This is a genomic window from Burkholderia sp. PU8-34 (genome assembly GCF_053427725.1).
This window is the reverse complement of sequence record NZ_JBSAXC010000001.1, coordinates 848,710-906,262: the sequence shown is the minus strand read 5'-3', so window position 1 is coordinate 906,262 and position 57,553 is coordinate 848,710. Positions and strand designations below refer to the sequence as shown.

The window sequence follows — 57,553 nt, the reverse complement described above, 5'->3', positions numbered from 1 at the left end:
GCCGATGGCCTGGATGCCGAACGGCGCGAAGCCTGCCGGCAGCGACGGGTCTTGGAAGGCGCCGGGCAGCGTCACTTTTGTGAAGCTCCGGTCGAACACGTCGATCTTGTTGTTGTGAAAGTCGGTGGCGTAGAGGAAGTTCGCGCCGTTGTTGCTGGCGATAGCGAGCCCCTTGTAGACCGCACTGCCGCCACTGTCGAATACGGTCACCGCCGATGTCGGGTGGACCGTTGGCGACCACGCGGTGATCGTGCCGCCTTCTCCCGCGAAGATGAAGCCCGCAGGCCCGGATTTGGCGTTCTGGGTGACGACGAAATCGGTCGTGCCGTTGAATACGATACCGGTCGGGTTGGCGGCGCCGGTCGAGCCGGCCGGAATGGTGACCACGAGCGATTGCGGCACGCCGTTGCCGTCATAGAGCGTCGCGTGTTGCGTGCCGTTGTCCGCAACCCACGCGAAGCCCTTGGGATTGAAGGCGATGCCCCACGGGTTCAACAGGTTGGCATCGACGTGAGCGGCCGGAAGTTTGCCGTCGGAGACGAGCGCGGTGACCCGGAACTCGCTCATGTGCGATGAACCGCCGCCGCATGCCACGAGGGCGGCAAACACGAGAGCGCCTATTGCGGCGCCAAGCGCCGCATGGATCTGTTTCATTTCTCCGCTCCTGCTCAATGAGCACGCGGGCAACGTCAGTTAAACGAACGAGCCGTCGCGTTTATTCCGTGCGTTGCAGGCTCAGTCCGTGTTACTCGAAGCAAGAAAAAAATGGTGCCGTTCCTCTCGGTCGCCGCGGCCGGAAGGATGAAGCATGCGATGCGACAGGCGCGCGATCTGTGCGTGATCCGGTCAGTGACGTGCGCGTGCGATCACGCGCTGAACGGAAAGATGCTGCCCGCCACGTTTGCTATCGACGGCCCATCACGCGCAGTACCGGCCGACCGTGAACACTCTTCAGCGGGAAGTACGACAGGTGTGTTGCGGGGTCGACCGCCACGACGTGCGCGTTGGGGCCGAGGTGCCCTTCACCTGTTTTTTCAATCCTCGCACCGGTCACTCGGAACATGGAAACAGTACCTGCTTCACCAGCGACGTAGAGCGTGCCCGATGTCGAGTCCAGTGCCAGTACGTCCGGGTCGCTCCCGATATCGAACGATCGGGCGACCCGCTTCGAGCGCAGGTCAAAGACGATCAGCTTGTCATTGCCCTCGCACGCAATGAAGGCGAGGCGATTTCCCGGATCGATCAACAGACCGTGATTGCCTTCGGCACCTGGCAGATCGAAGCGGCTGACGATATGGTCCGTCGCGGGGTCGATCTCGACAAGCTGACGGAGCGTCTGGACATTCACGAAGATACGGCGGGAGATCGGGTCATACTGCGAATTGCCGGCCTCGCCGCCGAGCGGAATCGTCGCGACGCGCTGATTGGTTCGGACGTCGATGACGGTTTCCGTCGCTCCGTACTCGTCGGATACATAAAGCCGGCGCACATCGGGCGCATAAGCCATTCCGTCCGGATAGTGCCCGCCCGGCATGCGCGCGACGATGTTCAGCGTCGCCGCGTCGATCGCGACGATCTCGTCGGTACCGGTCGCGGATGCGTACACGCGCGACAACTCCGGAACGGCAAGGACGCCATGCACCGACGGCACGTCGGCGATGCGCGCGATCACGCGTGACGCACGCGTATCGAACACGATCACTTCTCCATCGCCGAGGTGGGCAATGAAGAGCAGGTTGCGGATCGTATCCAGACTCGCGTAGTCGAGTCGAGTCGGGCGGCCGGGTAGCGGAATGTCCGCGACGTGCTTCAACGGCAGGCTGCCGGGCGAGAGATCTTCCGACGTGGCGTCAGCCCGACGGACAACAACAATGACCACCGCAAGCACGATGGACAACGCGACAAGCAGGAGAAGGCCGAAGCGCCAATCTCGGGGGGATTTCATGACTTCACCTTGCGACAACGGCCACCAGCCAGCACTGTTGCGACAAGCCTGGTGCGGCGGATTGCTGATCATGTGTTCGTGAATGGCGACAGTGGCGATGAACTTGTCCGAACCTCGTTACGGCTTCGGTCCGCCGTCTGGCTTGATGTGGCGGAAGGCGGTGAGCAACGAAAGGTCGTAAGCGATCTTCAGCGCACCGCATGCGACCAACGGTGCGCCGAGCCAGCCGAGGCTGAACAGGCCGCCCGCGAGCGTCGGTGCGACCGCGGCCGCGAGGCTGCGCGGCACGGAAGTGAAGCTCGCCGCGGCCGGGCGCTCCGCTGGCGTGACGACGGCCATCACATAGGCGGTACGTGTCGGCACGTCCATTTGCGAGAGGGCACTGCGCAAGAGCAGCAGTGTCAGCGTCGCCGGCAGCGACGGGGCAACGGCCGCGCCGATCAGGCAGAGGCTCGACGGAATATGCGTGAACACCATCGTGTTCAGCAGGCCCATCTTGCGCGACAGCGGCGGCGCCGCGAGCTGGGAGCCAGCAGCAAGGAGGCCGGTGCAGAAGAAGAATGCCCCGGCTGCGCTGACTGAAAGACCGAACCGCTGCATCAGCCAAAGTGACAACAGCGAATTGACGACGAGGCCGCCCGCGAATGCGTCAATGCTGAACAGCAGCGCCAGGCGTGTAACGATGTGCCGGGAAGGTCCGAGCGCAGGGGTGGCAACCGCAATGTGCGATCCCGTACTCGGCAATCTTCCATACAAAGCGCAGACCGCGACGCCTGTCGTCGCATAAACGACAAACATGGCGCGCATCGCGCCGAGCATCGAGATATCGGTATGCAAAGCGAGCCAAAGCGGCAGTCCCGCCGCGAGCGAGCCCAATGCGGCCGACAAGGCGCCAACGAGGCTGTAGCGCGCGAACAGCGTGGTCCGCGCATCGCCTGTCGCCGCTTCCGCGAGACGGGCCTGCTCGAGCGGCAAGAAGAGGCTGACGTCGCCGGAACTCGGATTCAGCGTGCCGACGAAGGCGATGACGAGCAGCGGCCACAGTGTCGACAGGCTGGCGAAGCCGATGCCGGTCGCGGCCATCAGGGCGGCTGCGAAGATCAGCATCCGTCGGTGCGGAAGGCGGCCGGCAACGATGCCGACCGTGATCGTCGCGATCGCCGACCCCGCCAATGTCGCGGTGCTGATCAAACCCACGTGGACTTGCGCGAAGCCGAGCGAGAGCAAGTACGCGGGGAGCAGCACGGCGATGAAGCCGTCGCAGAAGCCGCGCAGACCACGGCTTACGAGAATGATCCACGCGGCGTGTTCCGCGCCGTCCGGCAGGAACCGGCGTGACAGACGGATTGCGTGAGAAATGGCCACACGACCGCTAGGCACGTGCATCGCGCTGACACCACGTATAGAGCGCGTCGTACATCACCATGCCGTGACGGAGTTGCTCGTGATCGTCGTCGAAGTTTTTGGAAAGGCCAATCGAGATTGCATACAGGCCGGTTGCTTCCGGCGCGAGATCGAGCTGCCCGGTATCCGCGCCGCGCACGATCTCGGCAAGTTTGAGCAAGGCTGGGTCATGTAGCTGGTACTTTTCGAGAAACGCATCGAAGCTGCAGCGCTTGCCGTGATGCCCAAGTTCGACATCGGGCACGTCGTAAGGAATTGCGCCTGTTTCCTCCGCCAATCGCAGCACTTCCGCGCCGGAAACGTAGAGGAATTCGGGGGCCTCGTCGATGAACCGGGCGATCAGCCACGGGCAAGCGATGCGATCGATCTTTGGCCGCTCACGCGTAATCCATTTCATGGTGCTTCTCCTGTCCGAATGTACGGAAGGTGCAACGCATTCGATCTTTGGCCGTTTGCGCGTGATCTATTTCATGGTGCGTCTGCCCGGAAGATGCAATGCGATGTGGCCGGATGTCGACGCGCGTCAATGATGGAGGAACGGATAAGCCGCCAGCCCGAATAGCGCCGCGGCGGTCACGATGACCGGCTCCTGCAGCTTCTTGAACCGCCACAGCAGCACGACCGTTGCAACGGCGAGGAGTGCGGTGGGCATGTCGACGATCGATCGTTTCGCGATGACGAGGACGGACCCCGTGATCGCGCCGACAGCCGCTGCGGTGATGCCGTTGACGAACGCCTTGACGTCGGGCCGATGGCCATACTTCTTCACGTAAGGCGCCGGAATGACGGTGAACAGATAACAAGGCAGGAACGTGCCGAGCGCGGCGATGCATGCGCCGGGCAGGCCCGCGACCAGGTACCCGATGAAGCCGACCGTAATCACCACCGGCCCCGGCGTGATCATCGCGACCGCGACAGCATCGACGAACTGCTTGTCGTTGAGCCAGTGATGCTCGGTGACGACGCCGCCATACAGGAACGGCACGATCGCGAGTCCGGACCCGAACACGAACGCGCCTGCTTTGGCGAAGAACACGCCGATCTGCACGAGCAGCGGAACGTCGATGCCGCTCAGCAGGCCGCTGGCTACCGGCAGGTTGGCGCCGGCAAGCGCGTTCAGCCCGCTCTTGTGCAGCCATTTGGGCGGTGCGCGCCAAAGCCAGCCGATCAGCCCGGCGACGATGAAGAGCCAGGCGATTTCGGTTTCCGTGATGAAGGTCACGGCGGCCAGCGTCAGGAAGATGGCCCAAAGAAGCTTGTCGCCGCCGACGGTCTTCGTCGTGAGCTTGTAGGCGCTCATCGCGATGATGCCGACCACTGCGGCCCCAACGCCATAGAAAACCGCCTGCATCCACGACAGCCCGCCGAAGTGTGCGTACGCGAAGCCCAGCGCGAGCACCATCAGGAACGACGGCAGCACGAACGCGAAACCGACGAGCGTCGCGCCGAGTACGTGGTAGTGGACGAAACCGAGGTAGATCGCGAGCTGCGCAGCCATCGGACCCGGCGCGAGCTGCGCGAGTGTGAGCCCTTCCTTGTAGTCTGCCTCCGTGATCCAGCCGCGCCGTTCGACGAGATCGCGGCGCATGTAGCCGGCGAGCGCGACCGGGCCGCCGAAGCCGAACGTGCCGAGGCGCAGCATGTATCCGACCAGTTGGCTGAGCGAGTAGGTCGGCCTGCTGGTCGCCACGGTCGCGGTCATGACTGTCTCCCGGTTTCGTCCTTGCCGTTCGATGCGAAGTGCGCATAGAGCGAGTCGAGCACGGCCCCCATCTGTTCCAGCAACTGATCGTCGTTTTCCGTGCGTTGGCGCGTGCCGGCCATCACGGCCTCGAAGCCGACGGCTTCAGGCGCGGCGGGACCGCCCACGTCGAGCGCATGCACGATCTCGCCGAGCCGCGACAATGCTGCGTCCTTGTCGAGCCCGAAACTCGCGAGCAATACCTCGAACGTCACGCGCTCGCCGACGTGGGTGAAGGCGGCGCCGTCGAAATCGAAACCCAGCGCGTCAGGCGGGCAATCGGTCGGCGACGCGAGCCAGATGAAGCGCGCTCGCGCGTCGATGAAGCGGCGAATCAGCCATGCGCTGGCGACGCGATCGACCCACATGCGCCGACGCGTCGCCCATGTACGCCCCTGATGTTCGGCGATCGGGAGCAGGCGGATCGGGCGCTCCGCGGCGTGCGGCTCGCCCGGCGACATGACCGTGTCGACGAGGGCAATGAAGTCCTGCAGTGCGACCTCGGCGCGGGTTGCGGCGTCGTCCGGGAAGTAGTCGGTCGCTCGGATGGCGTCGTAATCCTTGCGCAGGCGGCGCAGCAGGCGTGTCAGTTCCGCAGCGGACTGTCCGGCAAGCGTCTTGCGTGCCTCAGAGAGCGTGCGCGTGAAGTCGGCGTAGTCCTCGGCCCGATCGAAGAGCGCGCGGAACTCCATTTCCTGCGACGCGTCGAGGCTCGGCGCGCGCAGCAGGTGCGCAGTGCCGCCGCTTTCGGCGATGGCGCCAGCGAGCTCACGCAGCATGCTTTCTCGCTCGTCGGTGTATGGGAGCAGGTAGATGCCGTCGCGCAACACGGCGCAGCCCTTCGCCTTGAGCGCACGCCAGTACCGCATGCGGGCCGTCGCGTTTTCCGTTGGCAGGGTCAGAACGAGGAGCGACCACGTCGAGATAGCATTCATGTAGATAATGCTACTCGATGGTTATAAACGCTACAAGAATTGTTTGGGTGGCGTGCTGGACGACTTCGCATGCGTCGCCGGCACGCGTTGCGGAGGCTCACCGGGCGGGTTCGACAAAAAAGCGCCAGCCGGGCGGAGCGGCTGGCGGCATTGCTGATCATGCATGGTTTGGGTGGCGTGCCGGACGACCTCGCATGCGTCACCGGCACGCGTTGCGGAGGATCACCGGGCGGGTTCGACAAAAGTATCCGCGCCGATTGCCGGCATCCGCTTTTCACGAGGTGCTGTTCCGGCTTGCCGGTGCTTCACGGCGTCACGACAAGCGCTGTGTGCATGCCTGCTTCATAGTGTCCCGGCTTGTTGCAGATCAGTGCGTAATGCCCCGGCGCGAGCTTGAACGACGCGCGCCTGCTCTTGCCCGGCGCGATATCTTCGACTTCCCCGATCTTCCTCAGCTTGTGCTCGAGCACCTGGCCCTTGCTGACAGGCAGCGCGTTATCGGAGAGATCCGTTTTCAGCACGACGAGTTCGTGCTCCATGTTGTTTTCCGCGGCATTCTTGACGTCGAGCGTGACTCGGCCTGCCTTGACGCTGTGCGTTTCCAGCTGGATCGAATCCGACCGCAACGTTGCCTTCACGGTTTGCTGCGCCCACGCGGCATGCGATGTCATGCCGAGTGCGATCACACTGACGAGGATGGGGATTCTGCAAGCGATGCGCATGGCAGCCTCCTGTGCTTTACGACGTTGCGCCGCCGAGCGTCGCGCGATTGCAGTGTGCCGGTACGTCGAGCACGCAATCGGACCTGCCCGACAACGGCATCAGCTCTTTCTACGGCGCAAGGTACGTGCAGTAAACGTGCGCTGCGGGAGGCTTATTCCTGGGGTGGGGACCACGTCGACACGATGCACGCACGATTCGGGACGAATGGCGGTGACACCGCGAGTGGCAGCGGCACGTCGTACTGACGTGCCCGTCGATCACGCGTGCTCCGTTCAGGACAACGCGAGATAGCGTTCGACGAGGGCCGCCCAGTAGCTCGCGCCGATCGGTAACAGCGCGTCGTTGAAGTCGAACCACGGGTTGTGCACGATGCACGGCCCCATCCCGTCCGCGTCGCCGCGATGGTTGCCGTTGCCGTTGCCGATGAACAGGAACGCACCGGGGCGTTCCTGCAGCAGATACGCGAAATCATCCCCGGCCATCGTCGGCTCGATGTCCGCGAATACCGCGTCGCGGCCGAGCAGTGCGCGTCCGACATCGACGGCGAGCGCGGTTTCGGCGGAACTGCACACCGTCGGCGGATAGCCGTCATCGAAGCGAACCGCCGCGTGTGCACCGTACGCCGCGCAAATGCCGTCGACGCGTGACATGAGATGCCGCTTGGCGTTCTGCGTGGCGTCGACCGAGAACGTCCTGAGCGTGCCGCGCATCCGGACGCATTCCGGGATGATGGTCGGCGAGTCGCCGCCGCGGATCTGCGTGATCGACAGCACGATCGGCTCGCTCGGACTGCCGATCTGCGCCGGCAACGCGGTGGCCGCGGTGACGATCTGCGCGGCGATACCAATCGGATTGATCGCGAGATGCGGCCGGGCCGCGTGCGCGCCCTTGCCGGTCACCTCGATGTCGATGGTCGTCGTGCTCGCCGTGATCGCGCCGACGCGCGTGCCGATCGTACCTTCGGGCAACGTCGCGACGTTGTGCATGCCGAAGATCGCGTCGCACGGAAAGCGGGCGAGCAGGCCCTCGCCGAGCATCCTGAGCGCGCCCGCGCCGCCTTCCTCGGCGGGGCGGAAGATGAAGTGAACCGTGCCGTCGAACCGCCGGGTGCGCGCGAGGTATTGCGCGGCGCCGAGCAGCATTGCCGTATGGCCGTCGTGGCCGCAACCGTGCATTTTTCCATCGTGACGCGAGCGGTGCTCGAACACGTTCCGTTCATGCATCGGCAGCGCATCCATGTCGGCGGTGAGCCCGATCGAGCGGGAGCCCGTTCCCGCGCGCAGCGTGCCGACGACGCCGGTGCCCGCGATCGGCGCCGAGACTTCCACGCCGGCCGCCTGCAATAGACCCGCGACGATGCCGGCCGTGCGGACTTCCTCGTAGCCGAGTTCGGGATGCGCGTGGATGTCGCGGCGAATGACCGTGAGCGACGCGGCGTCTTCCTGCAGTGTTTTCAGAAGCGGATGCATATGACCTCGATTCAAAAGTTCTGGCGCATGCCGATCGTGACGGCGGTCTGGTTCCTGCCCGACGACGCGGGCAGGACGAAAAGCTGCGCGACTGCGCCCGAGTCGTTGACGTGCATGCTGACGACCTGCAGATAGACGTTCGTGCGCTTGGAGAAGTAGTAGTCGAGCGACGCGGACGGCACGATCCAGCGATGGGCGTCCAGCGTGTAATAGGTGACTGCCGCACCGGCAGATGCGGCGGGCGTGATCCAGTAGGTCGCGCCGAAGTCGAGTGCCCGGAGCGCGGCCGAGCGTCCGTTCCGGTGCAGATCGGACAGCGTGAAAAGCGCAGCCGCGTACCATTTGTCGGTCTGATAGGCCGCGCCGATACCGTATATGTCGATCCGGTCGAACACCGCGTTGACCGGCGTGCCGGTCAGGTTGACGCCCAGCGCCGTCGTGCCGATCCCGAGCCCGGCCTGGAAGTTTTCCACCGACGTGAACGCGCCGCCCATCCGGAATCCGCCGCGCTGGTACGTAATGCCGAAGCTCTTCGCGCTGTTGCGATTGAAATCGCCCGGCACACCGCCGAACGAGAACATCGCGCCCGCGCGAAAGCCGGCGAGGTCGGGCGACCGGTACTGGACGCTGTTGTTCAGTCGTTCGCCGCCGAGGCGGTCGAGATCGCCGAGATGGAACGAATAGAACCCGCCGTTCCCGCTCGCCGCGGACGTGTACGGCACGAGGTCGATCATGAAATCGTACTGGCGGCCGGCGCGGATTTCCCCGAGCCAGTCGCTGCCGAGGCCGACGTACGCTTGTCGGCCAAACAGCAGGCCGCCCTGGCCGAGGCTGCCCGTCGCGGCGTTGAAGCCGTTCTCCAGCACGAAATTCGCGCGCAGCCCGCCGCCGAGCTCTTCCGTTCCCCTGAAGCCGATCCGGTTTGGGCGGTCTCCGCCGGCGCCGACCATCGCGATCGCATGTCGCCCGCCTTCGTTGCTGACGTAGGCGACGCCGGTGTCGACGATGCCGTAAAGCGTCACGCTGCTCTGCGCATAACTTGTCATGCTGAAAATTAGAGATGCGAATAAAAGTGACGACTTGTCGAGTCGTTTCATGGATTCATGCTCCGGGATTGCAGACGGGACGGATCAGTGAGGGACGCGCGACCCGGCCGGAGCCGGGACGCGCGTGAATCAGGCTTCGAGCGACTCGAGCGTCCGGTTCCTGGTTTCGATGCCGAGCGCGGCGACGACGACGGCGGCGGCGAGCGGCACCAGCGCGAACAGGTAGAACGCGGTCTGTAGCCGGCCGTGTTCGAGCAGCGTCGCGAGCGTCACGGGCGCGACGATCGATGCGACCTTCAGCCATGCGCTGGCGATTCCGCATCCGGCCGCCCGCACGCTCGTCGGATACAGCTCGGGCGTGTACACATAGGCGGTGATGAACCCGCTCGCCATCAAGCCGAATGCGAGCGAGCAAAGCCCGGCGACGACGTAGACGGAACCAGCATGCAGGACGCCGGCCATCGCGAGACATACCGCACACAGCGACAGCGAGACGGCGATGACTGGCTTGCGTCCGACCCGGTCTACGACGAGTGCGGAGGCGAGCGAGCCGACGATGCCGAGCACCGACGCGGCGAGCGCGAGGTTCAGCGACTGCTGGAACGGCACGTGGTACACCTGCCGATAGATCGTCGGCAGCCAGGCGGACAGCCCGTATTGCAGGAATCCGCAGGTGATCCAGAGCAGCCAGACCGATATCGACCGGCGCCGGTACGGCCGGCTCAGCACGACCGAAAGCTTCGCGTTCGACGGCGCCGGTGGTGCGTCCGCCGAGTCGCCGCGGATCGGTTCGAGTGCGTGGCGCGCGCGGGCCTCGAAGCGCGATACTGCGTCGTGCGCGTCGTCGAACCGCCCTTTGCTGGCCAGCCAACGGGCCGATTCCGGTACGTATCGGCGCAGCAGCACGCCCAGCACCAACGGCGCGGCGCCGAGGAAATACATGACCTGCCAGCCGTAACGCGGGACGAGCCACGACCCCAGCGCACTCGCGGCGAGCAGGCCGACCGGGAAGATCAGCTCGTAAAGCAGCACGAAGCGTCCGCGGTTGCGCGCGCTCGTGATCTCGTTGATGTATGCGGCGGCGATCGGCACCTCGCCCCCGAGCCCGATGCCTTGCAGCACGCGCAACAGCACGAACGACTCATAGGACCGAGCGAACAGGAAAGCCAGCGTCGTGGCGCCGATCAGCGCCGAACTCCACGCGACCGCGTTCACGCGGCCGTAGCGTTCGGCGAGCAGCGGAAAGACGAATGCGCCGATCAGCGAGCCGACCGCGCCGGCCGAGATCAGCAGCCCGACCTGTCCGGCCTGCAGCGACCATTGCGCGATCAGTAGCGGCAGCGCACTCGCAATCGCGATCGAGTCGAAGCCGTCGAAGAACGTCGCGAGTCCCATCAGGACGCGCACGCGGGCATGCATGCCGTTCGGCGGCATCCGCTCGATGCGTGCGGCGATCGTTCGCGCGGACGGCGGCGCGCTCCCGTTCGCCGGTGCGCACGAGGGTTGATGACAGGTCGACACTGCTTCCATGACGCGGACTCCTTGATCAACGTGATGCGCCAGTCTAGGAAGGCAAAAATGATCGAGGAATTGACATTTTTCTAAGGCCCGGTAACTTTTTGTTAAGGCTGGCGCGCCGCTTGTATGTCAAGCTGGCAAGCCATTTTCGCAGGCACCTTTATTCGGGTTTGCCCTTGGTTGCGGAAAGTGGAAACCATTTGAAACCAATATCGATCGACGATGAAAGTGCATCAGCTTCGCGTGCTGGTCGCGTGTGCGGAAGCCGGCAGCTTGCGGGCGGCGGCCGAGCGCCTGTCGCTCACGCATCCGGCGGTCACGAAGACCGTCCGGGAACTCGAGGAGGAGGTTCGGGCGCCGCTGCTCGTGCGCAGCGCGAAGGGCGTCGAGCTGACGCGTTACGGACAGGCGTTGTACACGCGTGCGCGGCAGATTCTCGAGGATTTGCGGCGCGCTGCCGACGAAATCGGCCAGCTTCAGGGCGGTCTGGCGGGCAAGGTGAGCATAGGCGTGTCCGGCAGCATGGCGCTGACCGCGATTCCGGCGGCGCTGCAGCGGTTCCGGGACAGCATGCCGGGTGTCGAGATCGAGATCGCCGAGCTGCCGCAGGAATACCTCGTTGACCGTCTGCTCGACGGTTCGCTGGACTTTCTCGTCACCCATGCGCGAATCGACCCGCGGGCCGACTGCGAGCAGACCGTGCTGTGCAGCGGGCATCTTGTCGCCGCCGTGCGCAACGGCCATCCGGCGACGCGGTCCAGCGTGTCTTCGCTGGCCGATCTGACCGCGTTCGAATGGCTGTTTCCGAAGATGATCGTCGAGCGGCCCGAGTTCGACGCGCTGTTCGCGCGCGCCGGCATCGCTGCGCCGCGCCGGGTCGTGTCGTGCCAGTCGTCGCTGGCACTGGTGGCGCTCGTGACGGAGACGGATATCGTCGGGCTGTTTTCGGTGCCGATCGTCCGGCATCCGGTTCTGCGCGAGCGCGTGACGACGTTCGCGTTCGACGACGTGCTGCCGGAAGTCTCGCCGAGCATCGTCACGCGTCGGGACGTCCAGCTCACGCCGGCTGCGCGCCATTGCCGCGACATCATCCGGACGGTCGTCGAGTCGTTGCCATGGGCGCCGCCGGTCGGCTGATTCCGCATCGGTCCGCCGGCTTCGGGCACTCAGGTGCGGCGAGCGGGTTTGGCAGGCCGCGGTTCCGCCGCCAGTCGACCGTGTCCGCATCGACAATATCCGCGTCCGGCGCCGCAGCCACCGCGTCGCCGCCGCGTGCCCGCCGGAACTCGCCTGCCACTCAACTGCCCGTCAACGCATGTTCCCGGTATGTCCGAGCGAGTAGCGCCCCGGTTGCGGCCACACGGTCAACCCATGCGGCTCCATGCCGACGGGAATCGACTTGACCGATCCGCTCGTCGTGTCGATCGCATAGACGACGTCGTCGAAGCGACCGGACAGCCACAGCGTCTTGCCATCCGCGCTGACGTTGCCCATATCGGGGCTGCCGCCGCCCGGGATCGGCCAGGTCGCGAGCACCTTGCGCGTCGCGAAATCGATGACCGACACGCTGCCCTTGCCGTGGCGAGGACCGTGGACGAGGTTGGAGCCGCGATTGGCCACGTAGAGCTTCGTGCCGTCGCGGCTCGGGTACAGGCCGTGCGTGCCGACGCCCGTCTTGATGAAGCCGATCTTCGTGAAGCTGTCGCCGTCGACGAGGTAGACGCCATCGGCCATCATGTCGGCCACGTAGAACACCTTGCCGTCCGGCGACACGCGGATGTCCTGCGGCATGCCTTTCTTGTCGAGTTCGAGATAGCCAACCACCTTGCGGTTCACGAGATCGATCTTGGCCAGCTTGCCGCCGAACTCGCACGTGAACAGCGCGTACTTGCCGTCGATCGCGAAGTCGGCGTGGTTGATGCCCTTGCATTGCGGGACGTCGAGGCTCGACTTCAGCGCCATCGTATGCGGATCGCGGAAGTCGAGCCGCGCATGGGCTTCGGCCACCACGATCGCGTCCTTGCCGTCGGGCGTGAAGTACATGTTGTACGGGTCGTCCACCAGCACTTCCTTGCCGGGCTTGCCCGATTTCGGATCGATCGGCGTCAGGCTGCCGTCGGTGCGGCCTTCGGCATTGTTGGCGACCCACAGCGTCTGCAGGTCCCACGACGGCACGACGTGCTGCGGGCTGCGGCCGACGGGGAATTTGTCGACGACCTTGTAGGTGGCCGGGTCGATCACGTAGACGTCGTTCGAACGCAGGTTCGGCACATATATGCGCGACAGCGCACCCGCGACCGCGGCGCTCGTGTGGCCCGATTGCGCGTCGGCGTAAAGGTTGTCCGGGTTCGACACGGGCGGCATGCCGGGCACGGTCGTGACGGCGGGCGCGGCGAGCACGCTGCCGGCGCCGAAACCGGCGAGCGCGGCGGCCATGACGACGGCGAGACGGGAGAAGCGGGTGCGACGGCGGGAACGGGGTTGCATGGGTTGCATGACAGGGTCCGTGATCGGTTGGTCAAGGCGCGGTGGGTCAAGGCGCGGTGGGTCGAGACGACGCCGCACGCGGTGCGATGTGTCGCCGGATGCGTCAGTGGCCGGCGGTGTCCTTCCTGATGGCGTCGATCGTGCGCGACACGATTGCATCGGTGCCCAGCCGGCCGAGTTCGACGCTCGCGTGGCGCGGATCGCCGCCGTACACGCCGTCGGCGGCACCGGGTTTCGCCGCGCCGCGCAGCTGGTCGGTCCTCACCATCTGTGGCGCGACTGCCAGCAGCAGAGCCGTGTCGGCGAGCCCCGCGTGCGTGCCGATGTCGGCGTCCGGCACGCCGTGCTGGCGCAGGATCTGCGTATAGCCGTCGGAGCTGGTGCCGTAATACTCGGGCGGCACGAACGCGCGCGCGCCGGAACCGGCCCAGGACTTGTTGAGCTGCGCGACGGCCCGCCGGATGTCGTTCTGGTAGCCGCCGTGATCGCCGAGAAAGACGATGTTCGTGAAACCGTGGACCCGGAAGCTGTTGGCCGCCGACTCCAGCGTTTTTTCGAATACGTCGTCGGGCACGGTGATCGTGCCGGGGAAGCGCATGTGCGAGGTCGGCGGCGCGTAGCCGCCCTCCGGCACATAGGCGATGACAGGCGCGACGATCGCGTTGCCGAGGCCTTGCGCGATGCGCTCCGACAGCGCCTTGACGCGCGTGTTGTGCTTGCCGAGCGCGACGTATGGTCCGCTTTGCTCGGTCCCGCCGATCGGGATGAGGATCGTGGTCTTGCCCGCGTGAATGCTGTCGCGCAGCTCGGTCCAGGTCATGTCTTCAAGCTGCACCGTTTTGGGCACCTGCGCCACGGCGGCCTGGGCGAGGGCCAATACGGCGACGGCGGCGACAGCGGTTCGTGACAAGCGTTTCATCGCGGAATTCCGAAGAGTAGGAGGGAGGTCGTGGCGGTCACTCTCCCCATCAACGATTCCGCGTCACTCGCAGTTGACCCGGAAAGGGGATCCTACCCTGAGGCGTTCCGTCGCACCTCGCGACAGCCCGGGATCCACGCTGGCGCGCGAGGCATCCGGCAATGCCCGGCCGGCGGAAATGGGTGACGATCGGCGAGGCCGGCCGCGCGCGTCATTGCACTTCTTCCTCGACAACATCCGGCGCCGCCGCCGCCGCATCCCCGCCCCGCTCCCGGTAAGCCGCCGGCGGCACGCCGAACTGCTTGCGGAACTCCCGACCGAGGTGCGATGCGTCCGCGAACCCGCAGCTCGACGCGATATCCGCAACCGTCCGGTCCGAACTCGTCAGCAGCCACGCGGCGGTGCGCAGCCGCACCTGCTTCGCGAACGCCTGCGGGCTCTTGCCGGTTTCCGCCTTGAACAGCCGCTCGAGCTGCCGCGCGGACATATCGAGCTTGCAGGCCAGCTCTTCGAGCGGCAGCGCGCGCCCGACATGCTGTTCCATCAGAAGAATCGCGCGCTTGACCTTCGGGTGCGTCGCGGGCTCGAGGCCCGGCGGATGCGGCTGCGGCGCGTTGCCTTTCTGCATCTCGCCGACGAGCAGGATCCGCAGCGCCTTCTGCACGGTCGCGTGGTCGAAATGGCGCAGCAGGATCGCCGCGGCGACGTCGATCGACGCGCGTCCGCCCGAGCAGGTGATCCGCCGCCGGTCGATCACGAACAGCCGGTCGGCGATCAGCAGGTCCGGGTCGGCGGCCGGGAAGCGCTCGATGAAATCCCAGTAATGGAACCAGCTCACGCAGGTGCGGTGAGCATCGAGCACGCCCGCGCGCATCAGCGTGAACACGCCGGTGCAGATGCCGACGATCGTCGCACCGTCGGCGGCCGCGCGGCGGATGAAGTCGAGCGTTTCCGGCCCCGCTTGCGGCCCCGAGTGCAGCAGCCCGCCGACGACGACCACGTAGTCGAACGGCTCCGCATCGGCGAAGGTCTCCCACGGCGTGATCTGGATCCCGCAGCTCGCGCGCACCGGCGCGAGGGTTTCCCCGATCACGCTCCACGCGCAGCGCACCGGCTTGCTGTAGTCGCCGTCGTCGGCGGACAGCCGCAGCATGTCGACGAACCCGGAGAACGCGGTCAGCGTGAAGTTCGGCAGCAGCACGATGCCGAAGCGGATGCGTTTGGGCGCCGGCTCGGCAACAGGGGAAACGGGTACGTCGGGTGTCATTGCGGTCAATCTCGTCACGCCGTGCGGGCGGTCTCACTCTGATTACGGGGGCGGTACAGGGCCGCCGAACGGATGCTGCGCGGACAGTCCAAGGCCCACGCAGGCTCGATCCGCGGCCGGCGCCCGCGCGGCGCGGATGTCCCAGCGTCGCCCATCGGCCCCGCGCGGACTTGCGTTTTTCCGTCGCGAACCATCGTCAAAACGTACTTTCGGGGTGCGCGGCGGGCCGTTTGGCGGCGGTATCCCACGCCGATGCCGTTTTTGTTCTATCGGCCGATTTTACGCTTTGGTGTACTGGCGTCCAACGTCACTTCACGTGTGTCCACCCAGAGGAAGCCAGATGAACGTCAGCGCGTTCGACCTGTTCAAGATCGGCATCGGCCCGTCCAGCTCGCATACGGTCGGCCCGATGATCGCCGCATGCCGCTTCGCGTCGCACGTCGAGGATGCGAACCTGCTCGGCTTCGTGCAGCGCGTGCGGGTCGAGCTGTACGGCTCGCTCGGCGCGACCGGCAAGGGCCACGGTACCGACAAGGCGGTGCTGCTCGGCCTCGAAGGGCATCTGCCCGACTCGATCGATCCGGACCTGATCGAGCCGCGCCTCGCCGAGATCCGCTCGGCCAGGTCGCTGTCGCTGCTCGGCAAGCAGTCGATCCGCTTCGACGAGAAGGAGCACATCGGCTTCTATCGCAAGCTGATGAGCGGTACGAGCATCGTGCATCCGAACGGGATGCGCTTCCAGGCGTTCGACGAGCACGGCCAGCTGCTCGTCGAGAAGGAGTATTACTCGGTCGGCGGCGGCTTCGTCGTGAACCGCGACGGCGACCGCGTGAACGGCGTGCGCGCGGCGGCCGAGGTGCCGTATCCGTTCCGCACCGGCGACGACCTGATGCGCCAGTGCCGCGACCACGGCCTGTCGATCGCCGAGCTGATGTTGCGCAACGAATGCGCGCTGCGTCCCGCCGACGAGGTGCGCGCGGGCCTGCTCGCGATCTGGCGCACGATGGCCGCGTGCGTCGAACGCGGCTGCAAGGTCGAGGGCGACCTGCCGGGCCCGATGCGCGTGAAGCGCCGCGCGGCCGAGCTGAACGCGCGCCTGCGCGCGCGTTCGGAGGAATCGCTGCGCGACCCGCTGTCGATGCTCGACTGGGTCAACCTGTACGCGATGGCCGTCAACGAGGAGAACGCGGCGGGCGGCCGCGTCGTCACCGCGCCGACCAACGGCGCGGCCGGCGTGATCCCCGCCGTGCTGCACTACTACGTGAAGTTCGTGCCGGGCTCGAACGAGAACGGCATCGTCGAATTCCTGCTGACGGCCGCGGCGATCGGGATCATCTACAAGGAAACCGCGTCGATCTCCGGCGCGGAAGTCGGCTGCCAGGGCGAGGTCGGCGTCGCGTGCTCGATGGCCGCGGCCGCGCTCGCCGCGGTGATGGGCGGCACGCCCGACCAGGTCGAGAACGCCGCCGAGATCGGCATGGAGCACAACCTCGGCATGACCTGCGATCCCGTCGGCGGCCTCGTGCAGATTCCGTGCATCGAGCGCAACGCGATGGGCGCGATCAAGGCGCTGAACGCATCGCGGATGGCGCTGAAGGGCAACGGCCAGCACTACGTGTCGCTCGATTCGGTCATCAAGACGATGCGCGAGACGGGCGCCGACATGAAGACGAAATACAAGGAGACGTCGCGCGGTGGTCTCGCCGTGAACGTCATCGAATGCTAATGCCAGTGAGCAACAAGGGGTCTGCAAGATGAGCCGCTATTCGATATTCAGTCTGTTCCGGAACGGGTTGTCGTATCACGAGAACTGGGAACGGCAGTGGAGAAGCCCGGAACCGAAGAAGGAATACGACGTGGTGATCGTCGGCGGCGGCGGGCACGGCCTCGCCACTGCGTATTACCTCGCGAAGGAGCACGGCATCACGAACGTCGCGATCCTCGAGAAGGGCTGGATCGGCGGCGGCAACACCGCGCGCAACACGACGATCGTTCGCTCGAACTATCTGTGGGACGAATCGGCCGCGCTGTACGAGAAGGCGATGAAGCTGTGGGAAGGGCTGTCGCAGGACCTGAACTACAACGTGATGTTCAGCCAGCGCGGCGTGATGAACCTCGCGCACACGCTGCAGGACGTGCGTGACACCGAGCGCCGCGTCAACGCGAACCGGCTGAACGGCGTCGACGCCGAGTTCCTGACGCCCGCGCAGGTCAAGGAAATCGAGCCGACGATCAACCTGAACAGCCGCTACCCGGTGCTCGGCGCATCGATCCAGCGCCGTGCGGGCGTCGCGCGCCACGACGCGGTGGCCTGGGGCTTCGCGCGCGGCGCGGACCGTGCGGGCGTCGACATCATCCAGAACTGCCAGGTGACGGGCATTCGCCGCGAAGGCGGCGCGGTGGTCGGCGTCGATACTGTGAAGGGCTTCATCAAGGCGAAGAAGGTCGCGGTGGTCGCGGCCGGCAACACGACGACGCTGGCCGACATGGCCGGCATCCGCCTGCCGATCGAAAGCCACCCGCTGCAGGCGCTGGTGTCGGAGCCGATCAAGCCGGTCGTCAACTCGGTGATCATGTCGAACGCGGTGCACGCGTACATCAGCCAGTCCGACAAGGGCGACCTCGTGATCGGCGCGGGCATCGACCAGTACACGGGCTTCGGCCAGCGCGGCAGCTTCCACATCATCGAAGGCACGCTGCAGGCGATCGTCGAGATGTTCCCGGTGTTCTCGCGCGTGCGGATGAACCGCCAGTGGGGCGGCATCGTCGACGTGTCGCCGGACGCGTGCCCGATCATCAGCAAGACCGACGTGAAGGGCCTGTATTTCAACTGCGGGTGGGGCACGGGCGGCTTCAAGGCGACGCCCGGCTCGGGCTGGGTGTTCGCGCACACGATCGCGCGCGACGAGCCGCATCCGCTGAACGCGCCGTTCGCGCTCGACCGCTTCTACACGGGCCACCTGATCGACGAGCACGGCGCCGCCGCCGTCGCGCACTGAACCTGACCACCACGAGGAGAACCTTATGTTGCTGATCGAATGTCCGTGGTGCGGGCCGCGCGCCGAATCCGAGTTCACGTGCGGCGGTGAAGCCGACATCGTGCGCCCGGTCAATAACGAGAACATGACCGACCGCGAATGGGGCGAGTACGTGTTCATGCGCGAGAACAAGCGCGGCCTGCACAAGGAGCAATGGCTGCACACGCAGGGCTGCCGCCGCTGGTTCAAGGTCACGCGCGATACGGTGACCTACGACATCAAGGGTTACGAAAAATTCGGCGGGGCCGCCAACGGCCAGCCCGTCGTCAACGCCAAGCAAGAGGGCACCAGCAAATGAGCCAGAAAGACCGTCTCGGCACCGGTGGCCGCATCAATCGCGCGATTCCGCTGACGTTCACGTTCAACGGCCGCACGTACCAGGGTTTCCAGGGCGACACGCTCGCGTCCGCGCTGCTCGCGAACGGCGTGCACTTCGTCGCGCGCAGCTTCAAGTACCACCGTCCGCGCGGGATCGTGACGGCGGACGTCGCGGAACCGAACGCCGTCGTGCAGCTCGAGTCCGGCCCGTACACCGTGCCGAATGCGCGCGCGACCGAGATCGAGCTGTACCAGGGCCTCGTCGCGACGAGCGTGAACGCGGAACCGTCGCTCGAGCACGACAAGTACGCGATCAACCAGAAGCTGTCGCGCTTCATGCCCGCCGGGTTCTACTACAAGACCTTCATGTGGCCGCGCAACATGTGGCCGAAGTACGAAGAGAAGATCCGTGAAGCGGCGGGCCTCGGCAAGGCGCCCGACACGCTCGATGCCGATCGCTACGACAAGTGCTTCGCGCATTGCGACGTGCTCGTGGTCGGCGGCGGCCCGTCGGGTCTCGCGGCCGCGCACGCGGCGGCAACGGCCGGCGCGCGCGTGATCCTTGTCGACGATCAACGCGAGCTCGGCGGCAGCCTGCTGTCGTGCCGCGCCGAAATCGACGGCAAGCCCGCGCTGCAGTGGGTCGAGAAGATCGAGGCCGAGCTGCGCAAGCTGCCCGACGTGACTATCCTGTCGCGCAGCACCGCGTTCGGCTACCAGGACCACAACCTCGTGACGGTCACGCAGCGCCTGACCGATCACATGCCCGTGTCGATGCGCAAGGGCACGCGCGAGCTGCTGTGGAAGGTCCGCGCGAAGCGCGTGATCCTCGCGACCGGCGCGCACGAGCGGCCGATCGTGTTCGGCAACAACGACCTGCCGGGCGTGATGCTCGCCGGGGCCGTGTCCACCTACATCCATCGTTTCGGCGTGCTGCCGGGCCGCGACGCGGTCGTGTTCACGAACAACGATCGCGGCTACCAGACCGCGCTCGACCTGAAGGCGTGCGGCGCGAAGGTGACGGTCGTCGATTCGCGCGCAGCGTCGAACGGTGCGCTGCCCGCGGCGGCGAAGCGCCAGGGCGTGACGGTGATGAGCGGCGCGGTGGTCACGGCCGCGTCGGGCAAGTGGCGTGTGTCGTCGGTCGACGTCGCGTCGTATTCGAACGGCCAGACGGGCGGCAAGCTGAAGACGCTGCCGTGCGATCTCGTCGCGATGTCGGGCGGCTTCAGCCCGGTGCTGCACCTGTTCGCGCAATCGGGCGGCAAGGCGTGCTGGAGCGACGACAAAGCCTGCTTCCTGCCGGGCAAGGCGGTGCAGCCCGAGGCGAGCATCGGCGCGGCGGCGGGCGAATTCGGCCTCGCACGTGCGTTGCGGCTCGCAGTCGACGCGGGCGCGGAAGCGGCGAAGGCTGCCGGCTTCTCCGCCACGCAGCGCCCGACCGCGCCGAAGGTTGCGGAAGCCGCGGAAGGCGCGCTGCAGCCGTTGTGGCTCGTCGGCAGCCGCGACGCCGCCACGCGCGGGCCGAAGCAGTTCGTCGATTTCCAGAACGACGTGGCGGCGGCCGACATCCTGCTCGCCGCGCGCGAAGGCTTCGAGTCGGTCGAGCACGTGAAGCGCTACACGGCGATGGGCTTCGGCACCGACCAGGGCAAGCTCGGCAACATCAACGGGATGGCGATCCTCGCGCAGGCGCTCGGCAAGACGATTCCGGAAACGGGCACGACGACGTTCCGCCCGAACTACACGCCGGTGTCGTTCGGCACGTTCGCGGGCCGCGAGACGGGCGACTTCCTCGACCCGATCCGCAAGACCTGCGTGCACGAATGGCACGTCGAGCACGGCGCGATGTTCGAGGACGTCGGCAACTGGAAGCGGCCGTGGTACTTCCCGAAGAACGGCGAGGACCTGCATGCGGCCGTGAAGCGCGAATGCCTCGCGGTGCGCAACAGCGTCGGCATTCTCGATGCGTCGACGCTCGGCAAGATCGACATCCAGGGTCCGGACGCGGTCAAGCTGCTGAACTGGATGTACACGAACCCGTGGAACAAGCTCGAGGTCGGCAAGTGCCGCTACGGGCTGATGCTCGACGAGAACGGCATGGTGTTCGACGACGGCGTGACGGTGCGCCTCGCCGACCAGCACTTCATGATGACGACGACGACGGGCGGTGCGGCGCGCGTGCTCACGTGGCTCGAGCGCTGGCTGCAGACGGAATGGCCGGACATGAAGGTGCGGCTGTCGTCGGTGACCGACCACTGGGCGACGTTCGCGGTCGTCGGCCCGAAGAGCCGCAAGGTTGTGCAGAAGGTCTGCCAGGACATCGACTTCGGCAACGAAGCGTTCCCGTTCATGAGCTACCGGAACGGCACGGTCGCCGGCGCGAAGGCGCGCGTGATGCGGATCAGCTTCTCGGGCGAACTGGCGTATGAAGTGAACGTGCCGGCGAACGCGGGCCGCGCGGTGTGGGAAGCGCTGATGGCCGCGGGCGCCGAGTTCGACATCACGCCGTACGGCACCGAGACGATGCACGTGCTGCGCGCGGAGAAGGGCTACATCATCGTCGGCCAGGACACCGACGGGTCGATCACGCCGTTCGACCTCGGCATGGGCGGGGTGGTCGCGAAGTCGAAGGATTTCCTTGGCAAGCGTTCGCTGTCGCGCTCGGATACCGCGAAGGAAGGCCGCAAGCAGTTCGTCGGCCTGCTGACCGACGACGAGCAGTTCGTGCTGCCGGAAGGCGCGCAGATCGTCGCGAAGGACACGCACGTGTCGACCACCGAGCCGACGCCGATGATCGGCCACGTGACGTCGAGCTATTACAGCCCGATCCTGAAGCGCTCGATCGCGCTCGCGGTGGTGAAGGGCGGCCTGAACAAGATGGGCGAGAGCGTCGTGATTCCGCTGGCCAACGGCAAGCGCATCACCGCGAAGATCTCGAGCCCGGTTTTCTACGATACCGAAGGGGTGCGTCAGCATGTGGAATGAAACGAGAAACCAGACGCAAGTGGCGGGCGCAGGCGGCGCGCGCCTCGAGTCGCCGTTCGTCGGCGCGGCCGACCTGCTGAAGACGCACCAGGCGCGCCCGTCGAAGAAGTTCACGCTGCGTGAGCGGCCGTTTCTCGATCTCGTCAACGTGCGCGGCGAGTTGAGCGACCCCGCGTTCGTCGCCGCGTTCGAGCGCGTGGTCGGTTGCCGGCCGCCTGCCGCGCCGAACACGGTCGCGCGCAGCGCCGAGTACGACGTGCTGTGGCTCGGCCCCGACGAATGGTTCGTGCGCTCGAACGGGCCCGTGCAGGCGGGCGTGCTCGAAGCGGCGCTGGCCGAGGCCGTGCAGGGTTCGTATGCGGCGGCGGTCGATGTCGGCAGCGGCTACACCGTCGTCGAGATCAGCGGCGAACGCGTGCGCGACGTGCTCGCGCGCGGCTGCCCGCTCGACCTGCATCCGCGGATGTTCAAGCCGGGCCAATGCGCGCAGACGCATTTCTTCAAGGCGTCCGTCACGCTGGTGCCGACCGGCGACGACACGTTCGAGATCGTCCTGCGCCGCAGTTTCGCCGACTATTTCGTGCGCATCATGCTCGACGCGGCCGCGCCGCTCGTGTCATGAAGCCCGCCGACGAACCGTTCGTGTCGATCGACGCGCCGCGCCTGCGAGGGCGCGGCTGGAGCGTGTTCGTCGACGAACTGAAGGTGCCCGCACGGATCGGCATCCACGCGCACGAACATGAGGCACCCCAGCCGATCGTGATCGACGCGCAGCTCGGCTATCGCTGCGAGCCGAGCGAGGCGGGCGAGTGGATCGATTACGACGGGTATTGCACGCGTGTCGCGGCGTTTCTCGCGCACAAGCCGCATACGCGGCTGCTCGAGACGCTCGTCGCCGATATCGCGGTGCTGTCGTTTCGCGAGTGGCCGGCGCTGGAGACGCTGACGCTGTCGGTGCACAAGCCGAAGATCCGGCCGGGCACGAAGCGCGTCGGGGTAGGACTCGACTGGACGCGCGGGGATTACGTGCGATGGACGGGGGAAGCAGGGCGTCCGTGACGCGCACCGCGCACGCGCGACGAGGATGCGGCCGCCGATACCGTGCTGCGCGAGCGGACGCCATGCGTGGACGCTAAAAGCGCTCGACGTGCACCTCGACCGAGTCCCTGGGCACGGTCAGCCGCGTGCGATCGAGCAGCGCATCTGCGGGCGCGGTGCCGTCCGGGTTCAACGGTTTCACCTTGTTGAACACGACGGAGAAGCGCTCCGGCGTGACGGTGGCTGACGCATAGCCCTGCGCGTCGTGATCGGCATGGCGCAGATCGGGATTGTTCGCCATCAGGAACGCGTCGAGCCTGGCCGGGGTCGCCGCCAGCGATGCGAGCGGCGTCCCTTTCCATGCGGCTTTGACGTAGGAATAGAACGACGTGCTGCTGATGCCGGCACAGACGAAATCGACGATCACGGGCGTACCTGCCGCGGGCTCGGGATCGTCCCGCACGACGCCGCATTGAAACGCATGCAGGTCGCCGCTGATTGCGACGACGTTATGGATCTGCTGCTCCTTCAGGAATGACATCAGCTCGTGCTTGTGTGCCGGATAGCCGTCCCATGAGTCGCAATCGACCACGAGGCGGGCTGCCGGCGTCTTTGGCGCGCCCGGCATCAAGAACCACAGGCGGTTCAGCATCACTTCGTTGCCCCACACCTTCCAGGTCGCGGGCGAGCCCTTCATTGCGGCCTTCCACCATTGGGTCTGTTCCGGGCCCAGCATCGACGGCGCACGGCCAAGCTGCCTGGTATCCCGCGACTCGTAGCGCTGCAGCACGTCCTGCTTGACGAAGTAGCGCGAGCCGGCCGCGTCGTCGCCGTGGACCGGGTCGTGCCCGTGCGCGCGAGCGATAGCCGCCTCGCTCACGACATGGTCGTCGCGATACAGCCGCTCGTCGGTCATCACGAGATGCATCAGCATGCCGAAGCGAAATTCGCGGTAGATCCGAATGTTGGTGTACGACGGGTTGTCCGGCTCGAAGCGCACGTCGCTCCAGTCCACCGGCATGTATTCCGCCCACGCGCGACTGGCGTTGCGGCGGCGCTGGGTCTCCTGCTTTTCCTCGTTCGTATAGACCTGATGATCCTGCCAGCAGTCGTCGGAAAATTCGTGGTCGTCCCATATCGCGATCATCGGCAGGCGCTGGTGCAGCGTCTGCAGGCGCGGGTCGGTACGGTAGGTGCGATACAGCGTCCGATAGTCGTCGAGCGAATCGGCATACCGGCGGCCGTCGGCGAGCGGTTTCCCGTCAGGCAGTTGCGGCGACGGATGCGCCGCCTCGACTGCGCCGGGCTGCTCGCCCCCGACCGTTTCATAGATATAGTCGCCCACGTGCACGACGAAATCGAGATCGCGTTCGGCCGCCAGCAGGCTCATGGCCTGCCAGTGATTGACGCTCCAGTCCTGGCAGGTGAGCCACGCGAAGCGAACCCGGCTGTTGGCCTCGTGCGGATCCGGCGCCGTGCGCGCGACGCCCGCGACACTCACGTCGCCGCCGGCGACAAATCGGTAGTAGTACGTGGTATTGGGTGAGAGCGACGTCACCTTCGCGCGCACGGTGAAGTCGTAGATGGCCCGTGCCCTCAGCGGTACGCTGGCGACGAGCGCCGAGAAATCCGGCCGCGTCGATACTTCGAGTCGCAATGGCACTACGGGCACCGCACGCGCGGCACCTTTGGCGCGGCGCTGCGCGTCCCCGGGCACGCACCGCGTCCAGAACACGACGGAGCGATCACGCGGGTCGCCGCTGGCAACGCCCTGCGGGAACGCATGGCGTCCATTGCGCGCAGAGCCGGCACGCGAGGCCGGCTGCGGAGCGCCAAGCGTGCCGGTGGCGGCCGCGATCGTGAAGAAAGTCGACGACGCGAGGAAAGAGCGGCGATCCATCGATCCTCCTGATCGACATGCCGCGGAGGCCTGGCGAGCATTGCGGCGCGGCAGCACGCGAGCGCTTCTCCCGCTTGGCAGTCATGGCCCACGCGACCAGGCGCGAGTCGGCGAACGTTCGAGTTACGAGGCTACTGCGAAGATCCGCTCCTGAAAAGCCGTGGCAACCCCGTCGACGCTGATGCTTGACGGGATCGACACGGCGGCATGGTTCGTTCGATTTGTCCTGGGGTCGCATCGAAGCGCGTCACCGGCGTGAATGCAACCAAATGTATTCATCCGATCCGATGCGCCGGAGGTCGTTTATGATCGGTTGGTCACGTCGATTGAACGGTATGTGAGCGAAGTATGAGGAATCCCCGTAAGACATTGATGATTGCCGGGGGGCTTCTGGTGGTTGCGACAAGCGCTTCGTACCTGATGCTCCTCAGAGCGGACCACCGTGCGATTGAGCAGGCAACGTCCGGCATGTCCGATTCTGCCCGAGGGCCAGACGCCGATTTGCGATCGAGTCAGGATCACGTTTCGCAAGGCAGCATTGGCCAGTCTGCGCCTCCTGATGCAAGCACGAAGCCCGCGGCTGCGGCGCAGAAGCCGCCTGCCGCGCCGGTGACCGTGGTGGTGGAGCCCGAATCGGGTCAGGCCGCACCGAACGCCAGCGCACCGCCGCAGCCGGCGGTACAGCCGAGCATCAGCGCACAAGCCCAGCCGGCGGCACCGTCGAGTGCCAGTGCGCAACCGAAGCCGACGGCACCGCCGAGCGTCAGCGCACCACCGCAACTGCCGGTTCAGCCGAGCGCGCCGCCGTCCGCCGCCGTCGCGTCGGTCGATGCGCAGCACCCGGCCGCTTCGACGACGAATCACGCGCAACGCGCAACGCGCGGACGCGACACCCTGGAGCGTCACGCAACGGCGAGTCGTGGCACGACGACGCCCGAGACGGCGGAGCTGGTCAGAGAGTCGTCCAGGCTCGATCCTTCATTGCCGCCACCGACGAACCTTCCGGTGCGCTCGAGCACGGATGGACACGGTTCGTCCGCGGGCGCTAACGCGGTCGGCGCTGCGATGACCGCGCGACTCGTCAGGGAGTCGAGCAGTCTCGGTCCTTCGCCGTCGTCGTCGCCACGGGACAATTCGGCCGCGCCGAAGTGATCCCGGCGATGGACCGCATTTGCGCCGGGTATCGCCGCAGATGTTCCGGCTGGCCGGCGCGCCGCGACGGTCGAAACTTCAGCACTCGCAGACGCTCGAGGCCGCTCGCATCCCGCAGCCGTAAACCGCAGCTCGCTAGTTGAGCGCTTGACCGCCGCCGCGAGCGCTTTCATCGCCAGCAGTTGCGGATACGGCCCATTCATGAAGTGAGCGGCACGTCCACTCGCGCGGAACGTGTCCCCAGGACAACCGGCGCGATCAGATCGACCCGAACAGCGCCCGCGGCCGGTCCTTCAGCGTCCCCGCCAGAATCCGCATCCCGTTCACGAGCTCGTCGCGCGTCGCCGCGCAGGCGAGGTTGATCCGCACACCGTGCTCGAGCTCCGCGCGGTCGACCGCGAACGTCGACGACGGCATCACGATCACGCCGCGCGCCTTCGCATTCGCCGCGAAGTCGTCGGCGCGCCACGGCGGCGGCAGCCGCAGCCAGACGAACATGCAGGCGGGATCGGATTTCAGGTGCCCGGCCGGCAGCAGTTCGCGCGCGAGGTCCACGCGCGCGCGGATTTCCGCCAGTTGCGCATTCATGATCCGCTCGGCCGTGCCGTTCTCGATCCACACGGTTGCGATCAGCATCGACATCGGTGCGGGCATCCACGCGGTCGTGCGCACCGCTTCCGCACACAGCGCGACGCTGTCCTTCGGGCAGCACAGATAACCGAGGCGCAGGCCCGGCGCGAGAATCTTCGACGTCGCGCCGATATGGAACGTCAGCTCCGGGCACAGCCCTGCGATCGTCGGCAGCCGGTCGCGCACGAGCGGCCCGTACACATCGTCTTCGATGATCGTCACCTGATGGCGGCGCGCGACGTCGACGAGCGCCATGCGGCGCGCGAGGCTCATCGTCGTCACGGTCGGGTTCTGCAGGTTCGGCACGACGAAGATCGCCTTGACGGGCATCCGCTGGCAGATCCGCTCGATTTCGTCGGGCAACAGGCCGTCGTCGTCGGCCGGCGCGCTGACGATCTCGAACTGGAACACCGGCGCGAGCGCCTTCAGCCCGTAATACGTGAGCCGGTCCGCAACGATCACGCCGTCGGTGCCGATCAGGCTGTTCAGGACAGCATACAAACCATGCTGCGCACCGCTCGTCACGACGATCTGGTCGCGCGACGGCGCGAAGCCGGGGGCGGCCAGCCATTGCGCGCCGGCCGCGCGGGCCCAGTCCGGCCCTTGCGGCGGCTGGTATTCCTGCAGCGTCGCGAAGCGCGGATCGTTCGGCAGCGTCGCGAGCGTCTGCGCAAGGCTCGCGAGGAAGTCGCCGGTGGCCGGCCGGTTGACGGTCAGGTCGATCACGCCGCTGCTCGCCGCGAGCGACGCGCGGGCCGGCTCGATGTTCGGCATCGCGCCGCCGGTGACGAGCGATCCGCGGCGCTTGCTGCCGATCACGAGGCCGCGCAGCTGGAGTTCCTTGTACGCACGGGACACGGTCGACACGTTGATGCCGAGCTCCGTCGCGAGCTGGCGCTGCGGCGGCAGGCGGCTGCCCGGCGGATACGTGCCGTTGCGGATTTCCTCTTCGATCGAGCTCGATACCTCGACGTAGGTCGGGCGCTTTGCCTGCGCCGGCACGCCGGTGTCGCGCGCGTCGGAAAGTTTGTCTGATGCCATTTGTCGCCTGTGACCACACAAAAAGCGTTTGTCTGCCGTTATAGCCTGCCTCGCGATTGTAGCTGACCTGCCCATCACGTCAAACAATCACAGAAAAGTCTGCTAAATCATGGGGATGCGGTCGGGTAAACACCGACGCCACACAATCGCTTTTTTGATTGCACACAAAAAATTCTTGTGTGATTCTTGATTCCATCTTTGTGTGAATGCGGTGCGCCGGAGGGAATGCGTCATGGCGAACGTCGCCATCGTGGGTGCGGGTTTCATCGGGCTCGGCGCGGCCACCTGGCTGCAGCGCGACGGGCACCGCGTGACGCTGTTCGATCCGGCGGGCGTCGGGAACGGCGCATCGTTCGGCAATGCCGCGACGTTCGCGCCGTACGGGTGCGTCCCCGTGAACGGCCCGACCGTGTTCCGCGACATGCCGCATTTCCTGTTCGCGCACGACAGTCCGCTGCGGATCCGCTGGCCGTACCTGCTGCAAGGCGCGCCGTGGCTGGCCCGGTTCCTGGTCGCGTCGACGCCCGGGCGCCACGTGCGCAGCGCGAGTGCGCTCGCCGCGCTGCTGTCGCGCGCCGCGGACGGCTATGCGCCGCTTCTCGGCACGTCGCGGCTCGCGGCGTTCGTGCGGCCGCGCGAATGCCTGTACCTGTACGCACGGCAGGCGTCGTTCGACGCCGCGCAGCCGTCGCTCGCGCTGCGGCGCCGGTTCGGCGTCGCCTTCGAGACGCTCGACGCGGCCGCGATCCGCCGCCTCGAGCCGGCGCTCGCGCCGATCTTCGCGCACGGCGTGCTGTTCAACGGGAGCTGGCATTTTTCCGATCCGCACGGGTTTCTCGACGCGCTGTTCGCGCAGCTGGCCGTCGACGGCGTGACGCTCGAACGTGCGCACGTCGAGCGGATCGAGCCGGCCGGCGACGGCGTGAAGGTGGTGTCCGGCGGCGCGGCGCGGACCTTCGATCAGGTCGTGGTCGCGGCGGGCGCGCGGTCGCGCGCGTTCGCGGCGGCGTGCGGCGACCGCGTGCCGCTCGACACCGAGCGCGGCTACCACGTGCAGTTCGCGGAGCGCGAGCACATTGTCACGCGGCCGGTCGGCTGGGCCGAGCGCGGCTTCTACATGACGCCGCTCGACGAAGGGCTGCGCGCGGCCGGCACGGTCGAACTGGGCGGCTTCGACGCCGGCGAGAACCGCGCGCTCGTCGAGCTGCTCACGCGCTCGGCGCGCGAGGCGCTGCCGCGGCTCGGCGCGCCGACCCGGAGCTGGCTCGGCTTTCGTCCGACGCTGCCGGACGGCGTGCCCGTGCTCGGCCGTTCGCGGCGCAGCGAACGTGTGATCTACGCATTCGGCCATCAGCACCTCGGCGTGACGCTGGCCGGCATCAGCGGAAGGATCGTCGCGGACCTCGTCGCGCAGCGCGCGCCGCCGCTCGACCTGACGCCTTACCGGGCCGCGCGCTTCTGAAGCGTCCCGCCGGGCGCGCCGCGCCCGGCACCGGATACGGCTTCGACGCGTCGCGAATCGAAGCGGACCGAAACAAGAAACACGAGCCGCGACTTCAACCACTGCAAGGAGGCATCATGAATCGTCGTAACTGGCTGATATGGCTGGCGGTCTGCTCGATCGGCACGGCCGTCACGTCCGCGCAGGGTGCGGACGTCCAGACCGTCAAGATCGGCTTCGCCGGCCCGCTGACGGGCCCGGTCGCCCGCGTCGGCAAGGATCTGCAATACGGCGCGCAGCTCGCGCTCGACGAGGAAAACGCGAAGCACCCGACGCTCGGCGGCAAGCCGGTGCAGTACGTGCTCGACGTGCAGGACGACCAGGCCGATCCGCGCGCGGCGATCCAGGTCGCGCAGAAGCTCGTCGACGACGGCGTGGTCGGCGTGATCGGGCATTACAACTCGGGCTGCAGCATCCCGGCGTCCGCCGTGTATCGGCAGGCGAACGTCGTGATGATCACGCCCGGCTCGACCAACCCGCAGCTGACGATGCAGGGCTTCAAGAACGTGTTCCGCACGATGGGGCACGACGGGATCGGCGGCGTCGTCGCGGGCCGCTTCGCGGTCGAGCAGTTGAAGGCGAAGCGGATCGGCATCATCGACGATCGCACCGCGTTCGGCCAGGGGCTCGCGGATGCGTTCGAGAAAGGCGTGAAGGAGGCGCACGGCACCGTCGTCGAGCGCGAATACACGAACGACAAGGCCGTCGATTTCCGCGGCATCCTGACGACGCTGAAGAGCAACAACGTCGACCTGCTGTTCTTCGGCGGGCTCGACGAGCAGGGTGCGATGCTCGTCAAGCAGATGCGGTCGCTCGGTATCCGCGCACAGCTGTTCGGCGCAGGCGCGCTGAAAAGCAATGCATTCCTGAAGATCGCCGGCAGCGCGGGCGAAGGCACGCAGGATCTCGAACCGGGGCCGGCGCTCGACAAGCTGCCGTCGGCGCAGGCGTTCGCACAGCGCTACAAGGCGCGCTTCAACCAGGATGTCGAGCTGTATGCGCCGTTTGCGTACGACGCGGCGCTCGCGATGATCGCGGCGATTCACAAGGCCGATTCGGTCGACCGCGGCAAGATCGTGCAGAGCATGCCGGTGGTGTCGGTCACCGGCGTGACCGGGAAGATCTCGTTCGACGAGCGCGGCGACCTGATCAAGCCGCCGTACACGTTGTTCCGCGTCGAGCAGGGGCAATGGCGCAGCATCCGCACGGTCGGCGGCGCGTCGAACTGACGGGCGCAAGCGCGCTGTTTGCATGAGGCATGCGGGCGCCCGATCCGCCCGATCCGCGTCTTGCGCCGTGACGTATGGCGAGTGATGCAGCGACGCCCGACGCGGCAGGGGTGCGTCAGCGGGCGTCGCGCATGGACGAGGTCTGAACAGCCGATGCCGCGGTTGCCGGCGCACTGACGGGCATCAATCCGGCATTGGCGTCGTCGCGCGGCTCGAGCACGAACCGGAACGACTCGACGCGCTCCATGACTTTCGCGGCATACGCGTGCGAGCCGCCGTAGTTCTTCAGCGCGGCGCCCACGTCGCCGCCCGCGGCCCTCACGTAGCCGGACAGGATCGCGGAACCCGCGTTGACGTTCGCGTTCGGCTCCGTCAGGTCCTTCACGTCCTTCAGCAGCCCGCGGTGCGCACTGGGCACGACCTGCATCAGCCCGGTCGCGCCGTGCGTGCCGCGTGCCTTTTCCTTGAAGCGCGATTCGATCGAGATGATCGCGTAGACGAGTGCCGGCGGCAGCGAGTATTTCGTTGCCGTCACGTTGACGATGTTCGCGAGCTGCGCGGCCTTCTCTTTCGCGATGCCGAATTTCTTCGACAGGTACGCCGTGATGCGGCGGTTCTCTGCGTTAGGCTGATTGAGCGCGTCCGGTGCGGAGGCGGCCGATGCGACAGAGGCGTCGATCGCCACTGCCGCGGACGCTGGTTGCGCAGGCATCTGTTGCGCCGACGCTTGGTTCGCGGTGCAGAGCAAAAGCATGATCAGCCAGGGAAGCCGTCGTCGCATGGTCCAGGGTGGGGAACGGAAGGCGCACAGTATATCGGCCATTCGCGCACGAGCGGTCGAATGCATCCACCGTCGAAAGATATTTGACGGTTGTGTCGCAGGCAACATGTAAGCATGGGAGCGGGCGTGCCGGGCACACGAGGTGCGGAGCGACAGGGGCGCGATGTCGATGCGTCGGCACCGGTCGGCGTCATGATCGATTGCCGATTTCGATTGCCTGACGCCGCATACGGGCCGGCGGGCATGCCGCTCACTGCGTCGTCGCATCCGCCGCCGCGCGCCGGCCTCGGCTCGCGGCCTGTGCGGCGAGGCCGATCGCATCGCTGACCAGCACCGCGAGCAGCCCGACGATGATCCCGCCCTGCAGCACGAACGCGGTGTTCGCGGTCTGCAGCCCGGCGATGATCACGTCGCCGAGCCCGCGCGCGGCGACGGTCGAGCCGATCGTCGCGGTGCCGAGATTGATCACGACCGCGAGCCGGATCCCGTTGACGATCACCGGCAGCGCGAGCGGCAGCTCGACCGACGTCAGCTGCTGCCAGCCGCTCATCCCCATCCCGCGCGCGGCGTCGACGACGTCGCGCGGCACGTCCTCGATGCCCGCGATCGTGCTCTCGAAAATCGGTAGCAGCCCGTACAAAACAAGCGCGATCAGCACCGGCTCGACGCCGAAGCCGACCGCGGGCACCGCGAGCGCGAGCACGGCGACCGGCGGAAACGTCTGGCCGATGTTGACGATGCTGCGCGCGACCGGCAGGAAATCCGCGCCCGCGGGCCGCGTGACCGCGATGCCGGCCGCGACTGCGACGAGCGTGCCGATCAGGCTCGACACGGCGACCGTGCCGAGATGCGCGAGCGTGAGATCGAGCAGGCTCGCGCGATCGTAGATGACGGGCGCGCCGTTGTCCGCGAACGGCGCGAACCAGCCTTGCAGCCAGAGCGGACGGAACAGCAGCACGAGCAGCAGCGCGAGCGCGGCCAGGCGTGCGGCTGCGGACAGCAGCTTCCGTGGCGCGGCCGAAGGCAGTCCCGGCGCGACGGCTGCCGTATCGCGCGTCGTCATCCGGGCCGCCTCGCATGCGCGCGAATCGCGTCGAGCGTGATGCGGCGCGTGATTCGGTCCGTGGTTCGGCTCGTGGCCTGCTCTGTGACGATGCTGTCCTGCGGGCCGGCGCGGCCTGCTGCGGCGCGCGGCGAAGTGTTACCGCCGTCGCCGTCGTCGACCGGCAGCGCATCGACGCCGCGCCACAGCATTTCCGAGATCGCATCGCGCAGCGTGCGCGTTGCGGCGACCGGCGGGCCGTCCGCGGCGCCGGGCTCGGCGACGTCGCCGACCGGCGTCAGCGCGAGCAGGCGCAGCGGCCGGTCGACGCCCGCGACGAGCTGCTCGACGACGCCCGCCGCCGGCTGCCCGAGGATCTCGGCGGGCGGTGCGACCTGCAGCAGCCGGCCGCCGTCCATCACCGCGATCGTGTCGCCGAGCTTCAGCGCTTCCTCGATGTCGTGCGTGACGAGCACGACCGTGATCCCGAGGCGGCGCTGCAGCGCGAGCAGGTCGTCCTGCGCCTTGCCGCGGATGATCGGGTCGAGCGCGCCGAACGGCTCGTCCATCAGCAGCATCGCCGGTTCGGCCGCGAGCGCGCGCGCGACGCCCACGCGCTGCTGCTGGCCGCCCGACAGTTCGTGCGGCAGCTTGTCCGCGAATTCGTCCGGCGCGAGGTTGAAGAGGTCGAGCAATTCGCGCACGCGTGCGTCGATGCGCGCCGCCGGCCAGCCGAGCAGGCGCGGCACCGTCGCGATGTTGCGCGCGACGTTCCAGTGCGGAAACAGCCCGTGGCCCTGGATCACGTAGCCGATCCCGCGGCGCAACTGCTCGGGTGGCACGCTCGCGGTGTCGACGCCGTCGATGCGGACCGTGCCCGCGCTGGGCGCGATCAGCCGGTTGATCATCCGCAGCAGCGTCGACTTGCCGCTGCCCGATGCGCCGACGAGCGCGGTGATCGTGCCGCGCGGCATCGTCAGCGACACGTCGTCGACGGCGATGACGTCGCCGAACCGCTTGCCGAGGCGTTCGATCTCGATCATGCGGTGCGTCCTTTCGCGAGCGTGGTCGCGGCTTCGAACACGACCGCGGCCATCAGTGCGAGCGCGATCGTCGGGATCGCGCCGAGCAGCACGAGGTCGGCGGCCGATTGTCCGATGCCCTGGAAGATGAACGTGCCGAACCCGCCGCCGCCGATCAGCGCGGCCACCGCGGTCAGGCCGATGTTCTGCACGAGCACGATGCGCACGCCGCTCAGGATCACCGGCAGCGCGAGCACGAGGTCGACCCGCAGCAGGCGCTGCGCGGCGGTCATCCCCATCGCGCGCGCCGCTTCCGTCACCTGGGGCGGCACCTGCTGCAGGCCGACGACGACGCTCGACGCGATCGGCAGCAGCGAATACAGGAACAGCGCGAGCGCGGCCGGCGCGACGCCGATCCCGCGCACGCCGAGCGCCGCCGCGAGCGGCACGTGCGCGGCCAGCATCCCGAGCGGCGCCATCATCAGCCCGTACATCGCGATGCTCGGAATCGTCTGCACGACATTGAGAACCGGCATCACGGCCGCCCGCACCGCGGCGGCGCGCGCACACGCAATGCCGAGCGGCACGCCCGCGACCAGCGCCGCCGCGACCGAGCCGCCCGCGAGCGCGACGTGCCGGCCGGCCTCGCGCCAGAAATCGTCGCTGCGCACCGCGTATTCGCGCATCACGGACAGCCCGTCCCACCAGCCGGTCGAAAGCGGCACCGCGACCGCCGCAACCGCGAGCGCCAGCGCGGCGAGGCGCCGCCACGGGCCGAACGCGAGCCGCGCGAGCGCATCGGCGACCAGCACGGCCCACGCGAACAGCAGCAGCCACACGGCGGCGGCGGGCGACACGCGCGCGAGCGCGTCGTCGGCTGCGACCAGGTGCGTGGCCGCCGCGCCGACCGCGTAGCCGAGCGTCGCGAGCAGCGCGCAGCCGGCGGCGAGCCGCGCTGCGGGCCGGCGTGCCGTCATCGTCCACAGCGCGGCGGCGAGCCACAGCGCGGCGAGCGCGCTCGCCTGCACGCCCGGCAGCGCGTGCAGCAGCGGCAGCCCGGCGCCTGCCGCGATCCGGTTCGGGCGCAGCACGACGAATGGCGTGAACAGCACCGCGCCGATCGTCAGCAGGCCGATGAGCACGCCGACCTTGTCGGGCGCCAGTCGTCGCGCGGAGCCCGCCGCGCGTGCGGTCATTTCACGAAGCCCTTTGCTTTCAGGTATTGCGTGGCGACGCCCGCGGCGGGTTCGCCGTTGATCTGGATGCGCGCGTTGAGCGTCTGCAGCGTCTTCAGGTCGAGGCTCGCGAACACCGGCTTCAGGTAGTCGGCGATCTGCGGGTGCGCCTTCAGCACCGCTTCGCGGATCACGGGCGTCGGCGCATAGACGGGCTGCACGTGCTTGTCGTCGTCGAGCACCGCGAGGCCGCTCGCGGCAATTCCGCCGTCGGTGCCGTAGACCATCGCCGCGTTCACGCCGTCGGTCTGGTTCGCGGCGGCCTTGATCGTCGCCGCCGTGTCGCCGCCGGACAGCACGACGAGCTGGTCGGGCTTCAGCTTGAAGCCGTACGTCTTCTCGAACGACGGCAGCGCGGACGCGCTGTTGACGAATTCGGCCGACGCCGCGAGCTTCACCTTGCCGCCGCCCGCGACCCACTTGCCGAAATCGGAGAACGTCTTCAGGTGCTGCGACTGCGCGAGCGGCGCGAGCACCGCGACGCCCCACGTATTGTTCGCGGGCGACGGCGTGAGCCACACGAGGTGGTTCGCCGCGTAGTCGAGCCTTTTCGCCGTGTCGTACGCCTGCGCGGCGTTCTTCCACGCAGGATCGTCGGCCTTGTTGAAGAAGAACGCGGCGTTGCCCGTGTACTCGGGGTAGATGTCGATCTCGCCGCTGACGAGCGCCTTGCGCACGATCGGCGTCGCGCCGAGCGCGATCTTTTCGGTGACGGGAATGCCGTGGGCCTTCAGCACCTGTGCGATGAGGTTGCCGAGCAGGTTGCCCTCGGTGTCGATCTTCGACGACACCACGACGGCGTCGGCGGCGTGCGCGCCGGGCGCCGCGATGGCGGCGGCGAACGCGAGACCCAGCATCCGGGCGGGCAGGGCGAGCTTCATAGGGGCAACCTCGAGGAACAGGGGAGCGTACGCCGAAACTTACTTGACTGAGTCTGCTTTGGCAAACCGCGGGCGACGGCGTGCCCCCGGCGGGTGTGGGGGATAACCCGCATGCCGTTCGCGGTCTTGTTACACTGCGACCCATTCCCGCCACGCGGAATTGCCCACCATGAAGCCCGAACTGCTGGTCCTCATCGCATTGCGCGACGGCGCGCATCGCCAGATCGCCGCGTCGTTCGACGTGCGCTACGCGCCGACTCCCGATGAACGCGAGCGCGCGATCGCCGACCACGGCGGCACGATACGCGCGGTGCTCACCAACGGCAGCACGGGCCTCACCGCTGCCGAAATCGACCGGATGCCGAACCTCGCCTTCGTCAGTGCGCTCGGCGCGGGCTATGAGCAGATCGACGTCGCGCATGCGAAGGCGCGCGGCGTGGTCGTCGCGACCGGCGCGGGCACCAACGACGATTGCGTCGCCGATCATGCGTTCGCGCTGCTGCTCGCGGCGGTGCGCGGCGTGGTGCGGCTCGACGGCCAGACCCGCGCGGGCATCTGGCGCGACGCGGTGCCGATGCCGCCGAACGTGTCCGGCAAGAAGCTCGGCATCGTCGGGCTCGGCAAGATCGGCGAGAAGTTCGCGCGCCGCGCGGCCGGCTTCGATCTCGAGATCGGCTATCACAACCGCACGCCGAAGGACGCCGTGCCGTATCGCTACTTCGACCGGCTCGACGCGCTCGCGCAGTGGGCCGACTTCCTCGTCGTCGCGACGCCGGGCGGCGCGGGCACGCGGCACCTGATCGATCGCGCGGTGCTCGATGCGCTCGGCCCGCACGGTTTTCTCGTCAACGTGTCGCGCGGCAGCGTCGTCGATACGGCCGCGCTCGCCGATGCGCTGCGCGCAGGCCGCCTCGCGGGCGCGGGGCTCGACGTGTACGAAGGCGAACCGCAGCCGCCGCAGGCGCTGGTCGAACTCGACACTGTCGTGCTGACGCCGCACATGGCCGGCTGGTCGCCCGAAGCGTTCGACCGCTCGGTGCAGCAGTTCCTCGACAACGCGGCGCGGCATTTCGCGGGGCGGGCGGTGCTGACACCGGTTTGAGTGCGCGCGCGGGGCGGGCGGTGATGACGCCGGTTTGAGTGCGCGCGGGGCCGGCGATGTTGACATCCGTCTGAACGCGACCGTGCGCGGGGGGGTGCGGCGGAGCATTCGCGTGCCCGTCCCGCGCCCGTCCAACGGTACGCCGACGCATGCGGCAGTTCGCCACGCGGCCCCCCTCCCCACGCTTGACCGGCATCAACGTTTATCCCGTGCAACCGCCGATGATGGTGCTGAAGCCGCGCGCAACCAGAATGCGCGGCAATCTACCCAGCGGAGGTTTGCATGTACAAGAAGATCATGGTGGCCGTGGACGGCAGCACGTCGTCGAAGCAGGCGCTCGATGAAGCGGTGAAGATGGCCAAGGCCAGCGGCGCCAGCATCGTCGCGGTTTATGTCGTCGACCAGTCGGTGTTGTTCACGTATGCGGGACGCGTCGATCCGCATACGCTGCTCGAGGAGATCCGCCGCGACGGCGCGGACGTGCTGCGCGACGTCGAGCAAACCCTCGCTGGCGCGGCAGTGAACGGCAAAACGGAACTCGTCGGCACGGACAGCATCGGCGAGGACATCGCGGAACGCCTGCAGCGCTATGTCGACGAGCATGCAATCGACCTCGCCGTGGTCGGCACGCACGGGCGGCGCGGCATCCGGCGTATGGTGATCGGCAGCGTCGCGGAGCGCTTCGTGCGCGGATCGAACTGCCCGGTCCTGCTCGTGCGCAGCGACGACGTGCCTGCTGCTGCGGCAGCAGAAGCAGCCTAGCCACGCAGCCCCTTCGGGGGCGCGCGACGTCGACACGTATCGGTTCGACGTGCGACGCGCGCGTTCCCGGCGCCGGGCCGCTGACGGGCGGCCCGGTGCCCGCCATCTTCCAGCCATCTCCCGCCGACACGGCTCGGCGCCACCCATCCCAGCTCCCCGCGAGCGCACAAACAATGCTCACCCCGCGTCAACTGGTGCGATTCACACGCGTTCCGCGATAATTCAGCGTCCCGCCCGAGCGGCAGGCCGTCGCTTCACGCGAACCCGGCCCGCACGATCGCGCGGCGCGCCCGCTTACTTCCACGCCGGCGGCAGAGCGGGCGCCTCCATGCGCGGGGACGATGCGCCTTTCACGTCGTCGAACACACGGTGCGTGTTCCATGCGTCGACCGCGGCGACCATTTCCGCCGGGTTTCTCGCGACGAAGTTCCACCAGATCAGCAATTCTTCGTCGAACGGCTCGCCGCCCAGCACAATGAACCGGGCGGCGGCGTCCGTCTTCAGTTCGAGCCGATCGCGTCCGGTGCCGAGATAGAGCAGGACGTCCGGTTCGAGCGCCGCGCCGTCGACGGATACGTCGCCCGTCAGCGCGAAGACCGCGTATTCGAACGCCGGATCGAGCGGCATCTCGACACGGGCAGCGCCGTCGGACGCGAAATCCAGCCCGACCATCGGCGAATACACCTGCGCGGGCGACGTGCGATCGAACGCGGTGCCGGCCAGCACGGTGATCGTGAATCCGTCTTCGCGAAGAACGGGCAGGTTCCGGTAGTTTTCGAACGCGGGCGCGCGATCGCGATGCGCGTCCGGAAGCGCGATCCACAGCTGCACCGCATGAAAACGCCCGCCGGGCGGCAAGGTGTCCTCGGTATGCGCGATGCCGCGCCCGGCCGTCATCAGGTTGACTTCGCCGGGCCGGATCACCTGCTCGTAGCCGAGGCTGTCGCGATGCAGCACCGATCCTTCGATCATCCACGTGAACGTCTGCAGGCCGATGTGCGGGTGCGGGCCCACGTGCATGCCGACGTCGCCGGAGAGTGCGACGGGGCCGGCGTGGTCCAGGAAGCACCATGCGCCGACTGTTTTCCGGTGCCGGTTGGGCAGCGCGCGATGGATCGGCAGCGCACCGACTTCCGCGGCGCGCGCCGGGTATCGTTCGACGGCCAGCGGGCCGGGTTCGGATGATGCCGACGGGGCGTCGACGTGCGTGTCCATGTCGTGAACTTCCTGTGATCGTGGCGTGAGGTGAGGATTCGATGTCGTGAAGGCCGATGTCACGCGGTCAGGCGGCTGTCGATGTCGACGTCGCCGGTGAGCAGCCGGTGAATCGGGCATGCGTTCGCGATTTCCAGCAGCCGGCTGCGTTGCTCGGCCGTCAGGTCGCCGGTCAGCGTGATGTCGCGCGCGATCTTCGTCGGCGAGCCCGGGCGCTCATCGGTGATCGTGAGGCGCACGTCGATGCCGGCGAGCGGAAGCTCCTTGCGCTGCGCGTACATCGCGACGGTAATCGCGGTGCAGGAGCCGAGTGCGGACAGCAGGAGGTCGTGCGGATCCGGGCCGCTGTCGGTGCCGCCGAGCCGGGCCGGCACGTCGCTGCGCCATTCGTGGGCGCCGGTCGTCAGCGTGACCTGGTAGCGGATCGCACCGAGATGGGCGACGACGGTCGAATTTGCCATGAAGAATCCTGTTGAACGAGAAAGCGGGGGAATCGGGCCGGCGGGATACCGCGGATCAGTGGTCGTTGATCCGGACGACGGCGTAGCCGGCATCATCGAACGCGACGAAAAACTCCTCGGCGAATAGCCACGAATCGACCTGGACCCTCTGGCTCGCCTGGTCGACCTGAACCTTGGCGTCCGGGTCGACGGTCCGGATCTGATGCGCGATGTCTTGTGCCGCTGCGCCATCGATGGCGTGGTCGAGCAGAAATTCCATGATGTGCTCCCGATCGAATGCGAATGTCAGTCTGCCTGCGTGCGCGACAGACGTGCCGCGCAACCTGATCGCAACCTTACAACGGCGTGACGGCGTACGGTAGCCGGCGCGCGCGGAACGGACTGTCGCTCGCCGCGCAACAAAGCGCGCGAATGCAGTCCGCATCGCCTGCAACTCGTCAGTCGAGCTGCGCGGCGGCCGGGGCGGGCCGCTGCGTGCAGCGATTATTTCGGAGAGCCGTGCCAACAGGCAGGGGGCAAAGGTGCAGGAATGGGCGGCGGATTGTGCAATCTGCCGGGGTGGACTGGCGTTCTGTGCTGTGGTGCGGGCGGAACGGCAGCGCGCGGACGGACTGGCGCGCAACGGATCGACTAAGCGTCCGCGCTACGGTCCGCGCAACGGTTCGCGCTACGGTTCGCGCTACGGTCGGCGCTACGGTTCGCGCAACGGTCCGCGCAACAGTCCGGACCAGCGCCGGACGGCCGCGCGGGGGCGACGTGCTATCGCCCGCTCAAGCGCTGTAGCCGATCCGCACGACGCCCCATTGCTGTCCGCTGACGATGATGGGCGCCGAAACGTCCTTCATCAGCGCGAAGTTGCCGTTGCCCATGTCGCGCCGATAGGTCTGCAGCAGGAACGGCTTGGTGTGCGAGACGGAGGTGAGCGCCGTCCGATCCTTGTAGATCCGGCGGTTCCGACAGTTTGCCGCGTTCCAGACGGGGTCCGTGCGTTGGGGCAGCGAGAACTTCCGGTTGTGGGTCGGCAGGTAGCAATGTCTGTCGAAGCAGGCGCAATAGACAATGCGCTCGTCGATGTCGAGCACCGGCTCCTGGAGGGCGGGCAGCACGCGATCGGTGAAGGCCGTGAAGCGCGTCACGAACTGCTGCGGATCGGTGCCGGGAACCGGCACGTAGTTCGTGTCGAAGAGCGCGTCGAGCGCGATATCGCCGTGCTCGACGGCACGCTCGAACAGTTTGCCGATCGCGACCGCCGTTTTCTGCGCGGTGTCGATAAAGCGTGTGTCGGGCGACTCGATGCCGGTCGCGGCCGTGAGTTCGATCAGTGTCTCGGAGACGGAGAGCAGGTTGCCGAGCCGGTCCTTGGCCTGCGAGAAGTTGTCGCTCGAGTCCTCGACGCCGGAGGCCATTTCGCCAACCTGTTCCTCGAGGCGGTGGCACTGCGTCTCGATCTCGCCCGTGAGCGATGCGATCTGCTCGGCCTCGCCGGCGAGTTCGGTGATCGCGTGGCCCGTCGAGTGGACAACCTCGCCGATCGTGCGCGTGCCCTCGCGCACGCGATGGGCGCGCGCGGCGTTTTCGGTCCCCTCGGCGATCAGGTGCTCGGCCTGCTCGGCAAGGCGCGCGAGGGTGGTCTCGATCTGGGCCGTCGCCTGCCCGGTCTTGGCGGACAGGTTCTTGACCTCGGCCGCGACGACGGCGAAGCTGCGGCCCGACTCGCCGGCGCGCGCGGCTTCGATTGCGGCGTTCAGCGCGAGCAGGTGGGTCTGGCGGGCGATCACGGAGATCTCCTCGGACACTTTCCGCACGTGATCGAGCGCCTCGCGCAGTGCGCCCATCTGGCTGCCGATGGTGGTGACGCCTTCGACGAGGCCATGAATGTCGGCGAGCGATTCCTCGATCGTCTGTTGCGACTGGAGGACGGCGCTCGATGCATTGGCACTGACGGTGCACACCTGCTGCGCGGCTTCGGCGATGCGATGGTTGCCGCGCAGCGTGACGGCGGCCGATTCGCGCAGCGTGTGGCAGACCTCGGCCTGCCGGGCGACGCGCGCCGCGACTTCCTCGACGTGGCCCGACACGTCGCAGATCTCGATGCCGAGCTTGCCGGCTTGCTCGGCGATGTCGCCGAAGAGCGCGCGCGATGAACGGCGGCTGCGGCCGAATCCGAAGAAGTTCACGTAGCTTGGTCTCCTTGAGGGCATGAATTTCCTGCCTCTGACAGATTTTTGGTATGTGCTCTCGAATTGACGGCTGTGCGGCGGGCGACTTGAGACCGGGTAAACGTCGAGATCGGAAACACTGATTGTCGAGCCGACGCAGCGTGGTGCGCGCGACAGCACGTGCGCGCACGTGCTGCCGCGCGGACGAAGCGGCGCGTGGCGCCCGCATTGGCAACGGCGCAGGCCTGCCCGCGAGCCGTTGCCAACCGGCGCCTCGCCGTCAGAACGAATGGTGGATCCCTACGTTCGCGCCGACCGTCGTGCCCGTCACGCCGAACAGCGCGTTGTTGATCCCGAGCCCGGTGTCCATCGCGCCGTGGTTGTTGACCATCGCCACCTGCGCGTACAACTCGGTCGCTTTCGACAGGCTGTAGGTCGTGCCAAGCGCCGCGAGCACCGAGTGATTGTGCGTATCGTTGCGATCGCTCGTCACCCATACGCCGCCGTTCAGGTCGACGGCGGGGGTCGCCTGGTAGTCGAGGCCGCCGCCGTACACGTTGTTGCTGAACGAGCCGCCGACCTTGTAGCTCGTGAAAGAGGCCTTCGCGGTGACGGGGCCGAAGCGATATGCGGCACCGAGCGTGCGCCCGACGAATGCGATGGTGCCGGGAATCGGTGTCGATGCGGTGCCGCCGCTGTTGCCGTCATAGAACGCGGCATTGAGCATCAGGCCGCCGTTCTCGTACTTGAGGCTCGCGGAATATTGCCGGCCGGCCTGGAAGTCGCCGGCCTTGCCGCCGAACGCGAACAGCGCGCTGCCTGTGAGGCCCGCGATCGTCGGGCTCGTGTACGACACCGCATTCGAATTGAACAGGCCCGTGACGAGCACGTTGTCGACGTAGTTGATCAGTCCGCTGCCGAAATGCGAGAAGCCGCGCGGGTCGGAATCCAGCACGGCGAGCACGAACGGCGAGAATTGCAGGCCGGCCTTGATCGCGCCGTAGCCGCTGTCGAGCCCGACCCACGCCTGGCGGCCGAAGAAATTGCCGTTCGAGTGGTTGAATGCACCGTTCGTGACGGCGAAGCCGCTTTCGAGCTTGAAGATCGCCTTGAGGCCGCCGCCGAGATCCTCGGTGCCGGTCAGCCCGAACGTCGTGGGCGTCAAGCCGGTGTCGGTCATCGCGAACTGATGGCCGGCGTTCTGCCCGGTGGCCGCATCCAGCGTCTTGCTCGTGTACAGCAGCGCGGTGTCGAGGTTGCCGTACAGCGTCACGCTGCTCTGTGCGAAACCGTTCGTGCTCGCCGCCGCGCCGAGCAGCGCTGCGCATACCTTCCATGTCCTGCTCTTCATCGTCTGTCTCCGTGTTGTTGAGTTTTGTAATACGTACGACTAATCAATGCTGCGAAAGCGGAATCGATGGACGCCGCGTGAATGCCGTGCCGTGGGCGAGGCACGGTACTGCCCGGGGCGGCCCGAAGCGCTGGCGGCCGCGTGTCCGGCGCAGCGGCCGGGATGATGGCGGCCACCCGCCACCCGCCACCCGCCACCCGCCAGTCGCCAGTCGCCAGTCGCCAGTCGCCAGTCGCCAGCCGCCAGCCGCCAGCCGCCAGCCGCCAGCCGGCGGCGCGCGGAAGCGGATCGCCCGCCGGAGCGGGCGGTATTACATCGACCGGTTCAACTGATCGAGGATCGCGGGGTTCTCGAGCGTGGACGTGTCCTGCGTGATCGCCTCGCCCTTCGCGAGCGAGCGCAGCAGACGGCGCATGATCTTGCCCGAGCGCGTCTTCGGCAGGTTGTCGCCGAAGCGGATGTCCTTCGGCTTCGCGATCGGCCCGATCTGCTTGCCGACCCAGTCGCGCAGTTCCTTCGCGAGCCTGGCCGCCTCTTCGCCTTCCGGACGCGTGCGCTTGAGCACGACGAACGCAACCACCGCTTCGCCGGTCGTCTCGTCCGGCCGCCCGACCACGGCCGCTTCGGCAACGAGCTCATGCGCGACCAGCGCCGACTCGATCTCCATCGTGCCAAGCCGGTGGCCCGACACGTTCAGCACGTCGTCGATCCGGCCCATGATCGTGAAGTAGCCCGTGTCCTTGTCGCGCACGGTGCCGTCGCCGGCGAGGTACAGGTTGCCGCCGAGTTCTTCCGGGTAGTAGCTCTTCCTGAAGCGCTCCGGGTCGCCCCAGATCGTGCGGATCATCGCCGGCCACGGACGCTTGACGACGAGAATCCCGCCTTGCCCGTTCGGCACGTCCTGGCCCGTCTCGTCTACCACCGCCGCCATGATGCCCGGCAGCGGCAGCGTGCACGAACCTGGCACGGTCGGCGTCGCGCCCGGCAGCGGCGTGATCATGTGGCCGCCCGTCTCGGTCTGCCACCACGTGTCGACGATCGGGCAGCGTTCCTGGCCGACATGCTTGTGGTACCACATCCACGCTTCCGGGTTGATCGGCTCGCCGACGGTGCCGATGATGCGCAGGCTCGACAGGTCGTAGCTCTTCGGGTGGACCTTGTCGTCGGCCTCGGCCGCCTTGATCAGCGAGCGGATCGCGGTCGGCGCGGTGTAGAACACGCTGACCTTGTGATCGCCGATCATCTTCCAGAAGCGGCCGGCGTCCGGGTAGGTCGGCACGCCTTCGAACACGACCTGCGTGCCGCCGCACGCGAGCGGGCCGTAGGTGATGTACGTGTGGCCCGTGACCCAGCCGATGTCGGCCGTGCACCAGAACACGTCGGTCGGCTTCCAGTCGAAGGTCCACTTCATCGTCTGCGCGGCCCACAGCAGGTAGCCGCCGGTGCTGTGCTGCACGCCCTTCGGCTTGCCCGTGGAGCCCGACGTATACAGGATGAACAGCGGATGCTCGGCGCCGACCCACTCGGGCTCGCATTGATCGGACTCGCCGGCGGTCAGCTCGTGCATCCACAGGTCGCGGTCCGCGTGCCAGTCGATCTTGCCGCCGGTGCGGCGGAACACGATCACGCTCTTGACGGCTTCGCAGCCGCCCATCGCGAGCGCTTCGTCCGCGATGCTCTTGAGCGGCAGCGTCTTGCCGCCGCGCAGCTGCTCGTCGGCGGTGATCAGCGCAACCGCGCCGACGTCGACGAGGCGCTCGTTGAGCGACTTGGCCGAGAAGCCGCCGAACACGACCGAGTGCGTTGCGCCGATGCGCGCGCACGCCTGCATCGCGACGATCCCTTCGATCGACATCGGCACGTAGATGACGACACGGTCGCCACGGCCGATACCGCGCTTCTTGAGCGCGTTTGCGAAGCGCGACACGCGCGCGAGCAGGTCGGCGTAGGTGACGCGGGTGACGGTGCCGTCGTCGGCCTCGAAGATCACCGCGACGCGCTCGCCGTTGCCGGCTTCGACGTGGCGGTCGAGGCAGTTGTACGACGCGTTCAGCTCGCCGTCGTCGAACCACTTGCAGAACGGCGCGTTCGACTCGTCGAGCACCTTGGTGAATGGCTTGTGCCACGCGAGCGCTTCGCGCGCGTGACGCGCCCAGAATCCTTCGTAATCGCTTTCGGCCTCGGCGGCGAGCGCGCGATAGGCTTGCATGCCGGAAATGGCTGCCGCCTTCACGAGCGCTTCGGGCGGCGCAAACTGGCGGCTTTCGTGAAGAACCGATTCAATCGTGGACAAGGGTGTCTCCGTTTCTGTAGAAATGCGTTCGGGAAACAAAACGCAACATGTATGCCAGCAGGGGTGGTCGACGCGCGCATCCGGCGAAACTCACGCCAGAAGCGCCCGGTTCGATTGACATGAGCGAGCGAACGATGCCGCGGATCGGGTAGCGATGCGAGACATCGTTCAGAAATGCAGCATGCTCTGTTGCACTCCTCAACAGCCGGCGTGGGGCAGTGAGGAGAGATGGTCGCCCGATGCAGGTCGCGATCGGACAACGAGGGCCGCACGGCTGCGTCAGGCGATCAACGACCGAAGCGACGGCGTGTGCTCGAATTGCCTGATCCGTTCGAGCGCCGACGCCTCGATCTGGCGAACGCGCTCGGCCGACAGATTCAGCTGGCGGCCGATTTCGCGAAGCGAATACTCGTTTTCGACGTCGACGCCGTACCTCAAGCGAAGAATCCACGCTTCGCGGGCCGGCAGGCGGTCGATCAGCGCCGCGACCGCATCGCGAAGCTGGCCGGCACTCGCGCATTCTTCCGGGGTCGGCGCATCGTGGTCGATCGCGACGTCAGTCAACGTTAGGTCGTGCTCGGATGAAACGGGCATGTCTGCGGAGATCGGCTCGCGCACGATGCCCATCAGTTCGCGCACCTTGCCGACGGGCAGCCGCATCTGCCTTGAGAGCGCGGGTGCGTCGGCGACATGGCCCGTCTGTTGCGCATGCGTTCGCGCGAGCCGGGACAATTTGTTGATCGCGTCGACCGTATGTGCGGGCACGCGTATCGTGCGGCCCTGATCGGCGATCGCATGCGTGATTGCCTGCCGGACCCACCAGGTCGCATACGTCGCGAATTTGAAGCCGCGCCGGTGGTCGTAACGATCGACGGCCTTCATCAGGCCGATATTGCCTTCCTGGATCAGATCGAGAAGCTGCAATCCGCGATCGGGATACCGTTTGGCGATCGACACGACGAGCCGCAGATTGCTCTGGAACAGCTTCTTTCTCGCGGGCTGCATCGCGCGATCGATGCGCGACAGACGCGCGTCGATCGCGATTGCGATGTCGAGCGGCAGGACCGACTGGCTGGCGAGATGCGCGAGCGCGGTTCGTGCTTCAATCAGCGCCGGTGCGCGGCGGGTGAGGGCCGCGCCGCATCCGGGATGCGTGGCGACGCATTCGTGCAGCCATGCGCGCACGTCGTCGCACGGCGTGAAGAGGCCGCGGCGCAGCGAATCGCTGCGTATGCCCGATTCGGCCAATGTTTCGACGATGCGTTTCTCGAACTTGCGCGCTTGCGTCGCGCGTTCGCAAATCGTGTGGCCGATACGTTCGATCGCGCGCGAGGTGAAGCGGATCCTGCCGGTCAACGCGGCGGCCTCGCGCATCAGCGCCCGGTAACCGGCTGACGCGAAGCCGTCGGCGCGCAATGCCTGGCGCATCGCCGCTGCCAGCGCACCGGCGCGCTCGAGCGATTCGACGACGCCATCGCGCCACGCCGGGCTGTCCAGCGAGACGTCGGCGTCGCCCGTCAGTGCCGGTGATTCCATATTCGAATCGGGCATCGGTTCGGTTGCGGGCGAATGCGTAAACGAATTCGTGGGCGAATCGGTGAGCGGATCCGTGAGCGAATCGGCCGGCAGATCGGCGGGCAGATCGGCGGGCAGATCGGCGGGCGAAACGGCGGACGGATCGACCGGCGAATCGACCGGCGAATCGACGGGCAGATCAGCAGGCGAATCGGCAGGCGATCCCGCGATCGATTCGGCGTCGCCGACGAACCCCGTCACGTAGACCGACACCGCCGCCTTGCCTGCGCGGATATCCCCGGCGATCGACGCGACGACATCGAGCGCATCCGGGTCGCGGCTCAACGCGTCGATGCACGCTGCGCGGCCGCTTTCCAGATGAAGCGCGAGCGCAATCTCTTCTTCGCGTTCGAGCAGCGGCGTCGCGCCCATTTCTCGCAGATAGATCCGGACAGGATCGTTCGTGCGGCTCGTGAGCAGATCGGCGGCCGCGAGCGGGGCCGATGCGTCGGCAAGCGGCGACGTCACGTCCGCCGCTTGCGCGAAATGACGATCGAGCGTCCACGCGGTACGCGAGCCGGCGTGCTCGCGTACCTCGATGCCGAGCTCGCGGAGCATCGACGCGGCTGCGTCTAAATCTGCGCCTTCAGCGGCATCGTCGGGCAACGCATCGACGATTTCGCCGCGTGTCACGTACCCGCGATCGATACCCAGCGCGATCAGCGCATGCAGATGTTCCGCACGTTCGGCGTCCGCGCCGCAGCGCGGCGCGCTGTCGTGTCCGCACGTGTGCCCGGGATCAAGCACGCTTTGCATAGACGTTGCACCAGCCTTCAGCGGCAACTGCCTTGCCCGCGAACATCGGGCACGTGCCGGAGGATTCACCTGCGGCGGCCTTGTAGAAGCGGCAGTTCGCGCACGTCTGGCCCGCCTGGTATTTCGGGAACTTGCCCGCGTCGACGGACGCTGCATTCGCGCGGTAGCCGAGCGTCTTCGCGGCCGCGTCGTTTTCGTCGACGAGCGGCGCCGCTGCGAATGCGCGGGTTCCGGCCGCGAGCGCGGCACACAGGCCGGCCGTCTGAACGATGAAGGTTCTGCGATTGCGGGAGATCATGTCGTTTTCCTGAATAAAATTAAATGAAAAAGGCTGCCCCGCGCGCCGGGAATGCTACCCGGCGCGGCGGTTCGATCGAAACGAAGGGGCGGGAAAGTTACTTGCGCGGTCCGGCGACGAGCGGCGCCTTCGACGCGTTGGCGATATCGGCAGTCAGCTTGGTCTTCGACGAGTCGTAGCCGTTCGAGTAAAGCAGGAACGCCATCAGATCGTCGTATTCCTGTTCCGTCATCTTGCCGGGGCGATCGGCCGGCATGTTGTTCGACATGTACTGGTAGATGCCGCCGACCGTAATGTGCGACTTGCCTTCGGGAGCGAAGGCTTCCCCGCTCAGTGCGGGCGCGGTATTGCCCTCGAGCTGGTCGCCGTGGCATTTTGCACAGGCATCGGCATAGACTTTCTTGCCGTGCTGCACTTGTGCCTGGTCGAACGACGGTATGTCGCTGCCTTCGTTCGTCGAAACCTTGATGAAGCCGCTCTTTGCCGGCTGCGGTTGCGCGGATGCGACCGCGCCGTCGAGGAATCGGCCGGGCGCAGGCGTACGGGTCGCCTGCGCGACCGTTTCGGGAAGTGTCCAGCCGCGCGTGAGCGAAGCAAGACGGCCATTGCCGTTCATCCGCGACAACGTCGCATCGATGCGTTTCTGCAGCGCTTCCTTGCCCGGCCCGAATGCGAACGACAGCTGCCAGTCGGAGTACGGCGACGACGTCGCCGCAACCTGGAACCGCTGTTGCGGGTGTGCGTGCTGATACGCGATGACGCTCGGATACCAGACAATCGCGCGCTGTGCGCGGCCCGCGGCGACTGCGCCGATCGTTTTCTCGCTCGTGTTTTCGAGATCGAAGCGGGCGTTCGTCTGCTGCGCGGCGATCAACTGCGAAGGGCTGCCATACGTGGCCGCGATCGTTTCCTTGGTGCCGGACGACGCTTGTGCATCGCGCAGCGAAACGCTGACGTAGCCGGAGCGCAGATAACCCTGCGAGAACGTCATTCTGGATCCCGACGCATCGGCGATCACCGAGCGCGGAAAGCCGGCGATCACATCGCAGTCGCGTTCGAGCGATTTCTTCAGCTCGCTGGCGGAGATGCCGTCGTCGCCGCCGTCGTCGTCGACGCCGCGCTTGTTGAACGATGCGGCGATGCCGGCGGTGCGGAACACTTCGCGCGCAACGGATTGATCGAGCGCCGTGGTCGGGCTGCCGGGCAGCGTGCAGATGCGCACGCCGGCCGACGCGGCTGCCGGTGTCAGCGCCACGCCCACGGCAAGCAGACTGGCGACGGTAACGGAGGTGAGGCGAGTATTCATGATCGTGTGTCCGGTTGAAGCTGTTGGGGTGTCGCGCCCGCATCGGGCGCATGCGGACGCGACCGGGGCCTAAGCCCGATCAGTCGAGCGCGAAGACGTAGAGCGTGCCGCCGCGCGGAACATCCTTCGCGATGTCGGCCATCGGGCCGCCCCAGATCGGGTTCGCGCCGCCGTAGCCGGCGAGCACCGCGACGTATTCCTTGCCGTCGACCTCATACACCGAAGGCTGCGAAATGATGCCGCTCGCGAGCTGCGGGCTCTCCCAGAGCACCTTGCCGGTCGCCGTATCGAACGCGTACAGGTGGCCGTCGAGCGAGCCGCTGAACGCGAGACCGCTCGCGGTGGTCGCGACACCGCCGTTCCACGGCTTCTTCGACCAGTGGCTCCACAGCTTCTTGCCGGTGTTCACGTCGATTGCCGTCAGTTCGCCGTAGCCCTCGCTGCCCGGTTCAGGCTTGATCTCGAAACCTTCGCCGAGATACGGCAGGCCTTCCATGTAGCTGACCGATTTGCCGGTCAGGCTCATGCACGCATGCAGCGCGGGCACGACCGCGATGTTGCGTTCCTGGTCGAACGAGATCGACCACCAGTTCTTGCCGCCGAGGAAGCTCGGGCACGTTTCGATCGTCGTGCCGGCCTTCGGGAACTTCGATGCGTCCTGGATCGGCTTGCCGTCGGCCGTGTAGCCGGTGACCGACAACGCTTTCACGAACGGCGTCGCATAGATCAGCTTGCCGGTCGTGCGATCGATCGCGTGGAAGAAGCCGTTGCGGTCAGCGTGGATGATCGCGTCGTAGTCCTTGCCCTTGTACTTGATGTCCGCAAGAACGGCCGCGTTCACGCCGTCGTAGTCCCACGTGTCATTGTTCGTGTACTGGTAGTGCCACTTCAGGTTGCCGTTCTTCGCATCGAGCGCGAGCAGCGAGTCGGAATAGAGGTTGTCGCCGGGGCGCAGCGCCGCGAGCCACGGGCCGGGGTTGCCGACACCCCAGTACAGCGTGCGGGACGCGGCGTCGTACGTGCCGGTGAGCCACGCGGCGCCGCCGCCATGACTCTGCATGCCGTCGGGCCAGGTTTCCGCGCCCTTTTCACCGGAAGCCGGGATCGTATAGCGTTTCCAGACTTCCGAACCATCCTCCGGATTCAGCGCGACGATGTAGCCGCGAATGCCGTATTCGCCGCCGGACGTGCCGACGACGATCGAGCCGTCGAGTGCGAGCGGCGCGAGCGAGAACGCGTAGCCGAGGCCAGGCTCGAACATCTGCTTCTTCCACACGAGATTGCCGGTCTGCGCGTCGAGTGCCGCGATTTCGCCGTTAAGCATCGCGATATAGACGTTCTTGCCATACAGCGCGACACCGCGGTTGACGACGTCGCAGCACGCGGTCTTGAACGATGCCGGGCCGAGCTTCGGCTCGTATTTCCAGAGTTGCTTGCCGGTCTTCGCATCGAATGCGTAGACGTTGTCCTTCGGCGTCGACACGAACAGATAGTTGCCGTTGACGATCGGCGTGGCTTCGAAGCCCTGCTTCAGGTCGGCGGGGAACTTGTAGGCCCACACCTGTTTGAGATCCTTCGCATTCGACGTGTCGATCTGCTTGAGCGGCGAATGCGACCGGCCGTCGTAGGTGCGGTAGTAGGTCAGCCAGCCCGGATCGGTGTGCGCATCGGTCAGCCGCTGGTAGGTCACGGCGGGGTAGTCCGCGGCCGCCTCGACGAGGCCGGGGTTCAGCGCGACGGCGGCAGCCACCGCGATTCCGATCGTCGCCAGCCGGCTCGCTGAAGCCGAGAGTTTCTTCATGGTTGTCTCCTGAGTCATTGTGGTCGCACCGCCGCGAACGGTTCGTCGCGCCGGCACGGTGGGGGTTCCGGGCCGAGTGCACTGCCGTTCACGCAAGTCGCATGCCATCGCACCGCGAAGCCTGCGTGGCGCGGCACACGGGCGTATCGCGCGCTGTGCGGTGTCGAACGCATCGCGCAGTGGCGTCAACGAAGGTGTTGCATTCAGGTACACCGCCGCGCGCGAGGTGTTGCCAAACATGACAGGTGGCGTAGCACCCGTGACAGATGGGCCGCCGCACGCGCGCATGCCGAACGGAAACGGTGCGCGGCATGGGCGGCGACGCTTGCGCGCGCCGCGCCGGCAGTGCTGGCACGGTTCTCGCACGCTCGCTTCGCGACAACACATATCGCCGCGCGCTGCATCGCACGACCCGGCGGAACACAAAGACGGAGACAACGGAAATGATCAGGAGGCCAAAGGCAGCCGGGCGGGGCAGCACGATGCGAGGCGGCCGGCGCGCGTGGCACGTCGGCGTGATTCTGGGCCCGCTTCTGAGCCCGATTCTCGGCCCGACCCTCGGCGCGATCGCGCTGTTCGGCCTGTCGCCGGGCGACGTGCGCGCGCAGCAGCATGCGGACGGCACTGTAGCGACGGGTGCCGCCGCTCCTGCGGCCGCCACGAGCACGCCGCAAGCGCCAGCCGTCACGTTGCCCACGGTGGTGGTGGTCGGCACGACCCCGCTGCTCGGAATCGGCACGCCGCTGTCGAAGGTGCCGGCGAACGTACAGACGGTGCGCGCGTCGGAGCTCGACGCGCAGCACCGCGCGACGCTGACCGACTTCTTCGCCGCGAACCTGCAGAGCGTGACGATCTCGGAAGCTCAGGGCAACCCGTACCAGACGGACGTCAACTATCGCGGCTTCACCGCGTCGCCGGTGCTCGGCACGCCGCAGGGGCTGTCGGTGTTCGTCGACGGCGTGCGCGTGAACGAGGCGTTCGGCGACATCGTGAACTGGGACATCCTGCCCACGCAGGCAATCGACCGGATGCAGCTGATTCCGGGCTCCAATCCGGTGTACGGACGCAATACGCTCGGCGGCGCGCTCGCGATCACGACGAAGAACGGCAAGTCGAATCCGGGCGGCGAAGCGGAGGTGTCGGGCGGCTCTTGGGGCCGCAAGACCGCCAGCATCGAGCAGGGCGGCACGATCGGCTCGAACCTCGACTACTACGCGACCGCAAACGTCGCGAACGACGGCGGCTGGGCCGACCACAACGCGAGCCGCGTGCGGCAGGGGTTCGGCAAGCTGCGCTACACCGATGCGGACACGACGCTGTCGATCGCCGCGGGCGGCGCGGACAACGCGCTGTACGGCACCCAGACGATCCCGCGTTCGTTCCTCGACAACCCGAAGCAGGCATACACATATCCGGACCTGAACCGCAACAGCGCCGAGTACGTGACGCTGTCGGGCGACCGCTTTTTCGGCGAGCACGTCGAGCTGAGCGGCAACGCGTACTACCGGCACCTGCGCAACGCCAACACGAGCAGCAACAACAACACCGACTTCGGATCGGTCGGCGCCGACGGCACGATCGACACGGTGCAGGGCACCAATGCGCAATCGACGATCGTCACCGACAGCTACGGCGGCAGCCTGCAGCTCACGCTGCTCGGCAAGCTCGGCGGGATGTCGAACCAGCTGATCGCGGGCGTCGCGGCCGATTTCGCGAACTCGCGCTACGTCGCGTCGTCGCAGGACGCGTATTTCACCGACACGCGCGCGGCAATCGGCATCGGCGATTTCGTCCCGCAGACGAACGCGAAGACGCGCAATGCGAACCTCGGCGTGTACCTGAGCGACGCGCTGTCGCTGACGCCGCACTGGACGCTGACGCTGTCAGGCCGCTACGACTGGTCGAAGGCGCAGATCGGCGACGAGAGCGGCGTGCAGCCGCTGCTCGACGGCAACCATACGTTCTCGCGCTTCAATCCGGCGGTCGGGCTCAACTGGAACCCGGTCGCGGGCTTCACCGCGTATGCGACCTACAACGAAGGGATGCGCTCGCCGACCGCGATCGAACTCGCGTGCGCGGACCCTGCCGCGCCGTGCTCGCTACCGAACGACTTCATCGCCGACCCGGCGCTCAAGCCGGTGATCTCGAAGACGTTCGAAGTCGGCGCGCGCGGGCGCATCGGCGCCGCGACGACGTGGAGCGCCGCCGCCTACCGCACGACGCTGACGGACGACATCCAGTTCATCAGCAGTCCGGCAAGCGCGCAGGGTTATTTCCGCAACGTCGGCGATACGCGGCGGCAGGGCATCGAACTCGCGGGCCGCACGCAGGTCGGCCCGCTCGGCGTCGGGCTGTCGTACAGCTATGTCGATGCGACCTACCGCTCGTCGTGGACCGAACACAGCCCCGCGAACTCGGCCGCCGACGCGAACGGCAACGTGACGGTCAAAGCGGGTGACCGCATCCCGGGCATTCCCGCGCACACGGTGAAGCTGCGGCTCGACTACGCGGCGACGCCCGCGTGGGACATCGGCGCGAACGTCACGTGGCGCAGCGGCGTGTACGCGCGCGGCGACGAGAACAACCAGGACGTGAACGGCAAGATCGCGGGCTACGTGCTCGTCGATCTCGACATGCGGTACCGGATCACGAAGCGGTTCGAGGTCTTTGCGAGCGTGACGAACCTGTTCGACAAACGCTACGCGAGCTTCGGCGTGCTCGGCCAGAACTTCTTCAACGGGCCGAATCACACGTTCGACGGCGCGAATCCGGTCAATGAACAGTTCGTCGGACCGGGCGCGCCGCGTGGTGCGTGGGTCGGCGTGCGCTACGCGTGGGATTGAGGGTTGCACGGCTGCGCTTGTTGGCGCGTGACGGCGTGAACAGGCGCCGGGCCGTGCTCGCCATGGGCGGTTACGTGAACGGCGCGGCCGAGAACATCGCATGCACCGCGCGGGCGACGCTGCGCGCCAACGCCGGGTCGCTCGCCAGGTGTCCGGCACGCACGCGCTCGATTTCGACCTCGGGCGCGGCACGCATGAGGCGGGCAACGTTGCCGACCGGGCAGACGGGGTCGTGCATCCCGTGCGCGGCGAACAGCGGCACACCTGCCTCTGCCGCCCGACGTGCGAGCGCGAGCACGCGGCGCTCGCCGAGCCAGCAATCTTGCTGCAGGTAATGCGCCTGGATCCGGTACTTGTCGATCAGCCGGCTAACGATCTGGTGCGAGCGGATCGCGTGCGCGGGCGAGCGGCGCGATAGCGACGACGCGAGGACGGCGTTTTCGTACGCGCGCCACGCGAGCGCCACCGCGCGCTGCCGGGCCGCGCCCGCGCCGGGGCGCAGCCGCCGCGCGCAGCACGACAGCAGGCGATCCGGCTGGCCGCAGCCGGCCGCCGCGCTCAGGCGCTGCCATTCACGGGGCGCGCGCGTGCGCGACGTCGTGAACAGTCGGCGGACTTCGCGTGGCGACGTCAGGAACAGGCCGCGCAGCACGACGCCGGTCACCCGCGCGGGATGCGTGCCCGCATACGCGAGCGCGAGCGCGGCGCCCCACGAGCCGCCGACGACGCCCCAACGCGCGATGCCGAGCTGCTCGCGCACCGCCTCCAGATCGCCGATCAGCCGCGCAGTGTTGTTGTGACGCGTGCCGCCGCGCGGCGCCGACGCGCCCGCGCCGCGCTGGTCGACGAGCACGACGCGCATGCGCGTCAGGTCGAACAGTCGCAGGATGCCGGCCTGGCTGCCGCTGCCGGGCCCGCCGTGCAGCACGACGACCGGGTGGCCGTGCGCGGCGCCGGCCACGGTGTACGCGATCGCCTGTGCATCGCGGCGCAGGCGCCGGTGAACGGGGCCGGCAGGTACGGCAGGTACGGCAGTCGAGGCGGGTACGGCAGGTACGGCAGGTATGGCGAGTGCGTCGGGTGATACAGGCGCGCGAGGCGAGGCAGATGGGGTCGGCATCGCGGGCGACGGCGTGGACCGATTCGGGGCAGACGTCATGTCGGTGAGGCTTGGACGTAATGGGGACAACCGTCAGTCACTCGGCCGCTTGTGCGTCCGGGCAACCGCTGGGCTTGATCTCAAGCAAAGCCAGAAACGCGCCAGCCGCGAAGATCGGGATTCGCCCGGGTAGCTGCGAACCGGGCAATCGCGGTATTACGAAGGCCGACCGGTCCGGCGACACGAGCTCGACCGACAGCGGCGCGAGCATAGCAGGTCGGTGTCTTGCATCCAGCTTTCAATTTGCGCCCGCATGACCGGCACAGAAACGTCCATCTGTGCCGCGACACTCGCGTGGCCCGATGCTTGCTTGCAATGACGGCAAAGAGTCCGGCAGATGACCGGAAGGATCCCCGGAGGAGACAATGCGCGATGACGTAGATCAGGCGGCCGTAGCACGGGCCGCCCATCCCACTGGCTGGCCCGCGCCGTCGATCCAGAAAGCCCATGAGCGGTCCGAGACGTTCGGCCTGCAGGTATCGGCACGCCCCGACTACGACGTGCTGTCGAGCGCGGCGCTGGTGCTGAAGCGCGAGCAGAGCCGCGTGCTGTGCGTGCACGCGATGCCGGTGATGGAGACGCTGCACGAGCAGATCGTCAATACGCAGAGCATGATCGTGCTGACCGACGCGGAGGGCCTGATCCTGCATTCGATCGGCGACGACGACTTCCTGCGCCGCGCGGAGAAGGTCGCGCTGCGCCCGGGCGCGAACTGGGCGGAGAGCCGGCAGGGCACCAACGCGATCGGCACGGCGCTCGCCGAGCTGTGCCCGATGGTCGTCCACGGCGACCAGCACTTCCTGGCCGCGAACCGCTTCCTGACCTGTTCGAGCGTGCCGATCCTCGATCCGTACGGCGACGCGATCGGCGTGCTCGACGTGACGGGCGACCACCGCAGCTATCACCAGCACACGATGGCGCTCGCGAAGATGTCGGTGCAGATGATCGAGAATCACCTGTTTACGACGACCTTTCAGGAAACGCTGCAGGTGTCGTTCCATGGCCGGCCCGAGTTCCTCGGCACGCTGATGGAGGGAATCGTCGCGTTCACCGCCGACGGCCGCTTCCTGTCGGCCAATCGCAGCGCGCAGTTCCAGCTCGGCATGCCGCTCGCCGCGCTGCGCGCGCACACGCTGTCGTCGCTGTTCGACATCACGAGCGCGCAGCTGATCGACCGCATGCGCGCGAGTACCGACCGGCACCTGATGCTGAATCTCGGCAACGGCGCGGTGGTCTGCGCGCGCGTGCACTTCCGGCGTGCGACGCTCGCCGAAGGCAGCCGGCCGACCGATGTCCGCGATGCGGGCGCGCCGGCCGCGCGCGCGAACGCGGTACCGGCGCAGGCGCAGGCGGCGGGCGGCTCGGCGGGCCTGTCGCGGCTCAACTATCTCGACACCGGCGATCCGCAGGTGGCGTGCGTGATCGCGAAGGTGCGCAAGGTGATCGGCAAGGACATTCCGATCCTGATCACCGGCGAGACCGGCACGGGCAAGGAACTGCTCGCGCAGGCGATCCACAACGACTCGCCGCGGCGCGACGGGCCGTTCGTCGCGGTCAACTGCGCGTCGATTCCGGAGACGCTGATCGAATCCGAGCTGTTCGGCTACGAGGAGGGCGCGTTCACCGGCGCGCGCCGCAAGGGCGCGATCGGCAAGCTGCTGCAGGCAAACGGCGGCACGCTGTTCCTCGACGAGATCGGCGACATGCCGTATCCGCTGCAGGTGCGGCTGCTGCGCGTGCTGCAGGAGCGCCTCGTCAACCCGCTCGGGTCGACGAAGACGATCGCCGTGGATATCGCGATCATCTGCGCGACGCACCGCGACCTGCGCGACATGATTGCGCAGAACCGCTTCCGCGAGGATCTCTACTACCGGCTGAACGGCCTCGTGGTGCGCCTGCCGCCGCTGCGCGACCGCACGGATCTCGCGGTCGTCGTGCAGAAGATGGTGCAACGGGAAGCATTCGCGGGCCCCGACCAGCCGCCGCTGTCCGTCGCGCCGGACGTGATGGCGCTGTTCGTGCGCTGCGCGTGGCCCGGCAACTTCCGCCAGCTCGGCAACCTGCTGCGCACGGCGGCGGCGATGGTCGACGACGATGGCGAGATCCGGCGCGAGCACCTGCCGGACGATTTCTTCGACGACCTGCGCCGCGGCGATGCCGAGGTCGAGCAGGCCGCGCACGATCCGGCCGCCGTAGCGTGCGCCGCTCCATGCGCGGTGGATGCGATCCCGCCCGCTGACGCGCGTCTGCAGGACGTCGCCGCGTCCGCGATCGCCGCCGCGCTGGCCCGTCACGGCGGCAACGTGTCCGCCGCGGCGCGCGCGCTCGGCGTCTCGCGCAACACGATCTACCGGAAGATGCCGGCGGCCGACGCCGAGCGCCACCCGCCGGCCGAAAGCTGACGCGCAGGCCGCGATCGCGCCTGCGCGGCCGGCCCACAGCGCGCGATCCGTCACCGCCGGTGTGTCAAGTTGCAACACTCATTGCAACGCCGGTGTTCAACGATTCAACACCTGTCACCGCCCCTGCGCATCGTGCCGCCGGGGCGGTGAATCGCATCCGCGCGAATCGTGTCGGCTAATCGTAAGGATCCGGTCCCGAAGCCCGGGTGACGGCCATGTGCCGCCGTCGGGCGGGCAAGGTGCGGCTTCGGCACGCTCCTTGCTGAAGAGAAACCGACCGCCAGATTGCCGCGGTTGCTGGACTCACCAAAGCGACTCATCAATTCAATCAGGAGACACATCATGCAGTGGACGACCCCGTCTTACACCGACCTGCGCTTCGGCTTCGAAATCACGATGTACATCGCCAACCGCTGATCGCCGCGCGATGCGCTGCCCGTGCCGCCCGTTTTGACGCGGGTGGCGCGGGCGGCCTCGGGAGCTGACGCCCATGAAGATCAAGATACTCGGCTCGGGAGCCGGCGGCGGCCTGCCGCAATGGAACTGCAATTGCGCGAACTGTCGCCGCGCGCGCAGCGGAAGCGGCCACGTGCTGCCGCGCACGCAGTCGTCGATCGCGGTCAGCGACGACGGCATCGACTGGATCCTCGTCAACGCGTCGCCCGACATTCTTTCCCAGCTGCGCGCGGATCCGGACCTGCAGCCGGCGCGCGCGATCCGCGACAGCGGAATCGCCGCCGTCGTGCTGTGCGACGCGCAGATCGATCACGTGACGGGCCTGCTGATGCTGCGCGAGCGTTCGACGCCGCTGCCGCTCTAT

The 57,553-nt window shown here is 67.3% G+C and carries 47 protein-coding genes (2 of these 47 running past the window's edge); 16 read left to right on the top strand and 31 right to left on the bottom strand.

Annotated elements, in window-relative coordinates; genetic code table 11:
• The 10 genes from ACV22Z_RS04140 to ACV22Z_RS04095 all read right to left on the bottom strand — a co-directional run.
• Positions 1–654 carry the 5' portion of a TIGR03118 family protein gene (locus ACV22Z_RS04140; protein ID WP_448075023.1) on the bottom strand. It extends 423 nt beyond the left edge of the window, so the window shows 654 of its 1,077 coding nt (coding positions 1–654); it begins with the start codon at positions 652–654; its stop codon lies off the left edge, out of view.
• A 250-nt stretch (positions 655–904) separates the two neighbouring features.
• Positions 905–1,945, bottom strand: coding sequence for a hypothetical protein (locus tag ACV22Z_RS04135; protein ID WP_448075022.1), 1,041 nt, complete (start codon positions 1,943–1,945; stop codon positions 905–907).
• 117 nt (positions 1,946–2,062) lie between these two features.
• Positions 2,063–3,331: an MFS transporter gene (locus ACV22Z_RS04130; RefSeq protein ID WP_448075021.1), complete on the bottom strand. Its 1,269-nt coding sequence runs from the start codon at positions 3,329–3,331 to the stop codon at positions 2,063–2,065.
• Positions 3,318–3,746 carry a chromate resistance protein ChrB domain-containing protein gene (locus tag ACV22Z_RS04125; protein WP_448075020.1) on the bottom strand — a complete coding sequence of 143 codons (429 nt, stop codon included), beginning with the start codon at positions 3,744–3,746 and terminating at the stop codon, positions 3,318–3,320. The genes ACV22Z_RS04130 and ACV22Z_RS04125 overlap by 14 nt, the downstream gene beginning before the upstream one ends.
• A gap of 126 nt (positions 3,747–3,872) precedes the next feature.
• Positions 3,873–5,051 (bottom strand): chromate transporter, encoded by a 1,179-nt coding sequence (locus ACV22Z_RS04120; RefSeq protein WP_448075019.1) that lies wholly within the window; start codon positions 5,049–5,051, stop codon positions 3,873–3,875.
• The gene (locus ACV22Z_RS04115; RefSeq protein WP_448075018.1) at positions 5,048–6,025 is read right to left on the bottom strand and encodes a chromate resistance protein ChrB domain-containing protein; all 978 of its coding nucleotides are present in this window, start codon (positions 6,023–6,025) and stop codon (positions 5,048–5,050) included. Before ACV22Z_RS04115 ends, ACV22Z_RS04120 begins: the two co-directional genes overlap by 4 nt.
• Before the next feature lie 305 nt (positions 6,026–6,330).
• Positions 6,331–6,747: a cupredoxin domain-containing protein gene (locus tag ACV22Z_RS04110; RefSeq protein ID WP_448075017.1), complete on the bottom strand. Its 417-nt coding sequence runs from the start codon at positions 6,745–6,747 to the stop codon at positions 6,331–6,333.
• Between the two features lie 273 nt (positions 6,748–7,020).
• The gene (locus ACV22Z_RS04105) at positions 7,021–8,217 is read right to left on the bottom strand and encodes a M20 aminoacylase family protein (protein ID WP_448075016.1); all 1,197 of its coding nucleotides are present in this window, start codon (positions 8,215–8,217) and stop codon (positions 7,021–7,023) included.
• 11 nt (positions 8,218–8,228) lie between these two features.
• Positions 8,229–9,314, bottom strand: a complete 1,086-nt coding sequence (locus tag ACV22Z_RS04100; RefSeq protein ID WP_448075015.1) for a porin — start codon at positions 9,312–9,314, stop codon at positions 8,229–8,231.
• Between the two features lie 78 nt (positions 9,315–9,392).
• The gene (locus ACV22Z_RS04095; RefSeq protein ID WP_448075014.1) at positions 9,393–10,793 is read right to left on the bottom strand and encodes an MFS transporter; all 1,401 of its coding nucleotides are present in this window, start codon (positions 10,791–10,793) and stop codon (positions 9,393–9,395) included.
• 210 nt (positions 10,794–11,003) lie between these two features.
• Between ACV22Z_RS04095 and ACV22Z_RS04090 the strand changes: the two genes are divergently transcribed.
• Positions 11,004–11,918 carry a LysR substrate-binding domain-containing protein gene (locus tag ACV22Z_RS04090; protein ID WP_448075013.1) on the top strand — a complete coding sequence of 305 codons (915 nt, stop codon included), beginning with the start codon at positions 11,004–11,006 and terminating at the stop codon, positions 11,916–11,918.
• A 171-nt stretch (positions 11,919–12,089) separates the two neighbouring features.
• Here the strand turns inward: ACV22Z_RS04090 and ACV22Z_RS04085 are convergent, their stop codons facing one another.
• The 3 genes from ACV22Z_RS04085 to ACV22Z_RS04075 form a co-directional block, all read right to left on the bottom strand.
• Entirely contained in the window at positions 12,090–13,268 is a 1,179-nt protein-coding gene (locus tag ACV22Z_RS04085; RefSeq protein ID WP_448075166.1) for a YVTN family beta-propeller repeat protein, read from the bottom strand.
• A 103-nt stretch (positions 13,269–13,371) separates the two neighbouring features.
• Positions 13,372–14,187 carry a creatininase family protein gene (locus tag ACV22Z_RS04080; RefSeq protein WP_448075012.1) on the bottom strand — a complete coding sequence of 272 codons (816 nt, stop codon included), beginning with the start codon at positions 14,185–14,187 and terminating at the stop codon, positions 13,372–13,374.
• Between the two features lie 211 nt (positions 14,188–14,398).
• Positions 14,399–15,454: a GlxA family transcriptional regulator gene (locus tag ACV22Z_RS04075; RefSeq protein ID WP_448075011.1), complete on the bottom strand. Its 1,056-nt coding sequence runs from the start codon at positions 15,452–15,454 to the stop codon at positions 14,399–14,401.
• Positions 15,455–15,794: 340 nt separating this feature from the next.
• Here ACV22Z_RS04075 and ACV22Z_RS04070 point away from each other — a divergent pair, with 340 nt between their 5' ends.
• The 6 genes from ACV22Z_RS04070 to ACV22Z_RS04045 are packed head-to-tail and all read left to right on the top strand — an operon-like array spanning position 15,795 to position 22,857.
• Entirely contained in the window at positions 15,795–17,180 is a 1,386-nt protein-coding gene (locus tag ACV22Z_RS04070; RefSeq protein WP_448075010.1) for an L-serine ammonia-lyase, read from the top strand.
• A gap of 28 nt (positions 17,181–17,208) precedes the next feature.
• A complete protein-coding gene (locus ACV22Z_RS04065) occupies positions 17,209–18,453 on the top strand; it encodes a sarcosine oxidase subunit beta family protein (RefSeq protein ID WP_448075009.1) in 1,245 nt (414 codons plus the stop codon).
• 25 nt (positions 18,454–18,478) lie between these two features.
• On the top strand, positions 18,479–18,790 hold the full coding sequence (locus ACV22Z_RS04060; protein WP_448075008.1) for a sarcosine oxidase subunit delta: 312 nt from the start codon (positions 18,479–18,481) through the stop codon (positions 18,788–18,790).
• Positions 18,787–21,798, top strand: a complete 3,012-nt coding sequence (locus tag ACV22Z_RS04055) for a sarcosine oxidase subunit alpha family protein (RefSeq protein ID WP_448075007.1) — start codon at positions 18,787–18,789, stop codon at positions 21,796–21,798. Before ACV22Z_RS04060 ends, ACV22Z_RS04055 begins: the two co-directional genes overlap by 4 nt.
• Positions 21,788–22,420 carry a sarcosine oxidase subunit gamma gene (locus ACV22Z_RS04050; protein WP_448075006.1) on the top strand — a complete coding sequence of 211 codons (633 nt, stop codon included), beginning with the start codon at positions 21,788–21,790 and terminating at the stop codon, positions 22,418–22,420. The genes ACV22Z_RS04055 and ACV22Z_RS04050 overlap by 11 nt, the downstream gene beginning before the upstream one ends.
• Entirely contained in the window at positions 22,417–22,857 is a 441-nt protein-coding gene (locus ACV22Z_RS04045; RefSeq protein WP_448075005.1) for a dihydroneopterin aldolase, read from the top strand. Before ACV22Z_RS04050 ends, ACV22Z_RS04045 begins: the two co-directional genes overlap by 4 nt.
• A 73-nt stretch (positions 22,858–22,930) precedes the next feature.
• On the opposite strand, the gene ACV22Z_RS04040 is transcribed toward ACV22Z_RS04045, so the two are convergent.
• Positions 22,931–24,736 (bottom strand): alkaline phosphatase D family protein, encoded by a 1,806-nt coding sequence (locus ACV22Z_RS04040; protein ID WP_448075004.1) that lies wholly within the window; start codon positions 24,734–24,736, stop codon positions 22,931–22,933.
• Between the two features lie 468 nt (positions 24,737–25,204).
• Here ACV22Z_RS04040 and ACV22Z_RS04035 point away from each other — a divergent pair, with 468 nt between their 5' ends.
• Entirely contained in the window at positions 25,205–25,888 is a 684-nt protein-coding gene (locus ACV22Z_RS04035; RefSeq protein WP_448075003.1) for a hypothetical protein, read from the top strand.
• A gap of 258 nt (positions 25,889–26,146) precedes the next feature.
• Here ACV22Z_RS04035 and ACV22Z_RS04030 read toward each other — a convergent pair whose 3' ends face one another.
• Complete coding sequence (locus tag ACV22Z_RS04030; RefSeq protein ID WP_448075002.1) at positions 26,147–27,559, bottom strand: aminotransferase-like domain-containing protein; 1,413 nt, start codon at positions 27,557–27,559, stop codon at positions 26,147–26,149.
• Between the two features lie 232 nt (positions 27,560–27,791).
• On the opposite strand from ACV22Z_RS04030, the gene ACV22Z_RS04025 reads away from it, so the two are divergent.
• Together ACV22Z_RS04025 and ACV22Z_RS04020 are read left to right on the top strand one after the other, a co-directional pair.
• Positions 27,792–29,021 carry an NAD(P)/FAD-dependent oxidoreductase gene (locus ACV22Z_RS04025; RefSeq protein WP_448075001.1) on the top strand — a complete coding sequence of 410 codons (1,230 nt, stop codon included), beginning with the start codon at positions 27,792–27,794 and terminating at the stop codon, positions 29,019–29,021.
• A gap of 116 nt (positions 29,022–29,137) precedes the next feature.
• Positions 29,138–30,289 carry a branched-chain amino acid ABC transporter substrate-binding protein gene (locus ACV22Z_RS04020; RefSeq protein WP_448075000.1) on the top strand — a complete coding sequence of 384 codons (1,152 nt, stop codon included), beginning with the start codon at positions 29,138–29,140 and terminating at the stop codon, positions 30,287–30,289.
• Positions 30,290–30,404: 115 nt separating this feature from the next.
• Here ACV22Z_RS04020 and ACV22Z_RS04015 read toward each other — a convergent pair whose 3' ends face one another.
• From ACV22Z_RS04015 to osmF, 5 genes are all read right to left on the bottom strand, one after another.
• Positions 30,405–31,070 carry a transglycosylase SLT domain-containing protein gene (locus ACV22Z_RS04015; protein WP_448075165.1) on the bottom strand — a complete coding sequence of 222 codons (666 nt, stop codon included), beginning with the start codon at positions 31,068–31,070 and terminating at the stop codon, positions 30,405–30,407.
• Positions 31,071–31,320: 250 nt separating this feature from the next.
• Complete coding sequence (locus ACV22Z_RS04010; RefSeq protein ID WP_448074999.1) at positions 31,321–32,133, bottom strand: ABC transporter permease; 813 nt, start codon at positions 32,131–32,133, stop codon at positions 31,321–31,323.
• On the bottom strand, positions 32,130–33,155 hold the full coding sequence (locus ACV22Z_RS04005; protein WP_448074998.1) for an ABC transporter ATP-binding protein: 1,026 nt from the start codon (positions 33,153–33,155) through the stop codon (positions 32,130–32,132). Before ACV22Z_RS04005 ends, ACV22Z_RS04010 begins: the two co-directional genes overlap by 4 nt.
• The gene (locus ACV22Z_RS04000; protein WP_448074997.1) at positions 33,152–34,330 is read right to left on the bottom strand and encodes an ABC transporter permease; all 1,179 of its coding nucleotides are present in this window, start codon (positions 34,328–34,330) and stop codon (positions 33,152–33,154) included. The genes ACV22Z_RS04005 and ACV22Z_RS04000 overlap by 4 nt, the downstream gene beginning before the upstream one ends.
• On the bottom strand, positions 34,327–35,250 hold the full coding sequence (osmF, locus tag ACV22Z_RS03995) for a glycine betaine ABC transporter substrate-binding protein OsmF (protein WP_448074996.1): 924 nt from the start codon (positions 35,248–35,250) through the stop codon (positions 34,327–34,329). Before osmF ends, ACV22Z_RS04000 begins: the two co-directional genes overlap by 4 nt.
• A 169-nt stretch (positions 35,251–35,419) precedes the next feature.
• Here osmF and ACV22Z_RS03990 point away from each other — a divergent pair, with 169 nt between their 5' ends.
• Together ACV22Z_RS03990 and ACV22Z_RS03985 are read left to right on the top strand one after the other, a co-directional pair.
• Positions 35,420–36,352 (top strand): 2-hydroxyacid dehydrogenase, encoded by a 933-nt coding sequence (locus tag ACV22Z_RS03990; RefSeq protein WP_448074995.1) that lies wholly within the window; start codon positions 35,420–35,422, stop codon positions 36,350–36,352.
• Positions 36,353–36,634: 282 nt separating this feature from the next.
• Positions 36,635–37,114, top strand: a complete 480-nt coding sequence (locus tag ACV22Z_RS03985) for a universal stress protein (protein ID WP_448074994.1) — start codon at positions 36,635–36,637, stop codon at positions 37,112–37,114.
• A 294-nt stretch (positions 37,115–37,408) separates the two neighbouring features.
• Here ACV22Z_RS03985 and ACV22Z_RS03980 read toward each other — a convergent pair whose 3' ends face one another.
• From ACV22Z_RS03980 to ACV22Z_RS03935, 10 genes are all read right to left on the bottom strand, one after another.
• On the bottom strand, positions 37,409–38,329 hold the full coding sequence (locus ACV22Z_RS03980; RefSeq protein ID WP_448074993.1) for a pirin family protein: 921 nt from the start codon (positions 38,327–38,329) through the stop codon (positions 37,409–37,411).
• Between the two features lie 59 nt (positions 38,330–38,388).
• Positions 38,389–38,790, bottom strand: coding sequence for an OsmC family protein (locus ACV22Z_RS03975; RefSeq protein ID WP_448074992.1), 402 nt, complete (start codon positions 38,788–38,790; stop codon positions 38,389–38,391).
• 55 nt (positions 38,791–38,845) lie between these two features.
• Positions 38,846–39,049, bottom strand: a complete 204-nt coding sequence (locus ACV22Z_RS03970; RefSeq protein ID WP_448074991.1) for a hypothetical protein — start codon at positions 39,047–39,049, stop codon at positions 38,846–38,848.
• A gap of 511 nt (positions 39,050–39,560) precedes the next feature.
• Positions 39,561–40,967 carry a methyl-accepting chemotaxis protein gene (locus ACV22Z_RS03965; RefSeq protein WP_448075164.1) on the bottom strand — a complete coding sequence of 469 codons (1,407 nt, stop codon included), beginning with the start codon at positions 40,965–40,967 and terminating at the stop codon, positions 39,561–39,563.
• A gap of 262 nt (positions 40,968–41,229) precedes the next feature.
• Positions 41,230–42,300 (bottom strand): porin, encoded by a 1,071-nt coding sequence (locus ACV22Z_RS03960; RefSeq protein ID WP_448074990.1) that lies wholly within the window; start codon positions 42,298–42,300, stop codon positions 41,230–41,232.
• Positions 42,301–42,610: 310 nt separating this feature from the next.
• On the bottom strand, positions 42,611–44,593 hold the full coding sequence (gene acs, locus ACV22Z_RS03955; protein ID WP_448074989.1) for an acetate--CoA ligase: 1,983 nt from the start codon (positions 44,591–44,593) through the stop codon (positions 42,611–42,613).
• Positions 44,594–44,872: 279 nt separating this feature from the next.
• Positions 44,873–46,924: a sigma-70 family RNA polymerase sigma factor gene (locus ACV22Z_RS03950; RefSeq protein ID WP_448074988.1), complete on the bottom strand. Its 2,052-nt coding sequence runs from the start codon at positions 46,922–46,924 to the stop codon at positions 44,873–44,875.
• Entirely contained in the window at positions 46,908–47,222 is a 315-nt protein-coding gene (locus ACV22Z_RS03945; RefSeq protein ID WP_448074987.1) for a high-potential iron-sulfur protein, read from the bottom strand. The genes ACV22Z_RS03950 and ACV22Z_RS03945 overlap by 17 nt, the downstream gene beginning before the upstream one ends.
• A gap of 97 nt (positions 47,223–47,319) precedes the next feature.
• Positions 47,320–48,528, bottom strand: coding sequence for a c-type cytochrome (locus tag ACV22Z_RS03940; RefSeq protein ID WP_448074986.1), 1,209 nt, complete (start codon positions 48,526–48,528; stop codon positions 47,320–47,322).
• Between the two features lie 79 nt (positions 48,529–48,607).
• The gene (locus ACV22Z_RS03935; protein ID WP_448074985.1) at positions 48,608–50,329 is read right to left on the bottom strand and encodes a methanol/ethanol family PQQ-dependent dehydrogenase; all 1,722 of its coding nucleotides are present in this window, start codon (positions 50,327–50,329) and stop codon (positions 48,608–48,610) included.
• A gap of 443 nt (positions 50,330–50,772) precedes the next feature.
• Between ACV22Z_RS03935 and ACV22Z_RS03930 the strand changes: the two genes are divergently transcribed.
• Entirely contained in the window at positions 50,773–53,172 is a 2,400-nt protein-coding gene (locus ACV22Z_RS03930) for a TonB-dependent receptor (protein WP_448074984.1), read from the top strand.
• Positions 53,173–53,242: 70 nt separating this feature from the next.
• Here ACV22Z_RS03930 and ACV22Z_RS03925 read toward each other — a convergent pair whose 3' ends face one another.
• Entirely contained in the window at positions 53,243–54,331 is a 1,089-nt protein-coding gene (locus ACV22Z_RS03925) for an alpha/beta fold hydrolase (RefSeq protein WP_448074983.1), read from the bottom strand.
• A gap of 365 nt (positions 54,332–54,696) precedes the next feature.
• Between ACV22Z_RS03925 and ACV22Z_RS03920 the strand changes: the two genes are divergently transcribed.
• From ACV22Z_RS03920 to pqqB, 3 genes are all read left to right on the top strand, one after another.
• On the top strand, positions 54,697–56,733 hold the full coding sequence (locus ACV22Z_RS03920; protein WP_448074982.1) for a sigma-54-dependent Fis family transcriptional regulator: 2,037 nt from the start codon (positions 54,697–54,699) through the stop codon (positions 56,731–56,733).
• Positions 56,734–57,075: 342 nt separating this feature from the next.
• Positions 57,076–57,150, top strand: a complete 75-nt coding sequence (gene pqqA, locus ACV22Z_RS03915) for a pyrroloquinoline quinone precursor peptide PqqA (protein ID WP_006485436.1) — start codon at positions 57,076–57,078, stop codon at positions 57,148–57,150.
• Between the two features lie 73 nt (positions 57,151–57,223).
• Positions 57,224–57,553, top strand: partial view of a pyrroloquinoline quinone biosynthesis protein PqqB gene (gene pqqB / locus ACV22Z_RS03910; protein ID WP_448074981.1) — the start only. The gene runs 594 nt beyond the window's last position; 330 of the gene's 924 nt are visible here — the first part of the coding sequence; its start codon is at positions 57,224–57,226; its stop codon lies off the right edge, out of view.

Excerpts from the sequence above, each read along its gene's own strand:
- ACV22Z_RS04135 (WP_448075022.1), bottom strand. The coding sequence starts at position 1,945 with ATGAAATCCCCCCGAGATTGGCGCTTCGGCCTTCTCCTGCTTGTCGCG.
- ACV22Z_RS04130 (WP_448075021.1), bottom strand. The coding sequence starts at position 3,331 with ATGCACGTGCCTAGCGGTCGTGTGGCCATTTCTCACGCAATCCGTCTG.
- ACV22Z_RS04125 (WP_448075020.1), bottom strand. The coding sequence starts at position 3,746 with ATGAAATGGATTACGCGTGAGCGGCCAAAGATCGATCGCATCGCTTGC.
- ACV22Z_RS04120 (WP_448075019.1), bottom strand. The coding sequence starts at position 5,051 with ATGACCGCGACCGTGGCGACCAGCAGGCCGACCTACTCGCTCAGCCAA.
- ACV22Z_RS04115 (WP_448075018.1), bottom strand. The coding sequence starts at position 6,025 with ATGAATGCTATCTCGACGTGGTCGCTCCTCGTTCTGACCCTGCCAACG.
- ACV22Z_RS04110 (WP_448075017.1), bottom strand. The coding sequence starts at position 6,747 with ATGCGCATCGCTTGCAGAATCCCCATCCTCGTCAGTGTGATCGCACTC.
- ACV22Z_RS04105 (WP_448075016.1), bottom strand. The coding sequence starts at position 8,217 with ATGCATCCGCTTCTGAAAACACTGCAGGAAGACGCCGCGTCGCTCACG.
- ACV22Z_RS04100 (WP_448075015.1), bottom strand. The coding sequence starts at position 9,314 with ATGAAACGACTCGACAAGTCGTCACTTTTATTCGCATCTCTAATTTTC.
- ACV22Z_RS04095 (WP_448075014.1), bottom strand. The coding sequence starts at position 10,793 with ATGGAAGCAGTGTCGACCTGTCATCAACCCTCGTGCGCACCGGCGAAC.
- ACV22Z_RS04090 (WP_448075013.1), top strand. The coding sequence starts at position 11,004 with ATGAAAGTGCATCAGCTTCGCGTGCTGGTCGCGTGTGCGGAAGCCGGC.
- ACV22Z_RS04085 (WP_448075166.1), bottom strand. The coding sequence starts at position 13,268 with ATGCAACCCCGTTCCCGCCGTCGCACCCGCTTCTCCCGTCTCGCCGTC.
- ACV22Z_RS04080 (WP_448075012.1), bottom strand. The coding sequence starts at position 14,187 with ATGAAACGCTTGTCACGAACCGCTGTCGCCGCCGTCGCCGTATTGGCC.
- ACV22Z_RS04075 (WP_448075011.1), bottom strand. The coding sequence starts at position 15,454 with ATGACACCCGACGTACCCGTTTCCCCTGTTGCCGAGCCGGCGCCCAAA.
- ACV22Z_RS04070 (WP_448075010.1), top strand. The coding sequence starts at position 15,795 with ATGAACGTCAGCGCGTTCGACCTGTTCAAGATCGGCATCGGCCCGTCC.
- ACV22Z_RS04065 (WP_448075009.1), top strand. The coding sequence starts at position 17,209 with ATGAGCCGCTATTCGATATTCAGTCTGTTCCGGAACGGGTTGTCGTAT.
- ACV22Z_RS04060 (WP_448075008.1), top strand. The coding sequence starts at position 18,479 with ATGTTGCTGATCGAATGTCCGTGGTGCGGGCCGCGCGCCGAATCCGAG.
- ACV22Z_RS04055 (WP_448075007.1), top strand. The coding sequence starts at position 18,787 with ATGAGCCAGAAAGACCGTCTCGGCACCGGTGGCCGCATCAATCGCGCG.
- ACV22Z_RS04050 (WP_448075006.1), top strand. The coding sequence starts at position 21,788 with ATGTGGAATGAAACGAGAAACCAGACGCAAGTGGCGGGCGCAGGCGGC.
- ACV22Z_RS04045 (WP_448075005.1), top strand. The coding sequence starts at position 22,417 with ATGAAGCCCGCCGACGAACCGTTCGTGTCGATCGACGCGCCGCGCCTG.
- ACV22Z_RS04040 (WP_448075004.1), bottom strand. The coding sequence starts at position 24,736 with ATGGATCGCCGCTCTTTCCTCGCGTCGTCGACTTTCTTCACGATCGCG.
- ACV22Z_RS04035 (WP_448075003.1), top strand. The coding sequence starts at position 25,205 with ATGTCCGATTCTGCCCGAGGGCCAGACGCCGATTTGCGATCGAGTCAG.
- ACV22Z_RS04030 (WP_448075002.1), bottom strand. The coding sequence starts at position 27,559 with ATGGCATCAGACAAACTTTCCGACGCGCGCGACACCGGCGTGCCGGCG.
- ACV22Z_RS04025 (WP_448075001.1), top strand. The coding sequence starts at position 27,792 with ATGGCGAACGTCGCCATCGTGGGTGCGGGTTTCATCGGGCTCGGCGCG.
- ACV22Z_RS04020 (WP_448075000.1), top strand. The coding sequence starts at position 29,138 with ATGAATCGTCGTAACTGGCTGATATGGCTGGCGGTCTGCTCGATCGGC.
- ACV22Z_RS04015 (WP_448075165.1), bottom strand. The coding sequence starts at position 31,070 with ATGCGACGACGGCTTCCCTGGCTGATCATGCTTTTGCTCTGCACCGCG.
- ACV22Z_RS04010 (WP_448074999.1), bottom strand. The coding sequence starts at position 32,133 with ATGACGACGCGCGATACGGCAGCCGTCGCGCCGGGACTGCCTTCGGCC.
- ACV22Z_RS04005 (WP_448074998.1), bottom strand. The coding sequence starts at position 33,155 with ATGATCGAGATCGAACGCCTCGGCAAGCGGTTCGGCGACGTCATCGCC.
- ACV22Z_RS04000 (WP_448074997.1), bottom strand. The coding sequence starts at position 34,330 with ATGACCGCACGCGCGGCGGGCTCCGCGCGACGACTGGCGCCCGACAAG.
- osmF (WP_448074996.1), bottom strand. The coding sequence starts at position 35,250 with ATGAAGCTCGCCCTGCCCGCCCGGATGCTGGGTCTCGCGTTCGCCGCC.
- ACV22Z_RS03990 (WP_448074995.1), top strand. The coding sequence starts at position 35,420 with ATGAAGCCCGAACTGCTGGTCCTCATCGCATTGCGCGACGGCGCGCAT.
- ACV22Z_RS03985 (WP_448074994.1), top strand. The coding sequence starts at position 36,635 with ATGTACAAGAAGATCATGGTGGCCGTGGACGGCAGCACGTCGTCGAAG.
- ACV22Z_RS03980 (WP_448074993.1), bottom strand. The coding sequence starts at position 38,329 with ATGGACACGCACGTCGACGCCCCGTCGGCATCATCCGAACCCGGCCCG.
- ACV22Z_RS03975 (WP_448074992.1), bottom strand. The coding sequence starts at position 38,790 with ATGGCAAATTCGACCGTCGTCGCCCATCTCGGTGCGATCCGCTACCAG.
- ACV22Z_RS03970 (WP_448074991.1), bottom strand. The coding sequence starts at position 39,049 with ATGGAATTTCTGCTCGACCACGCCATCGATGGCGCAGCGGCACAAGAC.
- ACV22Z_RS03960 (WP_448074990.1), bottom strand. The coding sequence starts at position 42,300 with ATGAAGAGCAGGACATGGAAGGTATGCGCAGCGCTGCTCGGCGCGGCG.
- ACV22Z_RS03950 (WP_448074988.1), bottom strand. The coding sequence starts at position 46,924 with ATGCAAAGCGTGCTTGATCCCGGGCACACGTGCGGACACGACAGCGCG.
- ACV22Z_RS03945 (WP_448074987.1), bottom strand. The coding sequence starts at position 47,222 with ATGATCTCCCGCAATCGCAGAACCTTCATCGTTCAGACGGCCGGCCTG.
- ACV22Z_RS03940 (WP_448074986.1), bottom strand. The coding sequence starts at position 48,528 with ATGAATACTCGCCTCACCTCCGTTACCGTCGCCAGTCTGCTTGCCGTG.
- ACV22Z_RS03935 (WP_448074985.1), bottom strand. The coding sequence starts at position 50,329 with ATGAAGAAACTCTCGGCTTCAGCGAGCCGGCTGGCGACGATCGGAATC.
- ACV22Z_RS03930 (WP_448074984.1), top strand. The coding sequence starts at position 50,773 with ATGATCAGGAGGCCAAAGGCAGCCGGGCGGGGCAGCACGATGCGAGGC.
- ACV22Z_RS03925 (WP_448074983.1), bottom strand. The coding sequence starts at position 54,331 with ATGACGTCTGCCCCGAATCGGTCCACGCCGTCGCCCGCGATGCCGACC.
- ACV22Z_RS03920 (WP_448074982.1), top strand. The coding sequence starts at position 54,697 with ATGCGCGATGACGTAGATCAGGCGGCCGTAGCACGGGCCGCCCATCCC.